Source organism: Actinoplanes sp. NPDC026670 (assembly GCF_040638175.1).
Lineage (GTDB): Bacteria > Actinomycetota > Actinomycetes > Mycobacteriales > Micromonosporaceae > Actinoplanes.
Genome location: NZ_JBEZXU010000052.1, coordinates 1 through 57,671 on the forward strand (window position 1 = coordinate 1; position 57,671 = coordinate 57,671).

Here is a 57,671-nt window from a genome sequence, read left to right on the forward strand (position 1 = left end):
CCGGAAGGTGGTGCCGGTACCGCCCGCCTACACCACGATGACCTGCTCCGGGTGCGGCGAGAGAACCAATCTCCGCCTCGGACTGGGCGTACGGACTTTCGAGTGCACGGCCTGCGGCTACACCGCCGACCGCGACCTCAACGCCGCGAGGACGATCCTCGCCACGGCTGAACGCGACCGTGCCAGCGCCGACGACGTAAGACATCAGATCGCCTCCTTCCGGGAGGACTGGTCACATGCGGTCCGAGCTGGAAATCCAGGGCCACGCCCCGGAGGAAAACCCCCCGGATTCATCCGTAGGGATCGTTAACGTCACGCCGCCTGCTCCCCGTAGTAGTCCAGGAAGATCTCTTCGAGGCTGGGTTCGCGCACCGCCAGCGCCGTGACGTCCACGGTGGCGAGTGCCCGCAGGGCGGGGGCGGGCGCCCCGGTGAGGGTGAACCGTAGCCGCCCGTCGCCGGCGGGCTGGACCGCGACGACCCCCGGGATCGTGGTCAGATCGGGGGCGGTGCCGGTGAAGGTGATGGTCACCTCGGAGCGGTGCATGCCTCGCAACTCGCTGATGGTGGACACCGTGACGAGCCGGCCGGCGCGCAGGATGCCCACCCGGTCGCAGACGGCTTCGACCTCGGAGAGCTGGTGGGAGCTCAAGAAGACCGTCTGCCCACGGTCGCGGGCCGTGTGGACCGCGGCACGGAACTCGCGTTCCATCAGCGGGTCCAGACCGCTGGTCGGCTCATCGAGGACCAGCAGCGGTGCCCGGGTGGCGAACGCGGCGATCAGCGCGACCTTCTGCCGGTTGCCGGTCGAGTAGGTCCGGGCCGGTTTCGAAACATCGAGGGCGAACCGTTTGACGAGCTCATCGCGGTAGTCCTCGTCGATACCCGGTCCGGTACGGGCTTGCAGGTGCAGGATCTCGGCGCCGGTCAACTGCGGCCACAGGGCCACGTCGGCCGGCATGTACGCCAGATGCCGGTGGGCTCGCGCCACGTCGGAGGCCGCGACACCGAACACCTCGGCCCGGCCGGCAGTCGGCCGGGCGAGTCCGAGCAGCAGCCGGATCGTGGTGGATTTGCCGGCCCCGTTCGGGCCGAGGAACCCGAACACCTCGCCCGGAGTGACATCGAGGCACAGGGAGTCGAGAGCGGTCAGGTGGCCGTACCGTTTCGTCAGGTCAACGGCGCGCAGCGCGGGGTCGGTCATCGCAGGGGTGCCTTTCGGTCGACGCGGATCAATGACCGCCGACCAGACTTCCCGGCACACCTACCGTTCACCGTACGCTCCGCCCTCAACGGCGGAAAGCCCCGTGCCGCTCACGGCGTGAACAACAGCCAGGCGACCTGGGCACGGCGAGTTCGCGAATGCCGGCTCCGTGGTCAGCGCCGTACGGTGTCGTCGTCCCAGACGTCGGGGATGCCGTCAGCGTCGGTGTCGACTTCCTCGGCCCGGCACACGCGCCGGTAGTGGCGGTTGCGGGCGCGCAGGACGATGGATGCCAGCAGCGCCGAGATCAACGATCCGACCAGAATCCCGATCCGGGCGTGCTCGTCGTGCGCGCTGCCGGTGCCGAAGGCGAGTTCGCCGATCAGCAGCGACACGGTGAACCCGATCCCGGCGAGCAGGGACAGCCCGAGAACGTCCCACCAGCTCATCTGCTCACCCAGCGAAGCCCGGGTGAACCGTTGCACCAGCCACGTCGCGCCGAGCACGCCCGCACATTTGCCCACCACGAGCCCGACGACGATACCGATCATGATCGGATCGGCCAGGGCAGCGCCGATGCCGCCGGATACCGACACACCCGCGGCGAAGAACGCGAACACCGGCACCGCGAACCCGGCCGACAGCGGCCGCCACCGATGCTCGAAATGCTCTGCCAGCCCGGGCCCGTCGCCGCCACTGCGGCGGACCACCGGGACGAGGAAGCCGAGCAGCACTCCGGCCACGGTGGCGTGGACACCGGAGGCGTGCACCAGCATCCAGGTGGCGGCGGCCAGCGGCAGCAGCAGCCACCAGGACCGGACCCGACGCTGCACCAGCAACGCGAACAGCCCCAGCGGTACGACGGCGGCGGCCAGCGGCAGCGGATTCAAGGAGTCGGTGTAGAAGACCGCGATGATCAGAATGGCGAGCAGGTCGTCGACGACTGCGAGAGTCAGCAGGAACGTACGCAGGGCGGCGGGCAGGTGGGTGGAGATCACCGCCAGTACGGCCAGGGCGAAAGCGATGTCGGTCGCGGTCGGGACCGCCCAGCCCACCGGCGCGCCGCCGTCGAGGGTCGTGTTGACCGCGGTGTAGATCAGCGCCGGTACCGCCATCCCGCCCACGGCGGCGGCGACCGGCAGCATCGCGCGTCGCGGGTCGCGCAGGTCACCGGCGACGAACTCGCGTTTGAGCTCCAGCCCGGCGACGAAGAAGAAGATCGCCAGCAGACCGTCGGCCGCCCACTGGGCCAGCGTCAGGTCCAGATGCAGCCCGGCCGGGCCGATCCGCCAGGCGGTCAGGTCCTGGTACACCACCGCCCAGGGCGAGTTGGCCCAGGCCAGGGCGACGACCGCGGCGATCAGCAGCAACGCGCCACCGGCGGTCTCAGCGCGCAGGATGTCGGCGATCCGGCTGACCTCGGGCCAGGTGCCCCGGCCGAACAGGTAGCGGGTGGGACGAGGAGGTGTTCCGGTCATAAGACTCCTTCGGCAGGGCACGGCAACAACGTCGCCGACCAGCCTTCCCGGCACACCTCCGATACAACCTACCTGGTCCGGGCCGGTCAGTCGCAGTGGTAACCGCTGGTGCCGTCACTGCACCGTCGGCGGCCAGTAGCTCGCGGACGGGTCGGCGGCACATCTCACGGCTTCGTGGGCTCGTCCGGCCAGACCAGCAGGGACGAGCCGCCCTCCGAATCCGCATCTCGTCGCCGTGCCGGTTCGCGCAGCGTGTTCTCGCTGGACAGGTAGCGGTATCCCCGGCCGAGCATCAGCGACATGAGGAACACCGGCGTGTACGGCAGTAGTGCCGGCGCACCGGCGGCATCCGCCCCACCCGGATCGATCACGAAGGCCGAGGCGGCCGCAATCGTGAGTACGGCGGCGTCCGCGATCCGGGTCACCTTTGCAGCGACCACACCGGCGGCCACCGTCACGATCAGCACACGCGACATCTGCTCTGCGGCGGGGTACAACACCGACGCCGCCATCGCCGACACCGCGATCGCAGCGACACCGGTCAACAACTCAACGACGCGGCCCGTGTCGAAGGAGCCGACGGCCGGGACCGCTCTGGAACGTGAGGACCGTCTTCGCGATATCTGCACCACCAGTTCGTACTCCCACCCGGCCCAGGGCGGGGTTCACGTATACGACACTGGTACGCCTTCGCCCGGGAAACTAACGCGGTGTATACACGCGGACGGCGGCTCGTGGTGTTCAGGGCCAGTGCTAGAACTCGATCACGCCCCATGGTGCGGTCGGCGAGCAGCCCGTGCGTACCCGGACGAGGTCTTCGAGGAATTTTCGGGTCGCCGGCTGGCGGCCCGTAGCAATGTCGTTAAAACCGTCGATGTTCCTTGTCCGGCAAGGGGCCGAGCGATGGCCTTGAGGCATGACCGTTCGTGATTCCGGCCGGCGGCTCAACACCGTCTGGAACGAGCCGTTCGCTCAGCTCAGCGATCAGATCATCGACGAGGCCGTGGCGGGCGCGTTCGCCGCCGCTCCGGCTGACGTGACTTTTGAGCGGCGGATACTTCGCGGCCGGCCGGCGCCGGTTCTGGCCGGCATCGCCGACGGCGCGAACGACCTCATCGTGTTGGGCAGTCGGCGCCATCGCTGGCTTGGGCCCGGCGTCGCCCGGGCCTGTATCCGTTACGCGTCGTGCCCGGTGGTCGTGGTCCCGCCGCCGTGGCTCGCCACACGCAAGCTCAGCCGCGATCTCGACCGCGACCTACGCCACCTGACCAAGGACTCCTGAGCGCTCAATGAGTGGCCCGGGATGCAAGTCCTGGACCGGCCCTTGTCAGGGCCGGTAGCGGTAGCCCATGCCGGGTTCGGTGATGAGATGCCGGGGGTGTGCGGGGTCGGCTTCGAGTTTGCGGCGCAGCCGGGCCATGTACTGGCGCAGGTAGTTGGTGTGCGTCTGCGCCTGTGGGCCCCACACGTCGCGTAACAGCGCCTGCTGGCTGATCAGTTTGCCGGGGTGGCGCAGCAGGTGGTCGAGCAGTTCCCACTCGGTCGGGGTGAGCCGCACCTCGGTGTCGCCGCCGGTGACGCTGCGGGCGGCGAGGTCGACGGTGTGGGAGCCGAGGGTGACGAGTGGTCCGTCGTCGGCGGGCTGCGCTCGGCGGGTGATGGCCCGGATACGGGCGAGGAGTTCGTCGATACCGAACGGTTTCGTGACGTAGTCGTCGGCGCCGGCGTCGAGAGCGGACACCTTGTCGGCACTGCCGGCCCGGCCGGACAGCACGATGATCGGGACGTTGGTCCAGCCCCGCAGGCCGCGGATCACCTCGGTGCCGTCCATGTCCGGCAGGCCGAGGTCGAGCACGACGATGTCGGGCGGCTCCTGGCCGGCGGTGTGCAGGCCGGTGACGGCGTCGCGGGCGGTGTCGATGGTGTAGCCGCGGGCTCTGAGGTTGATGCTCAGCGCCCGTACGATCTGAGGCTCGTCGTCGATGACGAGAACGCGGGTCACGTCATGCCCCTGACCGGCAATGCGATGATCATGGTGAGTCCTCCTCCGGGGGTCGCCTCCGGGGTCAGCGTTCCGCCCATCGCTTCGGTCAGGCCTCTCGACAGCGCGAGGCCGAGGCCGACGCCGGTGTGGTTGTCGCGGTCGCCGAGACGCTGGAACGGCAGGAACACGTCGTCCCAGCGGTCGTCGGGGATGCCGGGGCCGTGGTCGATGACCCGGAGTTCGACGGTGTCGCCGTGGCTGCTGCCGGTGATGATCGGTGGCCGGCCGGGTGGGCTGTAGCGCAGCGCGTTGGTGACGATGTTGACCAGGATCCGTTCGAGCAGGCCGGGGTCGGCGTGCAGCAGGGGCAGGTCGTCGGGGACGTGCACGGTCACCAGGCGGCCGTCGGGGCCGATGTCGTCGAGGGCGCGGGGCACCACCTCCTCGGCGCCGACGTCGATGGCGGCGACACCGAGGGCGCCGGCCTGGAGGCGGCTCATGTCGAGCAGGTTGGCGACCAGCCGATCGAGGCGGTCGAGGGATTCGTCGGCGGTGGCCAGCAACTCGGCGCGGTCGTCGTCGTCGAACTGCACGTCGCTGCTGCGCAGGCTCGCCACGGAGGCTTTGGCCGACGCGAGTGGGGTGCGCAGGTCGTGGCTGACGGCGGCGAGCAGCGCGGTCCGCATCCGGTCGGCTTCCGCGAGGGGTTTCGCGGCGGCCGCCTCGGTGGCGAGGCGTTCCTGCTTGACGGCGACGGCGGCCTGGGCGGCGAACGCCTCGACGATGCGCCGGTCGGAGGCCTGCAAGGTGTGTCCCTTGAGCAGCAGCATCAGGTCTCCGTCGGCGGTCACCTCCACGTCGGAGTCGGCGGGCCGCTCGCACGCGGCCGGGCCTACCGAGGCGACGACGGCGCCTTTCTCCAGCAGGGTGACCGAGTCGAGGCCGAAGGTCTCGCGGAGCCGTTCGAGCAGGGCGAGCAGCGGGCGTTCGCCGCGCAGGACTCCGCCGGCGACGGTGGCGAGGGTCTGTGCGTCGGCGGCGGCCTCGGCGGCCTGGCGGGTCTTGCGGGCGGCGGTGTCGACGACCCAGCTGACGGCGATGGCGACGATGACGAAGATCGCGAGGGCGAGGAGGTTCTGGCCCTCGGCGATGGTGAACCGGCCGATCGGTGCGGTGAAGAACCAGTTGAGCAGCAGGGATCCGGCGACCGCGGCGAGCAGCGCGGGCCACAGGCCGCCGATCAGCGCGACACCGATCACGGCGACGAGGAACAGCAGGATGTCGTTGATCAGTGGCAGGGTCGGGCCGACTTTGAGCGCGATCGTGAGCAGTGGGAGCCCGAGCAGGGCGGCGAGGAATCCGGCGATCCGGCGGCTGCGGGACAGGGCGGCCGGGATCGGACCACGGCGGCGGCCCTGCCGGGCGCGTTCGTGGGTGACCAGGTGCACGTCGATGGACCCGGACCGGGCGATCGTGGTCACCCCGACGCCGGTGGCGAACAGCTGGGCGAACCGGCCGCGGCTGGAGGCGCCGAGGACGATCTGGGTGGCGTTGGCGCCACGGGCGAAGTCGAGCAGCGCCTGCGGGATGTCGGTGCCGACGACCTGGTGGTACGTGCCACCGAGGCTCTCCACGAGCACGCGCTGCCGGGCGAGTTCGGCGGGGTCGGCGCCGGCCAGCCCGTCGTTGCGGGTGACGTGCACGGCCATCAGGTCGGCGCCTTTGACCCGGGCGGCGATGCGGGAGGCCCGGCGGATCAGGGTGTCGCCTTCGGGGCCGCCGGTGAGCGCGACGACGACCCGTTCGCGGGTCTCCCAGGTGTTGTCGATGGCGTTGTCGGCACGGTACTTGTCGAGCTGGTCGTCGACCTTGTCGGCCAGCCAGAGCAGGGCGAGTTCACGCAGGGCGGTGAGGTTGCCGGTGCGGAAGTAGTTGCCGAGGGCGGCGTCGATCTTCTCGGGCCGGTAGATGTTGCCGTGCGCCATCCGGCGGCGTAGCGCCTCCGGGGTCATGTCGACGAGTTCGACCTGCTCGGCGGCGCGGACGATCGCGTCCGGGACGGTCTCGCGCTGTTCGACGCCGGTGATCCGGGCGACGACGTCGTTGAGCGATTCCAGGTGTTGGACGTTGACCGTGGTGAGCACGTCGATACCCGCGTCGAGCAGGGCGTGCACGTCCTGCCAGCGTTTGGCGTGGACCGAGCCGGGCACGTTGCTGTGCGCGAGCTCGTCGACGATCGCCACCTCGGGCCGGCGGTCGAGCACCGCATCGAGGTCCATCTCGGTGAACCGGGCGCCGCGGTACTCGATCGTCCGGCGCTCGATGATCTCCAGGTCGGCGAGCATGGCCTGGGTGTGTTTGCGGCCGTGGGTCTCGACGAACGCGACGACCACGTCGGTGCCACGTTCGATGCGGCGGTGGGCTTCCTCGAGCATCGTGTACGTCTTGCCGACACCCGGCGCCGCGCCGAGGTAGATCCGCAGTTCCCCACGTGCCATGGGTGTCCTCCCGGAAGGGCCGGCCGGACCGGGCCGTGGAAGCCCGGTCCGGCCGCTCTCGTCATTTGCCGTCCAGCGCCAGGTTCAGTTCGAGGACGTTGACGCCCGGTTCACCGAGGAACCCTAGGGCACGACCGTCGGTGTGTTCGGCGATCAACTCGCGGACTCGTGCCTCGTCGATGCCGCGCACACGGGCGACGCGGGCGACCTGGAGTTCGGCGTAGGCGGGACTGACGTGCGGGTCGAGGCCGCTGGCGCTGGCGGTGACCGCGTCGGCCGGGACGACCGGCTTGGCGGGCGCGTCACCGCGGATCGGGGTGATCACGGCGCCCTGGGCCTGGTAGTCCTCGTCGTTCTTCGCCGACTCGACGGCCACGCCCTCGTAGGTGGCGAGGAACGGGGTGCCGGTCTGGTTGACCGACACGACCCGGGTGATCGGGCCGGTGAAGCCGTCGCGGTGGAAGACCGCGAGAACCGCGCCGACGCCGTCTGCGGTGCAGTAGGGGCGGCTGCCGTCGACGCCTTCGAGGGTGCCGACGGCGAGGCTGCGGGCGCAGACCTGGGTGAGCAGGCTCTGCGACGCGGTCTCCTCGTCGGCCGACAGGGTGTCGACGACGCTTTCCGGGCCGAGGTTGCTGGCCGACGTCGATGTCGGGTCGTAGCCGTCGCCCGCGGCCGACGGCCGGGACTGGAAGTACTTGGCGACCGGGTTGCCGTCGGCGTCGGTGAACGACTGACCGATCAGGGTGCTGCCGACGGCGACCATGGAGCCGGATGCCTTGTCGGACAGGCCGGGGATCTTGCCGACGCCGACGAGCAGCAGCGGGTAGGCGAGGCCGACGATGGCGGTGAGGACGAGCAGCGCGCGCAGCGCCGCGAGGTGCTGGGCGAGCCAGGCGGGAAGTCGCATTCTGATCAGATCCCCGGGATGAACTGGATGAGCAGGTCGATGAGTTTGATGCCGACGAACGGGGCGATGACACCGCCGAGGCCGTAGATCAGCAGGTTGCGCGACAGCAGCTGGCTCGCTGACGACGGCCGGTACTGCACGCCGCGCAGCGCCAGCGGGATCAGAAAGACGATCACGATCGCGTTGAAGATGACCGCGGACAGGATCGCCGACCCGGGTGAGTGCAGCCGCATGATGTTGAGCGCGTCCAGGCCCGGGTAGACCGCGGCGAACATGGCCGGGATGATCGCGAAGTACTTGGCGATGTCGTTGGCGATGGAGAACGTCGTCAACGCGCCGCGGGTGATCAGAAGCTGCTTGCCGATCTCGACGATCTCGATGAGTTTCGTCGGGTCCGAGTCGAGGTCGACCATGTTGCCGGCCTCTTTCGCGGCCGACGTGCCGGTGTTCATGGCCACCCCGACGTCAGCCTGCGCGAGTGCGGGCGCGTCGTTCGTACCGTCGCCGGTCATCGCAACCAATCGGCCGCCCGCCTGTTCTCTGCGGATATAAGCGAGTTTGTCCTCCGGGGTGGCCTCGGCGAGGAAGTCGTCGACGCCGGCTTCGGCGGCGATCGCCGCCGCGGTCCGCGGGTTGTCGCCGGTGATCATCACCGTGCGGATGCCCATCCGGCGCATCTCGTCGAAACGCTCACGCATCCCGGACTTGACCACGTCCTTGAGGTGGATCACCCCGAGCACCCGATCGTTTTCGGCCACCACGAGCGGGGTGCCGCCAGAGCCGCTGATCGCGTCGACGATCTCGCCGACCTGCTCGGTGGGGTGCCCGCCGTTGGAGCGGACCCACTTCATCACCGCGGTCGCGGCACCCTTGCGGATCCTGCGCTCACCGAGGTCGACGCCGCTCATCCGGGTCTGCGCGGTGAACGGCACGAACGTCGCGTCGCTCATCAGGCCCGGCTCACGTTCGCGCAGGCCGTACTCGTTCTTGGCGAGCACCACGATCGACCGGCCCTCCGGCGTCTCGTCGGCCAGGCTGGACAACTGCGCGGCGTCGGCAAGGTCCTTTCGATCAACACCATCCACGGGTACGAACTCCGCCGCCTGCCGATTGCCGAGCGTGATCGTGCCGGTCTTGTCGAGCAGCAGGGTGTTCACATCTCCGGCCGCCTCGACCGCGCGCCCGCTCATCGCGAGGACGTTGCGCTGCACGAGCCGGTCCATGCCGGCGATCCCGATAGCCGACAGCAGCGCCCCGATCGTCGTCGGGATCAGGCAGACCAGCAGCGACACCAGCACGATCCCGGTGACACCGTTGCCGTCGATCGCCGTGGTGTCCGGCGCTGCCGCCTGCCACGCCTTGGAGAAGATCGCCAGCGGCTGCAACGTGACAACGGCCAGCAGGAAGATGATCGTCAGCGCGGCGAGCAGGATGTTCAGCGCGATCTCATTCGGGGTCTTCTGCCGGTTCGCGCCTTCGACCAGCGCGATCATCCGGTCGACGAAACTCTCCCCCGGCTTCTGGGTGATCCGCACGACGATCCGGTCGGACAGCACCTTCGTACCGCCGGTGACCGCCGACCGGTCACCGCCTGACTCCCGGATGACCGGCGCCGACTCGCCGGTGATCGCCGACTCGTCGACGCTGGCGATGCCCTCGATGACGTCGCCGTCCCCGGGGATGATCTGCCCGGCCACGACGACGACCACGTCACCGAGTTTCAGGTCGGTCGCCGGGATGTCCCGGCCGTCCTTCAGATGGGCGATCATGTCCTGTTTCGCGCTGCGCAGCGCGGCGGCCTGCGCCTTGCCGCGGCCCTCGGCGACGGCCTCGGCCAGGTTCGCGAAGACCACGGTCAGCCACAGCCAGACAGTGATCAGCCAGGCGAACAGGGTCGGCTCGACGATGCTGAGCACAGTGGTGAACACGGCGCCGGCCTCGACGATGAACATCACCGGGTTGCGCCACATCACCCGCGGGTCGAGCTTGCGCAGCGCGTCGGGCAGCGAACGCCACAGCTGCTTCGGGTCGAGCAGGCCGGCCTTGACCGGGGCAGGCGGCGGGGTGGGGTCGACCTTGATCAGGTCGTCCAGGGTGGCGGTCATCGGGGTGCCTTTCTCACGTTCATCAGTTCGCCCGGTCATGACAGCCCCTCGGCCAGCGGGCCGAGCGCCAGCGCCGGGAGGAACGTCAGCGCGACGAGGACGACGGTCACGCCGGCGACCATGCCGACGAACAGCGGCTGGTGGGTGGGCAGGGTGCCCTCGGTCTCCGGTGCGGGCTGCTGCTTGGCCAGCGATCCGGCCAGCGCCAGGACCAGCACGATCGGCAGGAACCGGCCGAGCAGCATGGCCAGGCCGAGCGCGATGTCCCACCACGGGGTGTTGACGGTGATACCGGCGAACGCGGAGCCGTTGTTGTTGGCGGCGCTCGTGAACGCGTACAACACCTCGGAGAGGCCGTGCGGGCCGACGTTGAGCGCGGTGGAATTGTTGCCCGTCGCGAACGCCGCGGCCGTTCCGGTCAGGACCAGGATCGGGGTGACCAGGAAGTACAGCGACGCGAGCTTGATCTCCCGGGCGCGGATCTTCTTACCCAGATATTCGGGGGTACGGCCGACCATCAGCCCCGCCACGAACACCGTGATCACCGCCAGGATCAGCATGCCGTAGAGCCCCGACCCGACGCCGCCCGGCGCGACCTCGCCGAGCATCATGTTGACGATCGGCATCATGCCGCCGAGCGCGGTGTACGAGTCGTGGAACGAGTTGACCGCGCCGGTCGAGGTGAGCGTGGTCGCAGCAGCGAAGGTGGCCGAGTTCGCGACGCCGAACCGGGTCTCCTTGCCCTCCATCGCCGCGCCGACCGCCTGCGGCACGGTGCCGGCGCCGTGGGTCTCGAAGCCGACGGTCAGCGCGATGCTGCCGAGCGCCAGGATCGCCATGACCGCGACGATGGCGTAGCCCTGCCGGTTCTGGCCGACCATCCGGCCGAAGACACGGGGCAGGCTGAACGGGATCACCAGGATCAGGAAGATCTCGATCCAGTTGGTCCAGGTAGTCGGGTTCTCGAACGGATGGGCCGAGTTGACGTTGTAGAAACCCCCACCGTTCGTACCCAGTTCCTTGATGGCCTCCTGGGAGGCGACCGGGCCGCCGGTGATGTGCTGCGCCCCTCCGGTCAGGGTAGTCACGTCCACTCCCCCGGACAGGTTCTGCACCATCCCGCCGATCATGAACACGATCGCGAAGAGAATGGACAGCGGCAGCAGGATCCGCAGGCAGATCCGGGTCAGGTCGACCCAGAAGTTGCCGAGCGTCTCGGACTTGCGGGCGGCGAACCCGCGGACCAGCGCGACCGCAACGGCGATGCCGACACTCGCCGACACGAAGTTCTGCACCGCCAGGCCGGCCATCTGCACCAGGTGGCCCATGGTCGATTCACCGGAGTAGGCCTGCCAGTTGGTGTTGGTCACGAAGCTGACCGCGGTGTTCCAGGCGATGTGGTCGGTGACAGCGGGCAACCCGAGCGACAGCCACAGCTTGTCCTGCAACCGCAGGAACGCGTAGAGGAACAGGACCGAGACCGCGGAGAACGCGAGGACGCTGCGGGCGTAGACACCCCAGGTCTGCTCGGTGTTCGCGTCCACGCCGACGAGGCGGTAGATGCCCCTCTCGGCGCGGGCGTGCCGAGTGCCCGACACGACGCGGTACATGTAGTCACCGAACGGCCGATACACCGCCACGAGCGCGGCGATCAGCGTCAGCACGAAAAGCCAGCCGGCCATCAGAACTTCTCCGGGAAGAGCAGGGCGGCCACCAGGAAGGCGGCCAGGGCGACGGCCAGGATCAGGCCGATCAGGTTGACGGCGCTCATCCGCGTTCGACCGCCTTGATCAGCACGGTCAGCGCCGCGAACAGCACTCCCGTGAGAACGACGAACAGAAGATCAGCCACGGAGGACTCCAGTTGGGCGAAGGGGTGTTGCCCGAACAGCAAATCTCGCCACAGCCCTGATGGAAATGGTTGTTCACGCGATGCGTACGCGGGCACAGCATTTGTTCACGCTTTTTTGACGCGGGGTGAGGGCGGCCACTGAATGCGGTTTCCGGGCAGCCGTGTCATAACGACGTGAAATTCGGCGCTCTCGGCACAAGGTGCTACGCAGATGGGGCCGGCCGCATCGGCCAGCCCCATCACCACCGGTGGAGTCTCAGCGTGAGCCGGGCAACAGGTCCGTGACCGATACCCGCCGCACCAGCGACCGCACCGAACCGTCAGCAACCGACACCACAGGCTCGCCGGCCTCGTGGTATGCCCCGGTTCCGGCCAGCACGAGCAGGTCACCGGCCCGGACGTCCGCGGGCACCCGCACCGGGACGGTCCGGGCCCGGCTGTCGCCGCAGTCACAGGTCAGCACCGCGGGCTCATGATCGGCTTCCGGAGCCCGGCCGACCAGTTCCGAGGCATGGCCACCGGCCGCACACCCAACGCGACCGCCTCCCCCACCGACCCGGCCACCACCGCGGCGCCGCAGGCGAATGCCGCTTCGAGGGCGGCGACCGACTTCGCGGCACCGGCCAGGGTCAGCTTCTCGGGTGGGATTCCGGCGGTCAGGGCGGTCGCCAGCTGCTCGGCCGACACCACATAGCAGCCCAGTCCGGAAGGGGCGATCCACCGGGCGATCGCCGGGGTCAGCCCCGCCTTGGCGCTGTAGGCGGTCCCGCCCGGCCCGAACGCGGCACCGTATTCGGCGCAGTTGCGCCGCACGTCGGTCTCGTCGAGCACGTGCAGCGGCGTGCCGTAGTCGGCGGCCAGCCGTGTCAGCGGGACACCACCGACCAGTAGTTCGTCGAGTCCACGCCGGCGCATCGTCGACGGCCAGTGCTGTTCGTCCAGATGCGGCGGCAACGACGACCGCAGCGACGGCAGGATGTCGGCGAGGGTCATCGCCCACCACCGGCGGTGACCCGGCACAGGTGCGTCCAGTCCTGCCCGAGATCGAACATGTAGGTGAACGAGTCACCCGGGCGCAGCGTGTCCAGACCACAGGTCCGGCCGTCGGCGGTGCCCGCGAATGCCGGCCCGTCACGCCATTCGGTCCAGCTCACCTCGACACCGCCGGGCAGCGCGAACAGCCTCAGGTGCCCGAGGTCGGTACGCCCGAAGGACAGATCGATGGCCTGCGCGAGCTCGGCGAACGTGTTCGCCGGATGCGCGTTGACGACCCGCCCGGGGCGGGGCCAGAAGGCACGGCCACAGCCCTTGACCAGTTCGACGTCGATGCGCAGCATCACCGGCCGCGGACTCCGCGCGATTGTCATGACTTGCCTCCGGCACACAGCTCCGGGCTCTGGGAACGAGCCCGCCTGTCAGCAATACCAATCGTTGGTGATGGGCCCCGTCGAGTCTTTTGACGACCTCGATACGGCGACGGCGCGTTTATTCACGAGCGCGGTACACCACCGGGCAAAGCGCTAGAATGGCGTGCCAGGGCGGGCCGCGAACATTTTGACGTTTTATTAACGCAGCATGCTCTCGGTCATTCGGCCGCCGAATGTCAGGATTCTCCGGGGAGCTGGGAAACGCCCGTTCACGCAGGCCAGGAGAAGTTCGATGACCGGGACCGTATCGGGCGAGCGCAGCACTCTGCGCTCCTGGCTGCTCAAGGGCCTCACCGAGCAGACCGCACGACACGAGGGCCCGCATGCGCAACCACACGAGGAGAAGCCGCACTCGTGGTGGAAGGTGATGTGCCTGACCGGTGTCGACTACTTCTCCACCCTCGGCTACCAGCCCGGCATCGCCGCGCTCGCCGCCGGGGTGCTGTCCCCGCTGGCCACCCTGGTGCTGGTGCTGATCACCCTGCTCGGCGCGCTGCCGGTCTACCGGCGGGTGGCCGCCGACAGCCCGCACGGCGAGGGCTCCATCGCGATGCTCGTCCGGCTGCTGTCGTTCTGGAAGGGCAAGCTGTTCGTGCTGGTCCTGCTCGGGTTCGCGGCCACCGACTTCATCATCACGATCACCCTGTCGGCGGCCGACGCGACCGCCCACATCGACGAGAACCCGTTCTGGCCGGAATCCTGGCACCACCAGGAGGTCCTGGTCACGCTCGTGCTGGTCGCCGCGCTCGGCGCCGTGTTCCTCAAGGGCTTCACCGAGGCGATCGGCATCGCTGTCGTGCTGGTCGGCGTCTACCTGGGCCTCAACGTGATCGTCATCGGCGACGCCCTCTGGGAGGTGCTCACCCACCCGGCCGCCGTCGCCGACTGGGGAACCGCGCTGACCACCTCCCACGGCAGCCCGCTCGCGATGGTCGGCATCGCCCTGCTGGTGTTCCCGAAACTCGCGCTCGGGCTGTCCGGTTTCGAGACCGGTGTCGCCGTCATGCCACACATCAAAGGCGACCTGCCCCAGCGCATCCGTGGCGGCAAGCAGCTGCTGACCACTGCCGCCGGCATCATGAGCGTCTTCCTGATCACCAGCAGCCTCGCCACCACCGTGCTCATCCCGGCCGAGAAGTTCCAGCCGGGTGGCGAGGCCAACGGCCGGGCACTGGCCTACTTGGCCCACCAGAACCTCGGCAACGTCTTCGGCAGCGTCTACGACATCGCCACCATCGCGATCCTCTGGTTCGCCGGCGCCTCCGCCATGGCCGGCCTACTCAACCTCGTACCCCGGTATCTGCCCAAGTTCGGCATGGCGCCGACCTGGGCCCGTGCCGTGCGCCCGATGGTCCTGGTCTTCACCGGCACCGCGTTCCTGATCACCTGGATCTTCGACGCCGACGTCGACGCCCAGGGCGGCGCCTACGCCACCGGCGTCCTCGTCCTGATCACGTCCGCGGCGACCGCCGTCACGCTGTCGGCGCGCCGTGCCGGCCAGCGCGGCCGGACCTGGGCGTTCGGCATCATCACCGCCGTCTTCGTCTACACCACCCTCGTCAACATCTGGGAACGCCCCGACGGTGTGAAGATCGCCGGCTGTTTCATCCTCGCGATAATCGCCGTCTCCCTGCTGTCTCGGGTCTACCGGGCCTTCGAACTACGCGTCACCCACGTCGACGCCGATCCCCTGGCCCAGCGCTGGCTCGACGAGCTCAGCAAACGGCAGATCCGCCTGATCGCCAACGAGCCCGAGGCCCGCGACAACCGCGAGTACTCCGCCAAACTCGCGCAGATCATCGCCGACAACGACATGGCCGACCAGCGCGACGTGCTGTTCGTCGAGGTCACCGTCCGCGACGCCTCCGACTTCGAAACCGAACTGATCGTCCGCGGCGAGGTGCTGCACAACAGGTACCGGGTGCTCACCCTGGAGAGTTCCTCGGTGCCCAGCGCGCTCGCGTCGCTGATGCTGTGGATCCGCGACACCACCCACCGCCGACCGCACATCTACTTCGAATGGACCGAGGGCAACCCGGTCGCCAACTTCGCCCGATACCTGATCTTCGGCCAGGGCGAGGTCGCCCCGGTGACCCGCGAGATGATCCGCCAGGCCGAACCCGACCGCCGGCGGCGGCCCCACGTCCACGTCGGCTGAGCCGACGGCGGTCAGCCCAGTGCTGCGCCGACCTGGTCGGCCAGTGTCAACGCGACCCGGCGTTCACTCATCGACACGGTACGGTGCGGCGCGGCGCGCAGCAGGTACCGGCCGTGCAGGCGGCCACCGTGTTCGACCAGTAGCTCGATGTCGGTTCCGGTAGGCAGGCCGTCGTGGTCGGCGTCCCACGTCGCGTGGTTCCACACGACCTGCCCGTCACGGCGTAGCCTGGCCGGGTCACCGAGGCCCGCGACTCCGGACTGATATCGGGCCGTCTCCAGGTGCAAGGTGTCGACCAGCTGGGTGGCGACCTGCCTGATCAGGTCCTGACGCGAGCCCGCGTTCGGTCCGCCGGCGCCGGCCGCGGCCGCGGCGTGGATGCCGGCGAGGTAGCCGGCTTCGCGGCTGGCGACGGCTTCCTGCCGTCGGCCCCAGACCGCCAGTTCGGTCACCGCACCACCGACGATCATCAGCAGTACGAACGTCTGCACGTCGGCGCGGTCGTTGATCCGCAGTTGCAGGTACGGCTGCGTGAACAGCAGGTTGAACCAGACGCCGGCCGACAGCGCCGCCAGGTAGCCGGACACCCGGTAGCCGAGCGCGGCGACACCGACCACGACGACCACCAGCACCAATGCGACATGGGTGTTCTCGACATCGTCGCGGACCGCGGTCAGCGCAGCCGTGACGGCCGCGGGCGCAACGACCGCGAGGATGAGCGAGAGGCGGCGACGATGACGCTTCAGCCAGGAGGCCATTCTTCGACTGTACGACTCACCGGACGCCTTCACACGTCGATGTGCGCCCCCATGATGACGGTTCGTTCCCGGGGCAGGCCGAACTGGTCGGCGGCGTCGGCGGTGATGTAGGAAGTCGCGGTGAACAGCCGTTTACGCCACTGGGCCATGGTCGGCTCGGGCGAGATCCGCAGCTCGATCTTCGACAGGTAGTACGTCGTGTCATCGAGGTCGAGCCGCCCTTCGGTCTGCTCCGGCGACAGGCCCCGCAGCGCTGCGGGGACATTCGGCGTCTCGGTGTACCCGTAGCGTGCGGTGACGAAGACGATGCCGTCGTCGGTGTATCCGAGGTCGTCGACGGTGACACGCTCGGCTTCCGGCACCCGCGGGACCGGCCGGGTCTCCAGAGACAGGATGACGACGCGTTCGTGGCGAACATGGTTGTGTTCGACATTGGCGCGCAGGGCCAGCGGCGCGGTCTGCCCGCCCCGGTTGAGGAACACGGCGGTGCCGGGAACCGTCGTGGTCGCCGCAGCCCCGCTGCCCAGCTTGGTGACGAACTCCTGCAGGGAGCCCTCCCGGCGTTGCCGGTTGGCGGTGACGATCTCCCGGCCGCGCTGCCAGGTGGTCATGACGGTGAACGCGGTCAGTCCGATGAGCAGCGGCAGCCAGGCGCCGTGGGCGAGTTTGGTGAGGTTGGCGGCGACGAAGAGACTGTCGACGGCGACCAGGATGCCGGCGCCGGTGGCCAGCAGCCACCACGGCGTGCCCCACCGGGACCGGGCGACGTAGAAGAACAGCAGGGTGGTGATGGTGATGGTGCAGATCACCGCCATGCCGAACGCGTACGCCAGCGCCGCCGAACTACGGAACGCGAAGACCAGGGTGAGTACGGAGACCAGCAGCAGCCAGTTGATCCACGGCACGTAGATCTGGCCGATGGTGGACGCGGAGGTGTGGGTGATGCGCAGCCGTGGCAGGTAGCCGAGCCGGGCGGCCTGGGCGGCGACCGAGTAGGCGCCGGTGATCACGGCCTGGGACGCGATCACGGTGGCCGCGGTGGCCAGCAGCACCATCGGCCACCGGCCCCAGCCGGGCACCAGCAGGAAGAACGGGCTGCTGATGTTGGCCGCATCCTGCAGGATCAGCGCGCCCTGGCCGAGGTAGCTCAGCACACACGCCGGCAGTACCAGCAGCAACCAGCCGCGGCTGATCGCGCGGCGGCCGAAATGGCCCATGTCGGCGTAGAGCGCCTCGGCGCCGGTGACCGCGAGAACGATCGCGGCGAGCGCGAAGAAGGCGATCCCGAAGTCGCCGGCCAGGAAGCTCATCGCGTATGAGGGGGACAGCGCCTTGAGGATGGCGGGCTGTTCGGCGATGCCGAGAATCCCGCAGGCGCCGATCGCCGTGAACCAGGCGATCATGATCGGGCCGAAGAGCCGGCCGATCGCCGCGGTGCCGTGCCGTTGCACCGCGAACAGCATCACGATGATCGCCGCGGTGATCGGGACGATCCACTCCTCCATCGACGGGGCCACGATCTTGAGGCCCTCCACGGCTGACAGCACCGAGATGGCCGGGGTGATCATGCTGTCGCCGAAGAACAGTGCGGCGCCGAAGACACCCAGCGCGGCCAGGGCCGCGGCGGTGCGCCGCCCCCTGGGTGCGGTCCAGCGGCGCAACAGGGTGATCAGCGCCATGATGCCGCCCTCGCCGTCGTTGTCGATGCGCATGGCGAGCAGCACATACGTCAACGTCACGATGATCATGACGGACCAGAAGATCAGCGACACGACGCCGTACACGTTGTCGGTGCTGACCGGGACCGGATGCGGGTCAGCCGGGTTGAACACGGTCTGCATCGTGTAGATCGGGCTGGTGCCGATGTCCCCGAACACCACCCCGAGCGCGCCCACCACCACGGCCATCCGCACGGCGTCGCGCCCCGCCCCGGCCATGCCCTCGCGTGGCGTGTGGTGTTCCGATGGCGGCTGCTCCTGGTGGTCGAGCACGATGAATCCCTTCACACGCTGCGCAATGATCGGCGCAGACTCAAACTCAGTATCGATCCGAGTCATGCAACCGGACGTCGCCGTTTGGATGTTGCCGCGTTCACGCACTTCGTACGCGGGACCGCACGATTTTCACGTCCTGTTGACGAGGTGCGCCGGCTTCGTGCCCGACCCGCGCCGACAGTCGGAGCACATCCGGGTGGTTCTGGTATTCAGCGTTGCTAGCTACCGGTACCTAGTGATACTTTCTAGCGGTAGTCAGTGACGCTAAATAGCTAGGAGCCGAACACATGGGCAACCAGATGACGGAGATGCTCAAGGGCACCCTGGAAGGGATCGTGCTGGCGATCCTGGCCCGCCGCAACGCCTACGGATACGAGATCACCGCCTGGCTGCGTGAGCAGGGCTTCGCAGACATCGCCGAAGGCACCATCTACGCACTGCTCGTACGGATCGAACAGCGCGGGCTCGTCGACGTGGAGAAAGTGCCCTCCGAGAAGGGACCGCCGCGCAAGGTGTATTCGCTCAACACCAAGGGCCGCGACCAGCTCGACGAGTTCTGGAGGACGTGGAGCGTCCTCGCCCAGCGTATCGAGAAACTCCACCACGAAGGAGCATGAGCATGGCCGCCAAATGGATCGAGATGCTGGTCGGATCACTCGAGCAGAAGAAGCAGTACAAGCAGGACATGGCCCGCCTCGAAGCGCTGCCGGCGCCGTATCGCGACTCCGCGAAGGCGCTGCACCGGTACTTCAACTACTACGGCGGCATCGACGACGGCGACACGTTCGTCACCATGCTCGGCGACTTCGTCGACCTGTTCGAGCGGGCGGCCACCGACGGCACGCCGGTCCGCGCGGTCGTCGGGGACGACCCGGTCGAGTTCGCCGAGACATTCATACAGGCCTACTCCGGCAAGCAGTGGATCGACAAGGAACGCGCACGGCTGCGGGCCGCCATCGACACCGCCGCATCCGAGGAGAACCACTCATGACCGCGATCAGCGTGCGTGGCGTCACGAAGTCCTACCAGGACCTGCACGTGCTACGCGGCGTCGATCTCGACGTGGCGCCGGGCAGCATCTTCGCCCTGCTCGGCTCGAACGGCGCCGGCAAGACGACCCTGGTGCGGATCCTGTCGACGCTGCTGAAATCCGACGCCGGAACCGCCACCGTCAACGGGTTCGACGTCGCCTCGGCGGGCGCCGACGTCCGCCGCTCGATCAGCTTGACCGGCCAATTCGCCGCCGTCGACGAAATCCTCACCGGCCGGGAGAACCTGATCCTGGTCGCGAAACTGCGCCACCTGGACAACCCTTCGCAGGTCGCGGACGACATGCTCGCAAGGTTCTCGCTCACCGAAGCCGGCAAACGCCGGGCCGGGACATATTCGGGCGGCATGCGGCGGCGCCTCGACATCGCGATGAGCCTGATCGGGGATCCGCTGGTGCTCTTCCTCGACGAGCCGACCACCGGGCTCGACCCGCAGGCCCGCATCGAGGTATGGCAGACGGTCAAACAGCTCGCCGCCGACGGCACCACCATCCTGCTGACCACCCAGTACCTCGACGAGGCCGAGCAACTGGCCGACCGGATCGCGATCCTGCACGAAGGCACGATCATCCAGAACGGCACCCTCGCCGAACTCAAGAAACTGCTACCGGCCGCCAAGGTCGAGTACGTCGAGAAGCAGCCAACCCTCGAGGACGTCTTCCTCGCCCTTGTCGGAGGTGCACGTTGACCGCCCACGTTCTCAGCGACACCGGCACCCTCACCGGCCGTTCGCTGCGGCACATCCTGCGCAGCCCGGACACCATCATCACCACCGCGGTCACCCCGGTCGCGATGATGCTGCTGTTCGTGTACGTGTTCGGCGGCGCCATCAACACCGGGACCGGCGACTCGTACATCAACTACATGCTGCCCGGCATCCTGCTCATCACGATCGCGTCCGGAATCGCGTACACGGCCTACCGGCTCTTCCTCGACATGCAGGGCGGCATCTTCGAACGCTTCCAGTCGATGCCGATCCCCCGGCCCTCGGTGCTGTGGGCGCACGTGCTGACCTCCTTGGTCGCCAACGTGGCCTCACTCGTGATCGTCGTCGGCGTCGCCCTGATCATGGGATTCCGGACCGGCGCCTCGGTGCTCGACTGGCTCGCCGTCGCCGGCATCCTGATCCTCTTCACACTGGCGCTCACCTGGATCGCCGTGATCGCCGGACTGTCGGCCAAGACGGTGGACGGGGCCAGCGGGTTCAGCTATCCGCTGATCTTTCTACCGTTCATCAGCTCGGCGTTCGTACCCACCGACTCGATGCCAGGACCGGTGGCGTGGTTCGCCGAGAACCAACCGGTCACCTCGATCGTCAACTCGGTCCGGGCCTTGTTCGCGGGACAGCCTGTCGGCGACGACATCTGGATCGCTCTCGGCTGGTGCGCCGGGATTCTGGTGGTCGCCTACGTGGGCGCAACCGCGATCTACCGCAAGAAGATCAGTTAGCCCGGGCACGTCAGACCCCACGCAGGTCATTCACGTTCTACGTGACGCATGCGTGGGGTTTTTGAAGGTTTGATCCCTTCTTCGTAGTCCAACGCCTTCGCGTGGCTGGACGACGAAGCGGCTGCCGCTGAGCCGACGTCCTCGCGAGTTCCATGATCACGACTTCCACGATCTCGTCAGACACGACGGGCGCGACGGTTGCCGTAGACCCTGTCACCTGCTGATCGTCTGCGGCCGGCGTGCATGGTCCGGGCTGTGTGGAGGCCGGTGGCTGTCGGATGGGTCATTGCGGTGCCTGTACGTACACCCATGCCTGTTTTCCGGAGGCCAGCGTGGTGAGCTGGCGCCGGTAGTCGTCGACTTCGTAGCCGTCGGTGGCGATGAGTTCGGCGTCGGTGATCTCGAAGACGGTGCCCGCGACGCTGTCGTTTCGGTCTCCGGTCTCGACGACGATCGGGTGATGGGTCTGCCCGCTGATGGCCAGCACCTGCGGGTCGGTGATCTCCAGCAGGTTCACGGTGTAGCCGGGGAGCCGGTCGTCGCTGCCGGCGAGTTCGCGCCCGTAGTTGGCCTGTTGGACTGCGGGATCACGCAACGTGCCGTACGAGAAGAGCAGAGGCATGCCAGTGATTCTGCCGGTCTGACCGGCGGTCAGACCGGGCAGGTTCCGGTGATGGTGGCTGCCGCGCGGTTCAGGATCGCCAGTGTCGTGGTACGGGTCGTGGCCGGCAGCTGCCATCGGCCGGTGGTCAGCGCCATCAGGGCTGCGAACGTCAACGCGTCGCGGGCGTGGTCGACGCGTTGACCAGAACCAGTGGCGGCCGGCGCTGCACGGCGATACCTGGCGGATGGCCATGCGGATCGGGGACGGGCCGGCCGGTTTCGTGGGGTGGCGACTGCCCCGGCAAGGGGGGCCGGGCAGTCGCCTCGATGATATTCACCAACGTTTGTTGATTTCGCAAGCAACATCGCCGCTGTTTCGGATCCGGCCGGAACGGTCTCTGCCTGCCGGAAGCCGGGGTGGCCCGGTGGGCGGGTGCGGGTCAGAGGCGAAGTCGGCGAACAACACCGTTGCGAGTGCCGGGGCCAGGACGATGTTGGCGCTGGCGAAGACTGCGGTGGCCATGCGTCCGTAGTCCACGTGGCGACGCCAGGTCGTCGGCTCCGTCCAAAGCGGGTCACCGCCATAGACTCGCCGCGTGGCAGAAGATCCGATCACCGAGGGCGACCTGGCGGAGCAACTCGCGTACTACTCCCAGCGTGCGCCGCACTATGACGACTGGTGGCTGCGGCGGGGCGTCTTCGACAAGGGCGACGCCGCGAACAGTGTGTGGTTCCGTGAGGCGGGTGTGGCGCTGGCGGCGCTCGAGGCGGCCGACCTCGGCGCTGACGTGCTGGAACTCGCGCCCGGCACAGGTACCTGGAGTGTCCACCTCGCGCCGCGGGCGGCGACGTTGACGCTCGTCGACGGCTCTGCCGAGATGCTCGCGCACAACCCGGTCACGGCGTCCCCGCAGGTACGGACGCAGATCGCGGACCTGTTCACCTGGGACACCGAGGAACGCTTCGACAGTGTGGTCTTCACGTTCTGGATCTCGCACGTCCCGCGGGAGCGTCTGGCGTCCTTCTTCACCCGGGTGGCGTCCTGGCTGCGGCCGGGCGGCACGGTCTTCTTCGTCGACGACGCGCCGGTGTCTTCGTCCGAGCCGCATGTCGCCGCGACCGCCGGGCAGAAGATGGTGCGGCTCCTGAACGACGGTACCCGCGCGACCATCGTCAAGAACTTCTACACCGCTGACGAACTAGTCGACGCCGCCGTGCGGGCCGGGATCACCCTGCAGGTCCAGGAGACCGGAACGCTTTTCCAGTACGGGCTGGGCCGCAAACACTGAGGGGGTGCCGCCCGGACAGGGCATCTCGCCGTCCGGACGGCAACCCCAGCGGTCAGCTGCGGCCGTTGTAGACGACGGCGTCGGTGCGCTGCCCATAGGCCCGGAACACCGCGATGGCCTCGTCGCGCAGCACGTCGGTGCGCACCTCGATGCCCCGTCGGGCGAACTGTTCCTTCCAGCCCTCACGCATCGGGCCCTCGTCGAAGCCAGTCAGTTCTTCGACGATGTCGCCCTCACCGGCCACGACCAGACGGGTCACACCGGACCACATGGTGGCGCCGTAGCACATGGCGCAGGGCCGCCAGTTGACGGCGAGTTCGAGCCGTCGGGTACCGAGGTTCCAGGTCCCGAGCCGGGCTTGGGCCAGGGAGATCGCGACGACTTCGGCGTGCAGCGACGACAGGTCGAATGCGAGGACCAGGTTGACGCCTGCGGAAAGTATCTCTCCGGTGTTGCTGTCGCTGACCAGGGCTGCGAACGGCCCGCCGGTGTCCTCCCGGTGGTTGCGGTCGGCGAGCCGGTTGACCAGGCGCATGCGGTCCTCGACGTCGGCCAGTACGGGCGGGACGTCGGCGAGTTCGTCGAGCACCCAGTCCGGCAGTTGGGCGCCGAAGCGGGTGGGGATGGTGGTGGTGTTCACGGCGGGTGCTCCTAGGCGGTGAAGAAGTGGCTCAGGCCCAGGTCGCGAAGGCCGCGGCGGTAGGCGACGGAGCTGCGGTCGGCGGCGATGTTGACCTCGATGCGCGGGTCCAGGGGCAGGTTCTCGGGTTTCTGGACCTCGACGACGGCCCGGTCCTCCTCGAAGATCCGCAGGTTGAAGTCGAATATCTCCTGCGCGGGCTGTCCGGTGTCGTAGTTCTTCGCGATCGGCGCGAACATCCGCGTCTTGCGGGCGGAGCCCGGGCAGGCGGCGTTCATGATGCACAGCCGCCCGCCCTCACCGAGTACGTGAAGGTCGTGCTGTTCTCCCCCACCGACGCCGTCCTGGCCGAGCTGGCCGGTCTGGGGCTGACGATGCACCGGCATCAGGCCGAGGACCTCGTCGACCTGTCACCCGCCGAGGTCGACAAGGCGATGGCGCTGGCCGCACTGTCGATCACCGACGGCCGGTACGTCGCTTTCGGCAACGACCACAACGACATCCGGCTGTTCCAGAACGCCCGCTTCGCCGTTTGCGTCGGTGACGCCGACGCCGGACGACACGCCGATCTCGCCGTGGCACGCGACCAGGTCAGCGCCACCATCGACGCGCTGACCCACGTCCCTGGCACCCACTGAACGGCAAGCACCCGAGCTACCAGTTCGCCGGTGTGCCGACCGTCTGGGCCCAACCGCTCAGCGCCGCATCGGTCAGGGCGCCGACCAGAGTGTGAGCGTCCAGGACGACGCCGGGCAGTGACGGCACTCCTACGACGTGCAGGCCGGCGGCCCGCGCCGAGGTGACGCCAGTGTGAGAGTCCTCGAACGCGACGCTGTGCGCCGGGTTCGCGCCGAGCGCCGCGCACGCCGCCAAGTACAGGTCGGGAGCCGGTTTCGGACGGTCGACGTCCTCAGCGGCGAGAACGTGGGTGAACAGGTCGTCGAGCCCGGCCGAGGCGAGCGCAGTGTCGACGAACGCGCGGGGGCTGTTGCTGGCTACCGCGATCGGTACCCGGCCGAGCAACGCCTCGACGAGGCCCCGGGCGCCGGGCAACGCATCGGCGCCGGCCGCCAACTCGACAGCGACCAGGTCATGAAGGTGCTGGGCTAGGACGGGCCCGTCACCGGGCCGACCAAAGTAGTCGGCCATCGCAACGCCGGCGGCTTCGAGGGTGCGGCCGATGACGATCTGTTTCTGGTCGAGGCCGAACTCGTGGCCGTGTTCGGCGAAGATCTTCGTCTCGGCGCGGGTCCAGCAGGTCTCGGTGTCGACGAGCAGACCGTCACAGTCGAACACCACGGCGTCGACGTTCTCGGGCAGGGCCATACCGATGATTCCTCCAAGCAGGACGCGGGTCAGGGCCAGAGCAGGTCTCGGGTCCAGCCGATGTCGGCGCGGGTGTACCGCAGCCGGGTGTGGCGGCGCTGCTGGTCGCCCTGCCAGAACTCGACCGTGTCAGCAGCCAGGGCGTAGAGAGTCCACTGCTCGACGACCAGGCCGGGGTTGTCGGCGATCCGGTCGTGGGCCTGTTTGACGGCCACTTCGAGGGTGTGCGGGTCGGTGAGGTGTTGGCTCTGCATGCCGAGGGACGCTTCGGCGCGGGATCCGACCGGCCGGGCCAGGAAGTCGGCTGCGCTGAGGTCAGCGGGCTCGGGTCGCACGGTGCCGCGGACCCGGATCTGCCGGGCCTGGGCCGGCCAGTAGAACGTGAGCGCAGCCGCCGGCTGGCGAGCCAGGTCTTGGCCTTTCGGGCTGTCCGCGTGGACGGCGAACTGCCAGCCTTCGTCGTCGACGTTCTTCAAAATCAACACCCGGGCCGCGGGTACGCCGTCCGCGCCCACCGTCGACAGGGTCATCGCGTGCGGCTCGCGTACACCGGCGTCGACTGCCGCCCGCAGCCAGGCGACGAACAGCGTCTCCGGCTCGTCCGGCGCAGCCGTCGGGTCGAAGGCGGGCAGGTCACCGGCGAACACCGGGATGCCACGCAGGTACCGGCGGAGGTCAGACATCGGGTTCTCTCCTCGAAAGGTCAGGGCGTGCCGACGAGCAGCCGCAACGAGCCGGTGAACTGCGGCTGGTTCCGCAGGTGCTGGTATCGGTTGTCCCAGGCACCGGAGTCCAGGTCGGCCCGCAGCCGGCCGACGGCCCGATCGGTGGCGGTGTCGTCGACGAAACCCCACGCGGACTGCGCGGCCCGTACCCGTGAGTCGAGGAACTGTTCGGGCCGGGCGTAGAAGGCCTCGGTGAACCCGTCGGTGCAGTCGATCGGGATCGGCACCTCGACCACATCCGTGGACGCTCCGATCGCGGCGGCGATGGTACTGATGGCCGGGAAGCGGCGGCGTTCGGCGGCGATCAGCTCGGGGGCGTACTCGGCCAGCCAGAACCGGTCGAGGGCGTCACCGTCGAAGGTCAGCACCACCACCGGCCCGCGAGCGACCCTCCGCAGTTCGGCCAGACCACGGCCCGGGTCGGCCCACTGGTGCACGGTGACGGTGGCCATCACTGCGTCGAACGCGCCGTCGTCGAACGGCAGATCCTCGGCGGTGGCGTCGATCGCGGGCACCGCCGCCGGCGGGCGCTGCGCCCGCATCCGCGCCGACGGCTCGACCGCGACCACATACCGGTCGGCCGGCTCGTACGAACCGGCTCCGGCCCCGACGTTCAACACCGTGCGGGCCTCACCCAATGCGGCATGGATCAGCGCCGCAATCCGCGGATCAGAGCGCCGCTGTACGGCGTACCCGCGGCCGTTGGTCTCGTAGTCGAAGTCGCCGCCCACAGTCCGGATCATGAGGTGACGCTAAACCCGCACCCCGGGGTACAGGTCAAGTCACTCATGCGGGTGCCGGCGCGTGGCCGAGGTCGAGCAGTTCCTCGTGGAAGCCGCCGAACCCTCGCCCGGGGTCGATCAAATGGATCTCGAGGATCCAGTGACACAGCCGGCCGGCCCGGTCGTGGCGGCGCATCGGCTGGTCACTGCCGGTGGTGATGTAGTACTCGATCTCGTCGCCGTTGATCCGCTCGTGCGGGAACTCCCCCACCAGGTGCCCCGCATGCGTGGCACCGAACTCCCAGCCCGCCGCAGTGGTCAGCCGCCGGATCTCGGCGAACAGCTGCCCACCGGTGATGTCCGGATGGGCGTCGAAGTAGCGGCGCCCGGCGTCGAAGATGACCGGCAGATCGTCACGCAGGCGGTGCTTGACCGGATCGTCGCCGAGCACGAACGTGCGGCCGAAGTCGGCCTCCCACTGCTCGAAGATCGGCCCGAAGTCGCAGAACACGATGTCGTCGGCGGCGATCAGCCGGTCCGGCGGGTTCTCCCGGTACGGGTACAGCGTGTTCGGGCCGGCCCGCACGATCCGCTTGTGCCAGAACTTCTGCACCCCGAACATCTCGTTCGCCAGATCCCGGATCTGATCGCTTACCGCCCGCTCCCCCACCCCGGCGGCGATCAGCCCACGCCGGCCGATCTCGTCGAACAGCTCCACCGCCTTGGCCTGCGCGTCCAGCAGCCGGGCAGCGCGCTGCGTCTCGTCGTCCATCCCGCCAAACTAGCCGGTCCGGGCCCGAGTAGCGTGACGCAGATGCGTGACCATTGCCTCTTCTCTCCTAGTGAATGCATGCTAAAAATCCTTAATTTGCCCGCATCTGCGTTGCGTGCGCTCGGTAACCCGGCGGGCGCTGCCGGTGTGATCGGCGAGTAACGGGAGGTGCATCTCGTCGATCGGCGGCAGGGGCGAGCACGCGAGCCAAGCAATTCGAGGCCGCTCACCCCGGTGTCACGGTCACGTTCAACTTCGCGGGCAGCTCAGCGCTGGCCACGCAGATCAACGCGCCCCGGCCGACGTGTTCGCCTCCGCCTCCCCGAAGAACCTGGCCGTCGTCACCGACGCCGGCAACAGCGAAACGCCGCCTGCCGTCAAACGATGGCGAGGGTGAGGGCGGTCGGCCGTTGTGACCGTGCCCGGTCCGCCGGCCATTCGGGGGCACCGATACCGTCATCTCAGTGATCTTGCTGTTGAAGTTGGTTCTCGCGCCGCTGTTGGTGGTCGGGTCGTCGCTGGCGGGCCGGCGGTGGGGTGGCCGGGTCGCCGGCATGCTGGTGGCGTTCCCGATCGTGGCTGGGCCGATCCTGCTGATCAGCTGTTTGGAACATGGGGTCAGGTTCGGTGCGCGGGCGGCGACGGCGTCACTGCTCGGGCTGGTGTCGCTGGCGGTGTTCGCGGTCGTGTTCGCCTTCGCCGGGCGGCGCTGGTGGTGGCCGCTCACGCTGGCCGTGGCATGGGCGGCAAGTCTGCTGACCGATGTGATCCTCGCGCAACTGACGGTCGGTGCCGGTGGGGCCGCGCTGCTGGTGCTGGCCGCGGTGTGGGTGGCGTACCGGCTGATCGCCGCGATCGACGTCGGCGGCGGTGTTCGTGCTGCGGCCGCGGCGCCGTGGTGGGATCTGCCGGGCCGGGCGCTGGCCACCGCGCTGCTGGTGCTCGCGGTGACCGGTATCGCCGAGCGGGTGGGTCCGGTGGTGACCGGGATCCTGGCGCCGTTCCCGATCGCGACGAGTGTGGTCGCCGCCTTCGTCCTCGCACAGCAGGGACCGGCACCAACGGTTCGGACTCTTGCCGGGGTGATCCGTGGGCTGGTCGGCTTCGCGGTGTTCTGCCTTCTGGTCGCGGTGTTACTCGTCCCGGTCGGTGTCGTGGGCGCGTTCGGTGCGGCGGTGGCCGGTGTGCTGGCCGTTCAACTGGGCTGGGCCGGACTACGCCGGCTGCGCGCCGGCCGGCCCCGGCGAGAGCCCGAAAGCGTGACCTCACCGTAAACCGGTTGCCGTCGTCAGGATGACGGTGATCGACCTCGGCGAGGTGACGCCGGCGAGGCAGCTGCGCTGACGACGCCTACCGGGACAGGTGCAGGCGGACGAGACTGGACACGTAACGGCCGCCTTTGAGGTCGCCGGGAACTACCAGGCGCGGTCGGCCGTCGGCGGGTGGGGTGCCGTCTTCGGTGAGGGCGACCAGCATGGTGGTGCCGGCGAAGTCGGGGTCGAACTCCGCCCACGCGACCAGGGCCTGGTAGTCGTCGCTGCCGGTGGCGGTCACGGCGTACCGCAGCTTGTCGTTCTTGATCTCGGGGTTGAATCTGGGGCCGGCGAGGTTGAGCACGTCGAGCAGCAGCGGGCCGGTGTAGGTGTGGGTCTGCGGGCCGGAGCCGCTCTGGAACGTGACGGTGACCGTGTGCTGCGGCAGTCCGGCCAGCCGCTGGTTGGTGAGGCGCAGCCGGTGCTGGACCGCGCCGTCGATCTGCACCACGATCCGGTGGGATCCGGTGTTCGCCGCCGGTGGCGTGGCAGCCGGCTGCGCGGCCGCTGCGGCGCCGCTGACGGCGATCACGGCGATGAGGGCCGTGGCGAGTCCGGCGAGGCGGCGGATCACGGTGCGGTAGGGCACGGGGTTCTCCTTCGGTCACACGCGGATGGCGAGGGCGTAGAAACGGGATGGTCCGTCGTCGTAGCGGGTCAGGTGCCAGCCGGTATCGGCGGCCGTCGCTCGCAGGATCGGTTCGGCGAGGACTTCGTCGGGGTGCAGGTCCCGGCCGTGGCGGGCCGCCAGGGCGGCGCGGCCGGAGGGGTGGAACAGGATGAGTTTGCCGCCGGGCCGGGTGATCCGGGCGAGTTCCCGCAGGCCGGTAGCCGGGTGCGGCAGGTGGTTGATCAGGCCGGCGGCGAAGATCGCGTCGACGCTGCCGGCTGGCAGGGGCAGGTGGCGGGCGTCGGCGCGCAGCAGCAGGGCCTGGCAATCGTGGCCGCGGGTGACGGCCTCGGCCAGCATCTGCGGGGTGTGGTCGATACCGATGACCACTCCGTCCGGTCCGACGGCAGCGCGTAGGGCGGGCAGGGCACGGCCGGTTCCGCAGCCGATGTCGACGGCGACACCGCCCGGCGCGACCTCGGATTCGGCGATGGCGGCGGCGTAGGCGGGCAGGTCGGCGCCGAACTTGCGGTCCCACGTCGCGGCGCGGGATGCGAAGAACGCGCGGGATTCGGTGCGGTACCAGTGGTCACCGGGCGCCAGGTACTCGTCGAGATGCCGGATCACCGGCCAGCCGGGGTCGTGCAGGTCGACGACGGCGTGCGCATCGTCGCCGCGATACGCGCCGTTGCCGTTGGGTGGGGTCCGCACCCAGACGCTAAGGTCCCAGTTCATGCCGGGGAGCCGGTCACGCCAGCGCGGGCCGTCGGCGACGACGACCGCGCTGGCGGTGAGGTTGCCCCAGCCGTCCTCGTCGCAGGTGCAGACGTCGCCAGTCAGCCGCACCGCGGGCCGGCCGAGATCGCGCAGCCGTTCGACGAGACGGTCGGCGAGCAGGCCGGCCCGCTGGTCGAACCCGTCGACCAGGATCAGCCGACCGCGGTAGGGCAGGGCGGCGACCAGGTGGTCCAGGACGGTGAGCCATCGGTCGTGCTGGTCGCTGCTCAGGTGATCGGGCATCGGGACGAGGGCTCGTTCAACGACCATATCCGCATCATGCATGTGCGCCTCTACAACCGCCATGCCCCTCGCGGATGCGCCAACCTATCCAGTAAAAGGTATGCAGTTGCGGAACTCATGCCGAGGGCTGCGGGCCGGATTCCGGCGGGCTCTCGGACATCCACATCAACGCGGCCCCGGCCGCGACGACGAGCAGGATGCCTACGACTGCGGCCGGGCTGACCGCTTGGCTGAGCAGCACCAGGCCGGCCAGCGCGCCGACGACCGGGTCCATCGCGAACAGGGTGCCCGACGACCCGGGCCGAGGAGACCCGGGCGGCGATGGTGTCGACAGTGTGTCTGCGGCAGCAACGAGGAGTACTCCGATGAGCTGCGGCAACGTGCCGAACTCGGCGGCCTCACCCACGAGGGCCTCGATCCGGCGGTCGCCGGTCGGCCTCCGGTCAGGCACTCGCAGGATGTGTCCCTGATCGAGACTTCTCGGCGCTGAGCGGGGCCGTGGTCAGTTCCATCGCGTACGCCCGGAGCAGGTCGTGGCAGGTGTAACCGCCCGGCCGGGTCTCGGTGATCAGGCTGGCGTGGGCGAGTTCGGCCAGCAGCAGGGCCGCCTCGACTGCGGTGATCCCGGCGGTCCCGGCTGCCGCGACCGTGCCGATCTCACCTGTGGTGTGCACGGCCAGCAGGCGGAACAGACGGGCCGCCGGTTCGGTCAGGCAGTGGTAGGACCAGGAGAACACGGCCCGCAGATCGGTACGTGGATCATCGCCGGCCAGCACGTCCAGCCGCAGCCCACGGCCGGTGCCGAGCTCGTCGGCGAGAGCGGCCAGCGGCATCTCGGGGTTGGTGGCCGCGCGAGCCGTCGCGATGGCCAGGGCCAACGGCAACCGGGCACACCGGCGGATCACCTCGGTGGCGGCCGTGTGCTGGCCGGCCACCCGGTCCGGGCCGAGCCGGTGGCCGAGCAGCTGGACGGCCTCGGCGGTGTTCAGCAGCGGCACCGCGATCGGGTGCGCGGCCTCCGTGGCGATCAGGCCGGTCAGCTGGTTTCGGCTGGTGACCAGGACCAGGCAGTCCGCGGTGCCGGGCAGCAGAGGGCGGACCTGCGCTGCGTCGGCAGCGTTGTCCAACAGGATCAGCATCCGGCGGCCGGCCAGTTCGGAACGGTAGACGGCGGTGCACGCCTCCAGGTCGGCGGGGATGCGGGCGGGCGGCACGCCGAGGGCGTGCAGCAACCTGCGGATGGCGGCGGCCGGTTCGACCGGTCGGGCCACCGGATCGAAGCCGTGCAGGTTGAGGTAGAGCTGGCCGTCCGGGAAGTGGACGGCGACCCGGTGCGCCCAGTACACGGCCAGCGCGGTCTTGCCGACACCGGCGGTACCGTTGAGCACCGCGATCACCGGAGCGGTCGGCTGGGCGCCGCTGTCGAGCAGCCCGTAGAGGCGGTTCAGCTGGTCGGCGCGCCCGACGAACCCGCGGATGTCCGGCGGCAGCTGGGCCGGCACGGCGAGCTGGTCCCGGCCGTGTGGCGACCACCGCGCCGGGCCCGCAGCCACCGGTCCGGCCGTCCCGGCACGTCTGCGGTGGGACATCCTGCCGGAAACCGGGATCTGCGGCGCGGTGGACTGGTCCCGCACGGACGGGGGCCAGGGAGGCTCGCTGCGCAGCAGGGTGCGGTGCACGGTCTGCAGTTCGGGGCCGGGTTGAATGCCCAGTTCGTCGGCGAGTCGGGTGCGCAGCCCGGCGAACAGGGCGACCGCCTCGGCGGTACGCCCGACCGCCTGCAACGCCCGCATCCGGGTCGCCGCCAGCGATTCGACCAAGGGATGTTCGCCGGTGAGGTCGCCGAGCCGGCCGATCACCGCGGCCGCGTTGCCGATCTGGATCTCGGCCTCGGCCCAGGCCACGACGATGCCGAGGCGTTCCTGGCCCCAGGAGGCGCGCATCCTGTCGGACCATTCGCCGGACAGCCCGGCCAGCGGTTCGCCGCGCCACAGGCCGACGGCCTCGCGCAGCAGTGTGACCCGCCGGGTGGTGTTGCTGCTCGGGTGGCCGGCCTGGCCTGCGAGGCGGCGCATCCGGTGCAGGTCGATCCGGTCCGGGTCGGTACGCAGCTCGTATCCTCCGCCGCCGCGGATCACCTGCGCGTCGCGTCCGGAGAGCTGGCCGGCGGTGGCCAGGACCCCGCGGATGCGGGACAGATGGGCGCGCGCGGAGGTGCGGGCGTCACCGGGTGGCCGGTGGCCCCAGGTCCGGTCGACCAGGGTGGGCCAGGCGACCGGCCGGTTGGCGTCGACGAGCAGCGCGGCGAGCACGTGCCGTTGCCGGGGCTGCAGGGTGCCGACGGGTTGCCCACCGGCCCGGATCTCGACTGGGCCGAGCACACGGAACTCTGTCATGCGCGACCCCCTCAAAGAAATCCGCACCACCGAGAGATCGATGGTCAACGATTTCACGTGTCCGGTTCGGGCGCAATCACCTCCCGGTGAACGAGCCGCGGATCCGCGGCCTGTCCGGTCAGCCGGCGCTGTCCGGGGGCCAGGGGTCCACCCCAGGATCGGAGTACCGGCAGATCAGCGGGCGGTTCGCGAGGACGGCCAGCTCCAGTGCCTGCTCGAAGGAGGTGCCGAGCTCCCAGAACCAGCCCATCCCGGCGGCGATCACCCGCCCGCCCGCGTCGAGGAACACGCTGGAATAGCTGAGCCACTCCGCGATGGGGAAGTACTGCCCGCCGAGAACCCGCTCCACCTCGGCGACCAGGGTGAGCTGCCCCGCCCCGGCCGCGAGCGGATCGACGCTGAAGGGCTCGTGATTGCTGAAGTTCGGTCCGTGCTCGTTGACCGGCGGGATCGACAGCCCCCCGAACGAGGTGATCACCTCCTCGGCGAGCGGGTGCAGCCGGTGCCCCTCGCGCAGCAGGGGCTCCACCCACTGGCCGGGATCCACGGATCTGGCGGCGCTCCAGCCGGACGCGGTGAGCGCCGCCAGCAGATCCGAGCCGAATCGCATCATTGATGTCGTGTTATCCCCAGGTCGTTGAGCACCTGATTGCAGTGCCCGCATGGATTGGCCGGCTGGCCGTGCATGGTGGTGTTCGCGTTCTTGTTCACGTTGTTGCGGGTGTGCACCGTGCGCATGCTGCCACCACTGATCGCCGCGGGCCCCTCCTTGTTGTACGCCTGGATGAGACAGTGCACCTCAGAGCATCCGCCGTGGTGGTTGGCCTGCTTGAGCGCGTCCGCCAGCTCGCCCTCGGCCTTCATCCCGTGCGCGTTCTGGCCCCAGTATTTCTGGCCGGACGGCGAGATGTATTCGGAGGCGAACTTCGCTCCGGGATTGTTCCGGGTCTCGTTGGAATTGTAGTACTCCTCGAAGTTCTTGAACTTGTCGCAGTTGTGGACCAGAACCGGGATCGCGCCGGCGAACACGTAGTACGCGTGCACCGTCGAGACGGTGAGGTCGTACATCGTCCGCGGGCCGGTATGGTCGCGTACCGCCTCGACGGTGATCGTCGTCGCGTCGGCGGCCCGCAGCCGTTCGCCGGGCCGCAGGTCGGCGGCCTGCACCCAGGCCTGCCTGGTCTCGGACCAGAACGGGTGGTGCTCGGTGGTCTGGATGACCGCGCCGCCGGTGAGGGTCAGGTCGGTCAGGCCGGTGTCCCGGTTGACGTGCTGCTGCTCGATCACCCGGACGCTCGACTCACCGGTCAGCGGGTCGGTGACGATCACCGTGTCGCCGGCTTGCAGTTCCTTGATCGGTACGGCCGTCCCGTCCCCGGTGAGCACCAGGGTGTCCGGCGAGAACGAGTGGCAGGGCTGCGCCGACTGGGCCAGGTCGGCCTTCTTGACGGCCCCGGCAGGTGGCGCCGCCTTCGCCGAGCCCTTGAACGGCCCGACCAGCCCGCCCAGTCCGGCCTGCACCGACTCGCCGAGGTTCTGCGACTCACCGTTGACCGCTTTGGTGACGATGTCCTCGGCGGCGCCGGCGGCGACCTCGACGGCTCCCTTGGCGAGCAGCCCGGTGCCGAGGGTGGCGCTGCCGATCGCGCCGGACACCGCCCCGCCGGCCGCCGCGCCGATCAGTTTGCGGGCGCTGAACTCACCGGCCCGGTACTGCTGGAACCCTTCGACACCGGTATTGATCAGGGCGCCGAGGGCGGCGCCGGCGGCGATGTGCACCCACCTGCCGTCCGGGTCGGTGATCCGGACCGGGTTGTTCGAGGAGTACGTGTAGGCGGCCAGGTTGCCCGGGTTGCCGACCCCGTCGGCCGGCCCGCCGTCCAGGTAGCCGGGCAGTTGCGGATCGGGCGACTGCCAGAGCGCGGTCCGTGCGTCGTAGTAACGGGCGCCGAAGTAGTGCAGCCCGGTCTCGGTGTCCAGTTCCTTGCCGGCGAAGCCGTACGGGCTGGGGATGGCGGTGGTCCGCTCCCCCGCCCAGCTCTCACCGGACGGCAGGTAGCGGGCGTGTTCGACGACCCGGCCGGTGCTGTCGGTGCCGTAGGAGGTGGAGCCGAGGTGGTCGGTGTGGAAGTAGAACTGGCCGTTCTCGGCGGTTCCGGCCGGCTGGACCAGTTTGGAGACCAGCCGGGTGTCACCGACGAAGATGTGTTTGTAGGCGCTCTTGTTGCGCTGCGTGTAGGTCTGGCTGGGGTAGACCGAGACGTTGCCGGAGCCGCCGTCCTTGACCACCCGGTCGCCCTGGTCGTCGTAGACGTACTCGACCGACCGGCCCTGCCCGCCCTTGCAGCGGTCCCCGGTGTCGGCGACCAGTTCGACGTCGTCGCCGGATTCCGCGGTGGACGTCCCGGTGCCGGTGCTGCACGTCATCTGGTCGGCGTCGTTGTAGGTGAGCTGCAGTTTCGCCTTGTTCGGCCCGGTCCGCTGGATCATGTTGCCGTTCAGGTCGTACTTGAAGGTGAACGGCCCGGCGGTGCTGGGTGCGTGCGGCTGGTCGCTGTCGTAGGCGTACGCCTGCCGGTAGCTCGTCGGGGTCTGCGGCGTGGCGACGGCGTCCGCGGTGACCAGGTCGTGGGTCTGGTCCTTCAGGGTGATGTCACCGAGCGAGTCGTAGGTCAGTGACAGCGTGTACCTGTCGGTGAGCCCTGATGCGGGCCGGTAGGTCCCGGCCGAGCCGGTGAGCCGGTTCAGGTCGTCGTAGCTGAACGTCTGGGTGCCGGTGCCGCCGAGGCCGCCGACCGGTGCCGCGGAACCGGTGATCGAGGTGACGTTGCCGGTGCTGTCGTAGTCGTACGCCTGGTTCTGGAACGTGGTGCCGTCGGCCTGGGCCGCGGTCAGCGTCGCGAGCCGGCGGTCGGTGGCGTCGTAGCTGTAGGAGGTACGGGTGCCGTTGCCGTTCTGCAGCAGCACACGCTGGTCGAAGACGTCGTAGTCGACCTTCGTGAGGTACGGATAGCTGGTGCCGCCCTTGACCCCGGTGGCCCCGTCGACGAGCCCGCCGTGGTTGTAGCGGTAGGTGAGGACCTCACCGTCCGGGTAGGTCATCCGCTGGATCCGGTTCCACGTGTCGTACTCGTACCGCGTGGTGTACGCCGTGGCCTTGTCCAGTCCGGACGTCACCGTCCGTGTCTCGGTGACGGTCTCGCCGAGCGGCCCGTAACCGCGTGTCACGGTGCCGGCGGCATCGGTCTGGCGGACGATCCGGCCCGCGCCGTTGCTGGCCGCTCCCGGGTCGCCGTAGGTGTAGGTGACGTCCGCTTCGGGAGTGGTCGGGTAGCGGACGGCGGTCAGCCGGGTGTGGTCGTAGTCGTACTCGATAAGTTTCTTGCGGTCGGCCAGGTTCGCGGTCACCTTGGTGGTGAGGTTGCCGGCCAGGTCATAGGTGTACCTGGTCCGCCCGGTGTCCGGGGTGGTCACCGAGGTACGCCGGCCGAGGTCGTCGTACGTTGCCGTGGTGGTGTTGCCGTGATCGTCGGTGACCGTGGTGATCTGACCGAGCGGGTCGTACCCGTACGACGTCCACGCCCCGCCCTGGGCGACCGCCGACGCCCGCAGCGACACATCGGTGAAGGTGCGGCTGGTGACGCCCTTGGCGTCGGTGACCGCGGTCTCGAACTGGGTGACGCCGGCCCGGTCGGCGCCGAACCCGTAGCCGACCGCGGTGACCGCCCCGTCCGGCAGCACCGTGCGTACGGCCCGGTCGAGCACGTCGTAGTCGGTCCTGGTCGGGGTGACCGGGTCGACCCGGGTGCTGAACCGGGTGTTGAGGACCCCCTTGGCCTCACTGACCGGGTACGACTGGGCGACGACCCGCCCGGCGAAGTCGTACACGATCCGGCCGGAGACGGTCATCGCCTCGGCCCCGCCCAGGGTGGCGTCCTTCTTGGTCTGGACGATGCGGCCCAGCCCGTCGGTGAACGTGATCGTCTCGATCGCGTTGGTCTTGATGCTGCCGTCGGGGTTGCGGTCGACGTTGCGGGTGATCGCGTACGGCACCACCGCCTCGGGGTGGTACTCGATGTCGACGGTCGGGTGGTTGGACACGGTCTCGTACGGGCCGGTGACCGAGTCGACCCGGCCGAACTCGTCGTACAGCCGCCGCTCGGAGTGACCGTTGGTGTCGACACTGGTCTCCGGCCGCCCGAACTTCAGATCGTGGCTGGTCTGCGACCGGTACCCGAAACTGTCGGTGACCGTGGCGACGTGCGTGACGAGCGCCGGATCGTAGGTGTAGGTCAGCTTGAACCGCTGCCCCTTCTCGTTCTCCGGCTCGACGACGGTCAGCACATTGCCGTACGCGTCATAGGTCAGATCGGTCTTGGCCACTGCCGAGTCGGCCAGGATCGCCCGGTGCTGACGGATGTCGCCGGTGGCGCAGTCGATGGTCGCCTCGGTGCGCCGCATCAGCTTCCCGCCGCCCCGGACCTCGACCGCTTTGACCGCGCCGACGATCCCGGTGGCCTTGCAGGCGGTGTCCTCGGCGGTGTACCGGATCTTCGTCTCGACGTCGTCGGCGGCGCCCGCCTCCCCGGCCTCGAACGAGCGGACCAGATTGCCGACGTCGTCGTAGCTCATCTGCGACGAGGTGGTCTTGCCCGCCGCCGCCCGGCCCTCGAAGAAGTTCTGCGTGGTCGCGACCAGCTGCGGGAACACCACCAGCGCGGCCACCGCCCGCTCCTGGTAGCTGTTGATCGCCTCGACGAACAGCCGGCCGCCGGCGTCCGCGACCACGGTCCTGGTCACCAGGCCGCGGGTGTAGTGGCTGCCGGTGGCGTACTCGGTGGTGGTGGTCCGCTGAACCGATGACCCGGCGGCCGGGTCCCGCTGCTCGGACACCACGCTCGTGTAGCCGCGGAACACCCGCTCGAGCCGGTCGTAGACACCACCGGCGTACCGGAACGTGCTGACCTGGGTGTCCTGCCCGTCACCGGGCCGCCCGTCGTAGACCGCCACCCGCGAGAGGGTGAAACGCGACTGCGGCTGGTCGTACGTGTTGCCGTCGCGGGTGTAGTCCAGATCGATCCGCGAGCCCAGCGGCCGGTTCACGGTCTTCAGCAGGTTGGTCCGGCCTGTCGTGTTCTGCGCGACGGTCAGCTGATCGTCGCTGGTGGAGCGCAGATGGTCGGCGAACCCGTCGCCGTTGATGTCACGCAGCGCCTGCTCGGCCCGGCCGATCCCGCTGGAGACGCTGACACCCGGGTTGGTGATCACGCACCCGGCGATGATCAGGAAGCAGGCCGAGAAGGTGACGTAGGCGCCGCCGCCGACCTGCGCGTTCGCGTCGTCGTTGATGCCGGACGGCCCGCCCAGGAACGGCACCGGCTCGCCGAACCCGCTGCCGGTGTTGATCGCCACCCGGATCGGGGAGCCACCGAAGACCCGGTCGGCGAGCCCGTCCCCGGTCACGTCAAGCAGGCTCTCCCCGGTCGAGCTGTGCCCGACGCTGTAGGAGGCGCCACCGGCGAAACCGTAGAAGTCGGTGTTGAAGCCAATGTTGGCGCCGGTGTTGGTGGTGCCGCCGTCGTTGAGTACCCCGCCCGGCCACGGCTCCGGCGCGGCGAACCGGTAGCCCAGGTTCAGCGCGGCGCGCCCGTCGGCGTACACCCGGTCGGGCAGCCCGTCGCCGTTGATGTCGGCCAGGTCGAACGCGGTGTCCGAGGTGCCGGATCCGAGGTTGCCGCCGACCCCGAGCGGCGGCATGTCGTTGCCGCTGACCGCGGTGTTGGCGGTGTCCGAGGCGGGTGGCGCCATGTCGCCGTACCCGGTGGTGATGCTCCGGGCGGCACTGCCGGCGTTGGCGTTGCCGGACACCGTCGAGGTCCGGCGTACGTCCCGGTCCGGCAGCGTGGCCCGGCGGCTGCCGAGGGCGCCGTCCGGTTCGGTGTACTGGATGCCGGAGCCGCCGACGACGTCCGGGAACCCGTCGCCGTTGAGGTCGAGGAAGTCGGTGATGGCGCTGCTATCACCGGTGGCGACGCTGCCGCCGACACTGCCGACCGGCCCGCCGACACCGCCGGTCAGCGAGATCTGCCGGGACCGCGCGGTCCTCGGCACCGCGGTCGCCGCCGCCAGGTCCCCGGCGGTGGGCACCACGATCGTCTCGGTGCCGAGCCGGGAACTGGCCGCCGACCCCGGTCCGGCCCACAGCCGATCGTCGGCGCTCCACCGGTTGCCGCCCGGGTCCGGGGTGTAGGGGAAGGCCTTCGGCGGGGTCACCCGCGGGTCGGCGGCGAACTCGTCACGCTGCGCCTGCGGGTCCACGGTCTCCGGCAGCTGGTCCCGGTAGGTCTCGTCGACGACCAGGTCGGCCTGCACGATCGGCCGGGCGGCCCGGTCACGGTTGCCGTTGACACCGATCACACCCCAGCCGCGGTACGGCTGAGCGAAGGCACCCTCGGCGATCGGGCTGTGCACGGCGCTCGGGGCCGGGGACAGTTCGCCGGGTGTCCACCCGACCTGCACGGCGTACGACTGCGGCCGTGCGCCGAGGGTGCTGAAGTCGAAGAACAGCTCGTCGCCGGCGGCCACCGGCACCTCGAGGGTGAGCCCGTCGGTGACGTCGCGTTTGGCCAGCAGCACACCGCGTTTCTTCACGGTGAACACGACCCGCTCGTCCGACTCGGCGGTGGGCGCCACGGACAGCGTGCCGTCGGCGGGGGCGGTCCAGGACTCCTGCGGGGCGCTCAGGCCGTCGTCGGAGTACATGTCGACGCGGTACGGGGCTTTGATCTCCAGTGCCGGGTCGGTGTAGGCGGCCGTCGGCACCCAGGTCACCGTGGTCAGGTCGATCGGCGAGTCGATCTGGATCCGCCAGCCGATCTCCTGGCCCTTGGTGACCGGGACGTCCAGGTCGATCGGGATCTCCCCGGTGTCGGCGGCGGCGATCGTCTCGCTGAACACCGTCTGCCCGGCCCGGGTGATCACCGCGGTCACGTCGTCGGTGGTCGGGGCGGATTTGGTCAGGTTTCCGGAGAGGTGCAGGGTGCCGGTGACCGGGGCGAGGACGCTGCCGGCCCGGCCGCCGAGGGTGAAGTCGGCCGACGCCGTGTAGGTGTACGGGTCGAGGCCGTTGACGTCGGTGGTCTCCGGCACAGCGGTGTAGGCGATCCGCGGATCCCACGTCACCTCGTCGTCCGCGCCGTCGAAACGCGACTGCACCCGGAAGTAGAGACGGTCGCCGCGCTCGACGGTGATCGCGCCCGGTGCGGGCGTGACCTGAGCGCCCGGGTTCAGCACCGCCGACCACAGTTCGGTGTCCTCGTGCTGGACCGCCACCCGTACGCCGTCGGCCTCTGCCTGCCCTTGAATCAGCGTCACGGCGCCGGTGACGTCCACGGTGCCGTCGTAGGGCGCGACCCAGCGGCGGACCGTGTCGACGAGCGGGTGCGAGTCGATCTCCCGTTCCCGGTCGGTGGTCAGGTCCCCGACGATGCCGTCGGTGTCGACCGGGGCGGACCCGATCGGCACCGGCGTCTGCGACGACAGCCCGTAGACCGGGGCGCCGTCCGCGCCGATCCGGCCGAACAGCACGTCACCCCCGTTGACCACGTCGCTGATGCCGTCGGCGTTGACGTCGGCGAGGTACCGCTCGGTGGTGGTGAACGTGTCCACGTGGTCGAGCTGTGCGGCCACCCCGCCCAGGTAGCTCTCCAGCCCGATGGTCGAGGAGTTGCTGCTCTGTCCCAGGAATCCGGGCAGGTTGCGCAGCGGGGTCACCGTGTCGGCGAACCGCGGCTGGCCACCCGGCCGGGACAGGTTCTTGCGGTAGACGACACCGTCGCCGCGGGTGAACACCTTGTCCGGCAGCGAGTCACCGTCGACGTCGGCCAGGGCCAGCAGACCGGCGTCCTCGGTCCGGTTGAAGCCGGTCTTCACCCCCACCGAGTTGGCCTTCGAGCGCGTCGCGCCGAACCCGACGTAGAGGTGACCGCCGGCGCTGTCGCTGGTGCTCGCGTTGATCGCGGACGCCTGCCCGCCAGCCGAGTCGATCGCCGCGACCGCCGGATTGCGCAGCCCGTCGTCCGGTGACGTCCAGGCGACCGCCTCGAACGCCCGGTAGTCGCCGGCCCCGTCCCGGATGTCGTCGTGGTAACCGAACGTGTGCCGGTGGAACACCCGGTTGTCCGAGCCGAGCTGAGTCAGCGACGCCAGCAGGGTCTTGCCGAACGCGCCGGTGGTGTACTCCAGTTCGTACGCGCGGACCGGCAGGTCGTTCAGGGTGATCTCGATCCGGCGCAGCAGGTCGGCGGTGACCCGCTTGAATCCGCCGCGCGCGTCGATCGTCACGTCACCGCGGCGCGGTTCCTCCAGCTCACGGTCGCGGATGAACCGCACGGCATAGGGTCCTTCGACCGCGGCCGTGCCGGTGTAGGTGATCTCCCGCAGGTAGATCTCGCGGCCCGCGACGCTGCCGCCGTCGGGGATCCCGGTGTCCTCCACGATCACCGTGTGGAACCGCATCACGTTGCCGTGCGCGTCGCGCACCTCCCGCAGCGCCCACTGGTAGATGTTGCCGGCGTCGTCGCGCAGCGTCGACGCGGCGGTCCCGCCGTAGAACGACCGTGTCCCCTCCTTGTCGACGGTCTCCCACGAGTAGTTCGACGGCCCGGTCCCGTTCCGGATCACCCTGGTGAACGCGGTCTGCACCCGCGGTTGGAAGACCTTCGCGGCGGTACGGGCGACCCGCTGCCCCCGATGCGCGACCGGGCCCAGCTGCTCGCCGGCAAGCAGATACGTCTCGGTCTCCAGGGCGGTGTCGTAGCGCGGCACCCCCCACCGGGTGTCCACGGTGATCGCCGAGGTGGCCAGGTTCCAGCCCAGGCCCAGCCAGCCGTTCGCGGCCGACGAGTCGTAGCCGACCGCCAGCTGCGGCTGCAGCCCGGCACGGCCCGGCGGGAGCTCGATCGGGTACGACAACCGGGCCTCGCCGGTACCGGCCGCGACCGGCGGCTGCACCAGGTTGATCCCCTGCGCCGGGGACGCCGCCTCCAGATCCTTGATCTGTGTCGGGTTGAACGCGGTGCCCCGCGGCGACTCGGGCAGCGCCAGCACCGCGTTGACCATGTCGGTGAAGTGGTCGGTCGTCGAGACGATCAGGTGGTTCTTCTCGTCCACGCGGACCCGTTCCAGGGCCTTCCAGCAGCCGGCCGTGTCGTCGAACCAGAACGTGTGCACGTCCTGCGGATCGAACGTGCCCTCCAGCAGGCGCGGGTCGTACGGCAGCGCCACCTCGACCGGCTCGGCGAACTGATACGGGTGCGGCGTGAACCGCCAGCCCGGACGTGCCGCACCTGTCACGTTGGTCAGCTCGGCGCCCAGCACCGGCAGGTCGGCCGCGGTCAGCGGGGTGACGCCGATCGTCACCGGGCTGTCGACCGCCTGCGACCCGATCGTCAGGCGCGCCCCGTCGTGCTCGACCGTCTGGGCCTGCGCGGCCGCCGCACCCGGCGTGACCACGGCCTGGAACGTCGGGCCGGCCATCGTCTGTACCGCCTGCCGGACGGCTGCTCCGTTCGACACGCACGTCTCGACCGGTGGGATGCTCGCCGGGCTGACCGGCGACCCCTCGGCGACCGGGGCGGGGATCGGCGCGCTGCCTCCGGGCAGGCCGGTCGCCGCGAGCACCAACACCAACAGGACGGAAAGCTTGCTCGTACGCTTCACAGCCGGCCCCGCACGCTCGACGGACAATCGGCGCAAGCATCGACGACCATCGTGGTACGCAACGTTGTGAGAACGTTGCCTCAGAGGTCGCGCACCCCGTCACCCGGGGCAACAGCGCCCGTCGAGGCCGGGCAGCAACGTGATCATGATCTTGGGCCTTCCTGATCGGGCAAAGACAGGCGACAATCTGTCGTCGCCGAACGTCGTTGATCGCCAGAGGACCCGTAGTGACCTTCAACGGTTTTATCTCGTACAGCCATGCCGCGGACGGCCGGCTGGCTCCCGCCGTGCAACGGGGCCTGCATCGCCTGGCCAAACCGTGGCATCGCCGGCGCGCCCTGTGGATCTTCCGGGACCAGACCGGACTGGCGGTGACTCCCGGGCTGTGGTCCTCCATCCAGACCGCGCTGGACGGCTCGGAGTACTTCGTGCTGCTCGCCTCACCCGAGGCCGCGCAGTCGCGTTGGGTGAACCGGGAGATCGAGCACTGGATCACCACCAAGTCGGCGAACCGGATCCTGCCCGTGGTGACCGACGGGGAGTGGGCGTGGGACCAGGAGCGTCACGACTTCACCGAGGACTCCACGGCGGTGCCCGACGCGCTGCGGGGGGTGTTCGCCGAGGAGCCGCTGTTCCTGGACCTGCGATGGGCACGGGGCAGCGAACATCTGAGCCTGCAGCATTCCCGCTTCCGGGACGCGATCGCCCAGCTGGCCGCCCCGATGCACGGGGTGAGCAAGGACGAACTGGAAGGTGAGGACGTCCGGCACCATCGCCGGGCGCGCCGGCTCGGGTCCGGGGCGCTGGCGATGCTGGTGGTGCTGACCCTGCTGGCGATGCTGACCAGCGTGTCGTCGGTGCGTAACGCGGAACGGGCGACGGCCGCGGCGGCCGAGGCGCTGCGTCAGCAGGAGGTGGCCGAGGTCCAGCGCGGCAGCGCCGAACGGTTCGAGCAGGAGGCGACCCGGCAGCAGAAGGTGGCGAAGGAGCAGCAGGCCCTGGCGGCGGCCGCGGCGACCGAGGCACAGCGATCGGAACAGTCGGCGCAGGAGAAGCAATGGCTGGCGGATCAGGCGACCGCCGAGGCCCGGCGGCAGCAGCGGATCGCCGACCAGGCAGCGGATCGGACCAAAGAACTACAGCGGCTGTCGGAGGAGGCCAGCGAGCGCACGCAGCAGCTGGAGCAGGAGGCTCAGAAGCTGGAGGCGGAGGCGCGCCGGCTGACGAAGATCGCCGAGGAGAAGCAGCGGGAGGCCAAGGAGGCGGCGGCGGAAGCCGCCAGGCAACAGGCCAAAGCAGACCTCCAGCAGCGGATCGCGGTCAGCCGGCGGCTGACGACGCAGGGCAAGGCGACGATCGGCAGCGACCCGAAGACGGCCCTGATGCTGGGGGCCGCAGCCCAGGAACTCGTGCCCGACGCCGCAACGCTCAGCGAAGTCACCGGTGTCGTCACAGCGACGAACTACGCCGGGACGATCAGCGACGTGACAGAGGCCGTCTACGCGCCGGACGGCGTCCTGGTGGCTATCGGCACCGACGGCAAGGTGTCGCTGTGGAACACGACCGACCGAACGAATCCGACCCGGATCACCACACTCAGCGAACCGGTCGCGGACTACAGCTCCCTGGCGCTCAGCCCGGACGGGCGGACCCTGGCCACTATCAACCAGGAGAACACCGCGGTCCTGTGGGATGTGACCGACCGGCCCCATCCGGTCCGGCTCGCCACGGCGGATCCCGCCGGCGCCGTGCAAACGGTGGCCTTCAGCGGGGACGGGATCACTCTCGCCACGGGCGACGGACGCGGGATCACGACCCTGTGGGACGTGACCGACCGATCCCAGCCCCAGGAACTCGCCGCAATGGGCGAATATGTCCCCTATACGGCGGAAAGACTCGCGTTCAGCCCGGACGGCACCACCCTGGTCGTGGACAAGGTCCGATTCGTCGCGATCTACGACCTGAGCGATCGCGCCGATCCCGTCTACCTCCGCGGGCTGCCCGGCTTCGAAATAACGTCGATGACGTTCGATCGGACCGGATCAACACTGGCCGCCGGGCACTACAGCGGATACGTGGATCTCTACAACATGCGGCGTACCGCCACCGTCGAGGTCGAGGTCGACGAACAGGACGAGCAGGACGAAGTTACGCCGCCGCCGCCCCTGCCACCCGACGACCCGGACTCCGAGCCGTACGCCCACATAGGCGGCCTTGCCGGTTCCGTCGACGCGATCGCCTACAGCGCAGACGGACGCTATCTGGCCGCCGGTGACGGGCAGGGCATGGCACTGGTGTGGGACATGACGTATGTGGAGGGACCCGGGGCGGTCGTCACCGTACGGGCCAACGGCGCGATCAATTCCGTCTCCCTAAGCCCGGACGCGGAAACACTGGTCACCACCGACAGTTCGGACACGGCGATCCTCTGGAACGTCAAGCCCATCGGAACTCCGGATCCGCTCGCCTCGCTCACCGTCCCGGGCGGGCAGATCACGGCGGCGGCAATCCGGCCGGACGGACGTTCCCTGGTCGCCGCCGGCCCCGACGGCACGGCGCGCTCCTGGGACGTGACCGACCCCGCCCGGCCCGTCCAGGGCGCCGACCTGTCCATCCGCAGCGCAGCGGTCCGATCGGTGGCGTTCAGCCCCGACGGCCGTACGGCGGCGGCCATCGGGAGCCAGGACGGGCAGTTGACGCTGACGGATGTGACCCGCCCGGACCAGCCGGTCGCACTCCCGGGCACCACCGAGGCCATCAACGGAACCAACCCGATGGCGTTCAGCCCGGACGGGCGCACCCTCGCCGTCATCGCCGGCCCCACCCGGCTCCTGCTGTGGAACGTGGCCGACCGGACCCGCCCCGCCCTGCTCGCCACGCTGAGCGGCGGCGCCTTCGGGTCGACGGTGGCCTTCAGCCCGGACGGGCACACGCTGGCCACCAGCGGGCGCGAACGCGGCCTGACGCTGTGGGACGTGACCGACCGCACCACCCCCGTACAGCTCGGCACGCTGGCCGGCCACAACGGCCAGGTGACCACGATGGCCTTCAGCCCGGACGGGCACACCGTGGCGACCGGCGGCGCCGACACTCTGGCGCTGCTGTGGGACATCACCGACCGGGCCCGTCCGCTCCGGCTCGCCACGCTGACCAGCCACAGCGACACGGTGGTCACGATGGCCTTCAGCCCCGACGGGCGCACCCTGGCAACCGGGGACAAGGACTCCGAACTGTTCCTGTGGGACACCGCCAACCCGGCCGGGCCGATCCGGCTCGTCTCGCTGCGTGGCCTCGGTGGCCAGGCGAAGGCGGTGATGTTCCAGCGCGACGGGCGCACCCTGGCCGTCGCCGCCGAGACCACGAGCCGAGGCGCGACCGTCAAGCTGTGGGACTACACGAAGCTGAACAAGCTCCGCGCCGACCCGGCCGCGTACGCCTGCGTCATCACCGGCCGCGGCCTCGGCGCCGACGAATGGGCCCGCTACATTCCCGAGATTCCGTACCGGCGTACCTGCGCCGGCTGACGGCTCGCCGCCGCCGACGTGCCCGGGAACCGCTGCGTTCCCGGGCACCATGCGGGGCTAATTCGACCGTTCACGCCGTACGGGTCAGCAGGATCCGTCCGGTCTTGTCGGCGCACGAGCCGAAGTCGTTGGCGGTCTTGACCCGCAGCACGTAGGCACGCTTGGGGTCCAGCCCGTTCGCGGTGAAGCTGACCCGGTCGGTGGAGGTGCCGGCCGCAATCTTCGTCGTCTTCACCACTGTGTTGTCCGAGGTCCGAACGAGTTCGGTCTCATAGGTCAGCGGGGCCACCACCTTGTCGTTCTTGTCGTGCGCCCACCCGTCGGACCGCTTCGCGTAGCCTCGCACCGTCGGCGGCGTCCAGCTGAAGGTGGCGGTGGTCGGATCGGCGCCGCGGGTCACCGACGCCGCCCTGATGCCACCCGGGCGCAGCGCAGGCTCGAGCCGGCGGCCGGTGGTGCCGCCCTGGCCACTCGCCGTACGCGCCCCCACCGACACCAGGTAGGTCACGCACGGGTCCAGCGTGATGTCGTAGTCGACGAAGCGGCCCGTCGGGTCCGAAGCCCGGCCGGGCACGGTGACGGTACGTGAGGAACCACCCGCGCTGATGATCATGTCGTAGTGGTGAGCGCCGGCGACCGTCCAGAACCCGAAGGTCGACCAGGTCGGGCTGTACCTGTCGACCACCATGTACTGCGGTGCGGCGAGCGTGCCCGGCGCTGCGGCGGCCGGCGCGGCCAGGCCGACGGTGGCTGCGGCGACAGCGGCACCGGCTGCTACGAGCTTGGTGACCAGACGGGACATGTGAGTCTTCACTGCGGTGGTTCCCTTCAGACTTGCCTTGTGACCTGACCAGCATGTCCGCCGTTGATCAAGCCCGGCTCAAGCAGGCCTCCGCTCCGGCTCCGGCCGAGTTCGCCCGGCGATTCGGCTCAGCCGGGCACGATCCTGTCCGATCGGGGTGGCGTGACGGCCTGGATCGACAGGGTGATCCCTGACATTCGGCTTCCGGACGGGACCTTCGCCGCCCGGCACCGGGCCTTGCGTGCAGTCCTCACGATGCTGTTGCCGGTGATCGTCGCGGCCGCCGCATTCCAGAACTGGATCGCGCTTCGCGTGGGGCAACCGCATGCGGGGCACACGCTCGGCGCGGCGATCGTCTGGTCGATGGTGGCGGCCACCCTGGCCTGCGCCGTCCTGGCCGCCTTGATCAAGTCGCGGCGCGCCGGGGCGATCGTGGTGTCGCTGGGGCTGCTGCTGGGCTCGTCAGCGCTGGTGCACGCCGGCGGCGGCCTGACCGACCTGCACTTCTCGTTCTTCGTGGTGCTCGGGCTGATCAGCCTCTACCAGGAGTGGTTGGCGCTGGTCCTGTCGGTGGCCCTGGTCGCGGTCCATCACATGCTGGTCGGGCTGGTCGTACCCACGCTGGTCTTCTCCGATCCGCGGGCCTGGGCTCATCCGGTGTACTTCGCCCTGCTGCACGCGGTCTTCGTGCTGGCGATGTGTGCCGTGCAGCTCGCCTACTGGCGGTTCGTCAGGCGTGCCCAGGTGGAGGTGGCGGAGGTTCAGGAACGGGCGGCCGAGCAGTTGCGACGGCGCGAGGAGCGCTACCGTGCCCTGGTGCAGGACTCCTGCGATGTGATCAACGTGGTCGACGTGACAGGTGTGATCGACTCGGTGAGCCCGGCTGCGCTGGCCGTCATGGGCTACCAGCCCGATGAGCTGGTGGGCACCAACTATTTCCACCTCATCCACCCCGATGACCGGGCCGCTCTGCTGGCGTTCCCGGGTTCCGGGGCGGCCGAGCAACGCACCGAGGTGCGGACCCGGCATGCTGACGGCACCTGGCATTGGCACGATGTGACTCTTCGCGATCTGACCGCCAACCCTGCGGTCGGCGGCCTGGTGATCAGCCATCGCGACGTCACGGAGCGCCGCGAATTCCAGGACCTGCTCCAGCACGAGGCCGCACACGACGTGCTGACCGGCCTGCTCAATCGCGGCGCGTTCCTGAAAGCACTCGATCAGGCGCTGGCGACCCTGCCCGCCGACCACCGGCTCGCGGTGCTCTTCATCGATCTCAACGACTTCAAACCGGTCAACGACACGTACGGGCACGAAGCCGGCGACCAGATGCTGATCGCGGCCGGCAACGCGCTGCAACGCTCGGTGCTGGGAGCGGACACGGTAGGCCGACTCGGCGGCGACGAGTTCGCCGTGGTCCTGGTCGACATCACCCTGCCGGACAACGCCGTCGCCGTGGCCACCCGCATCCTGCACGCGCTGGCCGAACCGGTCGCCGTCGGCGGCAAGACGCTCAGCACCACGGCCAGCATCGGGATCGCGCTGTCCGGCCCCGATGTCACCGGAACCGACGAGTTGCTCCAGCGGGCCGACGTGGCGATGTACCAGGCCAAACGAGCCAAGGAATCCGGCTGGGCGCTGGCCGGCGACGACCGGGCGACAACGGGCAGCTGATCCGGTGTTTCGCCGCGCCTGCAACCGTGATCGCCGAAGCTGGGCCTGTCATGCTGATGTTGCATCGGGCCGAGCGCACCGACCGGCTGGCCACCGCGCTGGCCGGCGTGCTCAGTGAGCCGACCGGGGATCCGTTCGATCCGGAGATCGTCGCGGTGTCGTCACGGGGTGTGGAGCGCTGGCTCGCCCAGCGGCTGTCGCATCGTCTGGGCGTGTCGGCCGGCGAGGACGGGATCTGCGCGAACGTGCTGTTCCCGTCGTTCGCCGACCTGATGGATCAGGCCGGTGGCGGTGACGGCGCGTGGCGCCCGGACCGGCTGGTGTGGCCGTTGCTGGAGGTCATCGACGACTGCATGCCGGAGTCGTGGTGCCGGACGCTGGCCGCCTATCTGGGCGCGGGCGAGGACGATCCGGTTCGCCACGGCCGCCGGTACGCCACCGCACGCCGCCTGGCCGCCCTGTTCGACTCGTACGCTGCGCATCGTCCCGGCATGCTGCGGGCCTGGTCGGCGGGCGACGACCAGGACGGGCTCGACGGTCGCCTCCCGGACGATCTGCTCTGGCAGGCACATCTGTGGCGACGCCTCGGCGAGCGGATGGATGGCCCCGGACCGGCCGAACGACTGGAGTCGGCCTGCCGGAGGCTTCGCGAGAACCCGGCGACCTCCGATCTCCCGCAGCGGCTGTCGATCTTCGGGTTGACCCGGCTCCCGGCGGCCCACGCCGACCTGCTCGCCGCCCTGGGCGCCGGCCGGGACGTGCACGTATGGCTCCCCCATCCGTCGCCCGCGCTGTGGGAGCGGCTGCGGGCGCACCCGGCGGACGACCGGCGCCGCCGCGCGAACGACCTGACCGGGCATCCCCTGCTGGCATCTCTCGGCCGTGACGTCCGTGAATTGCAGACGACGCTCGGCCCGGCCGACAGCGTCCACCACCCGGCGGCGCCGTTTCCGGACACGCTGCTCGGCCGGTTGCAGCAGGCGATCGCCGCCGACCAGCCGCCGCCGGCGTCGCTGCCGGTGGCGGCACGTCACGACCGCAGCGTCCAGGTGCACGCCTGCCACGGCCCGGACCGCCAAGTCGAAGTGCTGCGCGAGGTGATCCTCGGGCTGCTGGCCTCCGATCCCGATCTGGAACCGCGGGACGTGCTGGTGATGTGCCCGGACATCGAGGTGTACGCGCCGCTGATCTCCGCCTCGTTCGGGCTCGGCGCGGACGCGGTTCATCCTGCGCATCGGCTCCGGGTGCGGCTCGCCGACCGGGCACTGCGCCGTGTGAACCCGCTGTTCGGGGTGATCGCACGCCTGCTGGAGCTGGCCGATGGGCGGGTGACGGCGGCCGAGGTGCTCGACCTGGCGGCGATGGCTCCGGTGCGGCGCTGTTTCCGGTTCGACGACGACGATCTGGATCGGCTGGGTGAGCTGGTCTCCGATTCGGGCGTGCGGTGGGGGTTCGACGCCGGCCATCGGGCGAGGTTCGAGGTGCCGGTCCGGTCGAACACCTGGGACGCCGGGCTCGACCGGATCCTGCTGGGAGTCGCGATGAGCGAGGACGGACCGCATTGGCTGGGCACCGCGCTGCCGCTGGACGACATGGACTCCGGTGACGTGGACCTGGCCGGTCGCCTGGCCGAACTGGTCGAACGGCTACGCGGGGTGCTCACCGGGTTCTCCGGGCGGCGTTCGCCGGGCGACTGGCTCGCCGCGATCGAGACCACCACCGACCTGCTCACCGACGTGCCGGACGCCGACCGATGGCAGCGAACCCAGCTGAGTGAGGTGCTGGCCGACATCGGAGCGTACGCCCCGGAGCGGATCGTTCTCGGCCTGTCCGACGTCCGTGCGCTGCTGGACGGGGTTCTGCGCGGCACACCGACCCGCGCCAACTTCCGCACCGGTGATCTGACGATGTGCACCCTCGTGCCGATGCGGTCGGTCCCGCACCGGGTGATCTGCGTTCTCGGGCTCGACGACGGCGTGTTCCCGCGCGGCGCCAGCCGCGACGGCGACGACGTGCTCGGCCGCGACCCGTGTGTGGGCGAGCGTGATCCGCGCGGCGAGGACCGGCAGTTGCTGCTCGACGCGGTGATGGCCGCGACCGGCACGCTGGTGCTGCTGTACTCGGGCGCCGACGAGCGAACCAACACGCCACGACCGCCGGCGGTGCCGCTCGGCGAACTCCTCGACGCGCTCGACCGCACCGCACGCACCGCCGACGGTCACCCGCTGCGCGAGCAGGTGGTGACCCGGCATCCGTTGCAGCCGTTCGACATCCGCAACTTCGACAGCGGTGTGCTCGGCACGGCCGGCCCGTTCAGTTTCGACGCGATCGCGCTGGCCGGGGCGAGGGCCGCCACGGACGCCCGGAGGCCGGAGCCACCGTTTCTTCCCGGCCCGCTGGCCGCTCTCGATGACGAGACGGTCGAGCTGGCCGATCTGCAGACCTTCTTCGCCCATCCGGTACGGGGTTTCGCCCGGCGCCGCCTCGGCCTGATCCTGTCGAGCTCGGACGACGAGCCGGCCGACAGGTTGCCCGTCGAGTTGGACGCGCTGCAACGGTGGGCGGTCGGCGACCGGCTGCTGCGGGCTCTGTTGGACGGCGGTGACCTGGGACGCAACGTACAGGCGGAGTGGCGGCGGGGAACCGTGCCGCCCGGCCCGCTCGGCACCCGTCTGCTGGACTCCCTCGCGGCCGAGGTGGAACCCCTCGCCACCGCAGCCCTGACCCACCGGCGCAGCGAAGCCCAGGCCGTGGACATCGCGATCACCCTCGACGACGGGCGGCTGCTGACCGGCACGATCGGCGACCTGCACGGCGACGTGCTGCTGACGGTGGCGTTCTCCCGGATCGCCCCCAAACACCGGCTCCGAGCCTGGCTCAACCTGCTCGCCCTGACCGTGGCCCGGCCGGAGACCGCGTGGCGGGCGGTCACCGTCGGCCGGGGACGACAGGGCCGGCCCGCGCAGGCGGTGGCCGGGCCGATCGACCCGTCCACCGCGGCCCGGGTGCTCGGCGACCTGGTCGCGATCGCCGACGCCGGACTGCGCGAGCCGCTGCCGCTGGCCGGTAAGTCCTCGCACGCCTACGCCGGTTGCCGGACGGCGGGCGGAACCGTGGACGACGCGCACGCGAAGGCACGCAACGAATGGACCCGGTTCTCGTTCGGGGGCGAGTCCGACGACGCCGCCCACCAATTGGTGTGGGGTCCGGAGGCGACCCTCGACACGCTGCTGGCCGCGCCGTCGTCCGGCGGGTCCGAGCCGACCCGGTTCGGTGAACTGGCGGTACGTCTCTGGCGACCGTTGATCGGCGCCGAGCGGATGGAGCACCTCTGATGTCGTCCACAGCGCTCGGGGGGCGTACCGGAGTCGCGGGGTTTGATGTCTGTGGCCCTTTGCCGGAAGGCACCACCGTGCTGGAGGCCAGCGCGGGCACCGGGAAGACCTGGACGATCGCCGCGCTGGCCACCAGGTATGTCGCCGAAGGACGGGCCGAACTGCCACGCCTGCTGCTGGTCACTTTCGGACGATCGGCTACCGCCGAACTACGCCACCGGGTACGCGAACGCCTGGTCGCAACCGAACGCGCCCTGGCCGAACCGGCGCGTGCCCGGCGCGCTGCCGACCCGGTGGCGGCGCTGCTGGCCGACGCTGCTGGCGAGGAGGTCGCCCGGCGCCGGGGCCGGCTCGGCGCCGCGATCGCCGACTTCGACGCGGCGACGATCGCCACCACTCATCAGTTCTGCGGGCAGGTTCTCGCCGATCTGGGCATCGCCGCCGACACCGATCCGGCCGCGATGCTGGTCGACGATCTGGACGACCTGGTCACCGAGGTGGCCGACGATCTCTATCTGCGCAAATATGCGACTGCCGGATCCCCTGACCCGCATTTCGGCCTGGACGTCGCCCTGGCGGTGGCCCGGCAGGCGGTCGCCGACGGGCAGGCCCGGCTGGAACCCGCCGACGGTGATCCGGACGACGCAGCGCACGTGCGGTGCCGGTTCGCTGCGGCGGTCCGTGCCGAAGTGGACCGCCGCAAGCGGGCACGGGGGCTGACCGGGTTCGATGACCTGCTGACCGGACTGGCCGCAGCCCTCACCGATCCGATCCGTGGGCCGGAGGCCTGCCGCCGTCTGCGGGAACGCTATGCGGTGGTGATGATCGACGAATTCCAGGACACCGACCCGGTGCAGTGGACGATCGTGCGCACCGCGTTTCACGGGCATCGCACGCTGGTGCTGATCGGCGACCCGAAACAGGCGATCTACGCGTTCCGTGGCGCCGACGTGGTCAGCTATCTGTCGGCCGCCGGTGATGCGCCGGCGCACGCGGGCCTGGCGACCAACTGGCGCAGCGATCAGGGGCTGCTGGCGGCGTTCGCCAGGGTGTTCGGCGGGGCCGCGCTCGGCGACGACCGGATCACGGTCCGGCCGGTGAGCGCGGCACACACCGGCACCCGGCTGCCCGGTCCGCCGTTCCTGATCCGGGTGCTCGGCCGCGACGGGTTCACCCTGAACAAATCCGGACTGGTCGCTGCCGCCGACGCCCGGGACACGATCGTCACCGACCTGGTCGCCCGGATCACCGCCATGATCACGGAGCGGGAGGTCGTGCCCGGGGACATCGCCGTCCTGGTCCGGACCAACAGACAGAGCGCCCTGGTCCAGCAGGCTCTGTCCGAAGCCGGAGTTCCCGCGGTACAGGCCGGGACCACCAGCGTCTTCGGGACCGAAGCCGGCCGGGACTGGCTGGCACTGCTGGAAGGTCTCGAACAGCCGCACCGCCGGGCACGGGTCGCGGCAGCCGCCCTGACCGGCATCGTCGGCTGGTCCGCCACCCGGCTCGCCGAAGCGAGCGACACGGAACTCGACGGGCTCGGCACGACGTTGCGGCACTGGGCGGCGCTCGCAGCCGAACGGGGCATGGCAGCGTTGGTGGAAGCGGTCACGTCCACCGGCGTACCGGAAAGGCTTCTTGCTCTTCACCACGGGGAACGCCGGCTCACCGATCTGCGGCATGTCGGGATGGCTCTGCACGCGGCTGCCGTCGACGGCGATCTGGGGCTGGCAGCGGTCACCGACTGGCTGCGCCGCCGGATCGGCGACGCGCCACTGGACATCAGCGTCGAACGCAGCCGGCGGCTGGAGTCGGATGCCGATGCGGTGCAGATCCTGACCGTGCACGGCAGCAAGGGCCTGGAGTATCCGGTGGTGCTGCTGCCGTTCGGGTGGGACCGGTTCGTCGCGCAGCCCGACCTGCTGCGCCTGCACGACGCAAGCGGGGCGCGGGTGCTGGACGTCGGCGGGGCGGGTTCCCGTGAAGCCCTGCGCCGGCACCGTGACGAGGAGGACGGCGAGGACCTGCGGCTGCTGTACGTGGCGTTGACCCGCGCCGCGAGCCGGGTCGTCGCATGGTGGGCGCCGACCGCCAACACCAAGGCGTCGGCGCTGCACCGGCTGCTGTTCGGGCGGCCGGGCGACGGCGAGAACCCGGCGCCGGAGTATCCGGTGCCGGCCGATGACGACGCGCTGACTCACCTACGCGGTCTCGCCTCGGCCGACCTCGCGGTGGAACAGGTCGCGACGGTGGCACCGGCGCGCAGGCGGACGCCGGTGCTGTCGCGGCCTTCGCTGTCGGTGGCGTCCTTCCACCGGCGGCTCGACCTGCAGTGGCGGCGGACCTCCTACTCGCGGCTCACCTCCGGGCAGCACGATCATCCCGGCGTGGACAGCGAGGCACCCGACTCCGCTGTCTCCGACGAGACCGTCACCCCGGTCGTCGACAGCCCGGACGAGCCGGAGGCGGCGATGCCGTCACCGATGGGTGACCTGCCGGCCGGGGCCGCGTTCGGGACGCTGCTGCACTCGCTTCTGGAGCAGTGCGACTTCGCTGCCGCCGACCTGGTCGCCGAGTTGACCTCCTGTGCCGCCGGGCTGCCGGGGCTGCCGGTGAGCCCGGAGACCCTGGCCGAGGCGCTGGCACCCGCCCTGCGGACACCGCTCGGGCCGCTGGCGGACGGGCGGGCACTCACCGGGTTCGGACGGCGGGACCGGCTCGACGAACTGGAGTTCGAACTGCCGCTCGGGGGCGGGGACCAGGCGTCCGGCGTACCCGATCGGTCGTCGACGTTGAATGATGTCGCCGACTGCCTCGAACGGCATCTCGATCCGGACGATCCGCTCTCGGCCTACGTGCCGCGGATGCGGGAGATCGGGCCGCAGGTGCTGCGGGGATATCTGACCGGCAGCATCGATGCGGTGCTGCGGCTGCCTGGGCCGCGTTTTCTGGTCGTCGACTACAAGTCGAACCGTCTCGGCCGATTCTCGGCACCGTTGACCGCCGCCGACTACCGGCCCGCTGCCTTGACCGACGCGATGATCGCGGCGCATTACCCCTTGCAGGCTTTGCTGTACGGGGTGGCATTGCACCGCTATCTGCGGTGGCGGCAGCCGGGTGCGCGATGCGGCGGGGTGCTGTATCTGTTCCTGCGGGGAATGTGCGGGCCGTCAACTCCGCCGGGACACGGGGTGTTCAGTTGGCAACCGCCACACGAACTGATCGCCGAATTGTCGGATCTGCTATGACAATCGCTGCTTTCGATGCGTCCGAAGTACTAGAACCAGCTGATGTGCACACCGCCCGGCGGATCGGGCAGCTCAGCGGGGAACCCGACGAGGACGTGCAACTCGCGGCGGCCCTGGCCGTACGGGCGCTGCGGCAGGGGGCGGTCTGCGTCGACCTGGCCACGGTCCGCGAGACCGTGGCCGTCCTCGAGGCGGGTGGGCTGCCCTGGCCCGAGCCGGGCGCGTGGCTGGACGCCTGCGCGCGCAGTCCGATGGTGTCGCGGGACGGTTCGCCCGGGCGGCCGCTGCGGCTGGTGAACGGGCTTGTCTATCTGGATCGCTATTGGCGGGAGGAGGAACTGATCCGCCGCCAGTTGCAGCTGCGCGCGGCCGACCCGCCTTCTGTGGACCCGTCTCGTCTGCGTGCTGATCTCGACCGGCTTTTCGACGACGACTCGGGCCGGCAGCGGCTGGCCGCCGCGGTCAGTGCGCTGCGGTGGGTGTCGGTGCTGGCCGGCGGGCCGGGGACCGGGAAGACCACCGCTGTCGCCCGGATCCTGGCGGTGCTGCGCGGCCAGCCCGGGGAGCCGTTGCGGATCGCGCTGGCGGCCCCGACCGGGAAGGCCGCGGCCCGGCTGACCGAAGCGGTACGGGAAGCCGCCGCACTGCTGCCGGAGCCGGATCGGGCCGCAATCGCCGGGCTGCGGGCCTCGACGCTGCACCGGCTACTGGGGCGGCAGCCGGGTACCCGGACCCGGTTCCGGCATCATCGGGCGCACCGGCTGCCGTTTGACGTGGTCGTGGTGGACGAGAGCTCGATGGTGTCGCTGACGTTGATGGCGCGGCTGATCGACGCTGTCCGTCCCGACGCGCGGCTGATCCTCGTCGGTGATCCCGGACAGCTGGCGTCCGTGGAGGCCGGGGCCGTGCTCGGCGACATCGTGGCTGCTCCGGGACTTCCCGAGCCGCAGCTTCATGCCTCGCTGGCAGCGCTCGGGGTGTCGGCTCCGGTCACCAACGGGGTGGTGACCCTGGACCGGACCTGGCGGTTCGGCGGGGACCTGGCGGCGCTGGCGACTGCGGTGCGTGGCGGAGACGCGGACGCGGCCGTCGGGCTGTTGCGGGCAGGTGGGGCGCAGCTGGAGTTCGTCGAGACGCCGGCAACGGAGTGTGCCGGTCTGCGGGACGAGGTGGCCGGGTCGCTGCGGGCCGTTGCGCAGGCCGCTGCCGACGGCGACGCGTCACGGGCGTTGCGGAGTCTGGAAGCGCACCGGTTGTTGTGTGCGCATCGGCGTGGCCCGTTCGGGGTCGCCTGGTGGACCGCCGAGGTGGCGGCGTGGCTGGGGTTGCCCGAGTATGGCGACGCGGTTTCCGGACGTCCGTTGCTGATCACAGCGAACGATTACGAGGCGGGCCTGTTCAACGGGGACACCGGGGTGATCGTGCAGACCGCTGACGGGTTGCGGGCCGTTTTCGCCCGTGGTGACGAGGTGGTGTCGGTGGCTCCGTCGCGGTTGTCGCAGGCACAGCCGCTCTACGCGGTGACGGTGCATCGCAGTCAGGGCAGCCAGTTCGACCGGGTGTCGCTGCTGCTGCCGCCTTCGACGTCACCGCTGCTGACCAGGGAGCTGTTCTACACGGCGGTGACCCGCGCGAAGGCCGGCCTGCGGGTGGTGGGCAGCGAGGACGCGGTGCGGGTGGCGGTGCAGCGGCCAATTGCCCGGGCGAGCGGCCTGCGGGAGAGCCTGGGTGTCGCCTGACGAGCCAGGTCAGGTGTCAGACCTCGGCGTGATACGAGCCGTCGTCTTCTCTGATCAGGGCTCCGGTGACCTGGCCGACTTCCAGCCCGTACCGGAGCAGCCGGTCTATCTTCTCGGTCATGCGGCGGTACCCGAGCAGTTCCAGAGTCGAACGCAGCAGGTCCGGCTCCCCCATCCCGGCCCGCGCTGCCAGCGCGCTGTAGGCAGCGTTCGCGATCTCCTCGGGTGCGATGTCCTCGATGGCCCGGTCGGTGCTCTGGACGGTGCGGCGGTATCCGCGCCAGGATTGGACGTCGAGGTCCGGCGGCCAGGCGAAGACGCCGGCCTGGCTGCTGCGGAACGTTTCCGGATCGGCCAGGGCAAGTACCGCCGCGCGCCGGTCGGCGTGTGCCTTGGTGAACCCGAACCGGGCCAGCACCAGCCGTGCGAGCCGCTGCTGTTCCACCGGTCCCTCAGCTGCGATCACCTGGTCGATCGCGGCACGGACAGCGGCCCGGATGGCTGGGCTGCTGTCGATGAGGTCGATGTCGGTGCGCTGACCCAGCGGTGTCGGCGAGTACGGCACGAAGTCCGACCATCCGGAGCCCGAGATGACCGGCATTTCCGAAGGTTCCTCGCCCCAGGACCGCAGTAGCGGATCCTCGTCCGGCAGAGGGGCTTCCACGGCGGCATGCTCGTCTGCCGAAGGCGGAGAAGGCAGAGAAGGCGGTGCTTCCGCCAGCCGCCGAAGGCTTTCGGCAGCGGCACGATCGACCGCGCCCGCGATGGCGTCGAGAACCTGTGAGCGGTCGCGGATCCATGCTGGCAGCCAGAACCGCACCACCTCCGGCCAGCCCATGATGGCGCTGAGCAGACCCGGTGCGTCGTCGCGGTCGGCCACTGTGGGACGCCGGCTCCATTGCGGGCTGTCCAGCATCACCGCGACCTGCCAACGCGTGGCGCCGGCCGCACGGACGGCGATGTCGACGGTGAAGTCCGACAGCCCGTGACAGGTGGTGACCTCGAACCCCCGCTCCTCGATGGCGGCGGCCACCTCGTCCCGGATCCGATCGCGATGGTGTCGCCGGGTCGTCGACAGATCTCCGAGGCTCTCCACCCCGGCGGCGGCCATCTCGCAGTACGCCCGCAGATGCTGCGTGCCCACCGACGAGGTCCGGGCCAGGTCGATGTCGGCCGGGTCGAACGAGGCGAACAGGACGACCTGCCTTCGGGCCCGGGTGATCGCGACGTTGAATCGCCGCTCGCCGCCTGTTCGGCTCAGCGGGCCGAGATTCAGTGGCAGGCGACCGGTTTCCGGATCGGTGGAGAACGCCAGCGAGAACAGGATGACATCGCGTTCGTCGCCTTGA

Annotated in this window: 45 protein-coding genes and 1 pseudogene (1 of these 46 running past the window's edge); 16 read left to right on the forward strand and 30 right to left on the reverse strand. The window is 69.9% G+C overall.

The window, feature by feature from the left end; translation table 11 throughout:
- Window positions 1–37: 37 nt before the first annotated feature.
- Window positions 38–310, forward strand: a complete 273-nt coding sequence (locus AB0E94_RS37115) for a zinc ribbon domain-containing protein (protein WP_360336316.1) — start codon at window positions 38–40, stop codon at window positions 308–310.
- Between the two features lie 2 nt (window positions 311–312).
- On the opposite strand, the gene AB0E94_RS37120 is transcribed toward AB0E94_RS37115, so the two are convergent.
- From AB0E94_RS37120 to AB0E94_RS37130, 3 genes are all read right to left on the reverse strand, one after another.
- On the reverse strand, window positions 313–1,203 hold the full coding sequence (locus AB0E94_RS37120; RefSeq protein ID WP_360336215.1) for an ABC transporter ATP-binding protein: 891 nt from the start codon (window positions 1,201–1,203) through the stop codon (window positions 313–315).
- A gap of 173 nt (window positions 1,204–1,376) precedes the next feature.
- On the reverse strand, window positions 1,377–2,681 hold the full coding sequence (gene nhaA, locus AB0E94_RS37125) for a Na+/H+ antiporter NhaA (RefSeq protein ID WP_360336217.1): 1,305 nt from the start codon (window positions 2,679–2,681) through the stop codon (window positions 1,377–1,379).
- A 164-nt stretch (window positions 2,682–2,845) separates the two neighbouring features.
- Window positions 2,846–3,226 carry a hypothetical protein gene (locus AB0E94_RS37130; protein ID WP_360336219.1) on the reverse strand — a complete coding sequence of 127 codons (381 nt, stop codon included), beginning with the start codon at window positions 3,224–3,226 and terminating at the stop codon, window positions 2,846–2,848.
- A 371-nt stretch (window positions 3,227–3,597) separates the two neighbouring features.
- Between AB0E94_RS37130 and AB0E94_RS37135 the strand changes: the two genes are divergently transcribed.
- Entirely contained in the window at window positions 3,598–3,963 is a 366-nt protein-coding gene (locus AB0E94_RS37135) for a universal stress protein (protein WP_360336221.1), read from the forward strand.
- A 45-nt stretch (window positions 3,964–4,008) separates the two neighbouring features.
- Here the strand turns inward: AB0E94_RS37135 and AB0E94_RS37140 are convergent, their stop codons facing one another.
- The 10 genes from AB0E94_RS37140 to AB0E94_RS37185 all read right to left on the reverse strand — a co-directional run bounded on the left by AB0E94_RS37140 (window position 4,009) and on the right by AB0E94_RS37185 (window position 13,396).
- Window positions 4,009–4,683 (reverse strand): response regulator, encoded by a 675-nt coding sequence (locus AB0E94_RS37140; protein ID WP_360336223.1) that lies wholly within the window; start codon window positions 4,681–4,683, stop codon window positions 4,009–4,011.
- Window positions 4,680–7,163, reverse strand: a complete 2,484-nt coding sequence (locus tag AB0E94_RS37145) for a sensor histidine kinase KdpD (protein WP_360336225.1) — start codon at window positions 7,161–7,163, stop codon at window positions 4,680–4,682. Before AB0E94_RS37145 ends, AB0E94_RS37140 begins: the two co-directional genes overlap by 4 nt.
- A gap of 61 nt (window positions 7,164–7,224) precedes the next feature.
- Window positions 7,225–8,073 (reverse strand): potassium-transporting ATPase subunit C, encoded by an 849-nt coding sequence (locus tag AB0E94_RS37150; protein WP_360336227.1) that lies wholly within the window; start codon window positions 8,071–8,073, stop codon window positions 7,225–7,227.
- Window positions 8,074–8,078: 5 nt separating this feature from the next.
- Complete coding sequence (gene kdpB, locus AB0E94_RS37155) at window positions 8,079–10,178, reverse strand: potassium-transporting ATPase subunit KdpB (protein WP_360336318.1); 2,100 nt, start codon at window positions 10,176–10,178, stop codon at window positions 8,079–8,081.
- Between the two features lie 35 nt (window positions 10,179–10,213).
- Window positions 10,214–11,860, reverse strand: coding sequence for a potassium-transporting ATPase subunit KdpA (gene kdpA / locus AB0E94_RS37160; RefSeq protein WP_360336229.1), 1,647 nt, complete (start codon window positions 11,858–11,860; stop codon window positions 10,214–10,216).
- Window positions 11,860–11,949, reverse strand: a complete 90-nt coding sequence (gene kdpF / locus AB0E94_RS37165) for a K(+)-transporting ATPase subunit F (protein WP_092556036.1) — start codon at window positions 11,947–11,949, stop codon at window positions 11,860–11,862. The genes kdpA and kdpF overlap by 1 nt, the downstream gene beginning before the upstream one ends.
- Window positions 11,946–12,125 (reverse strand): hypothetical protein, encoded by a 180-nt coding sequence (locus AB0E94_RS37170; RefSeq protein ID WP_360336232.1) that lies wholly within the window; start codon window positions 12,123–12,125, stop codon window positions 11,946–11,948. The genes kdpF and AB0E94_RS37170 overlap by 4 nt, the downstream gene beginning before the upstream one ends.
- A 160-nt stretch (window positions 12,126–12,285) precedes the next feature.
- Window positions 12,286–12,492, reverse strand: coding sequence for a hypothetical protein (locus AB0E94_RS37175; RefSeq protein WP_360336234.1), 207 nt, complete (start codon window positions 12,490–12,492; stop codon window positions 12,286–12,288).
- Window positions 12,486–13,022, reverse strand: coding sequence for a hypothetical protein (locus AB0E94_RS37180; protein ID WP_360336236.1), 537 nt, complete (start codon window positions 13,020–13,022; stop codon window positions 12,486–12,488). The genes AB0E94_RS37175 and AB0E94_RS37180 overlap by 7 nt, the downstream gene beginning before the upstream one ends.
- Window positions 13,019–13,396 (reverse strand): hypothetical protein, encoded by a 378-nt coding sequence (locus tag AB0E94_RS37185; protein WP_360336238.1) that lies wholly within the window; start codon window positions 13,394–13,396, stop codon window positions 13,019–13,021. Before AB0E94_RS37185 ends, AB0E94_RS37180 begins: the two co-directional genes overlap by 4 nt.
- Before the next feature lie 292 nt (window positions 13,397–13,688).
- Between AB0E94_RS37185 and AB0E94_RS37190 the strand changes: the two genes are divergently transcribed.
- Window positions 13,689–15,614, forward strand: coding sequence for an amino acid transporter (locus AB0E94_RS37190; RefSeq protein ID WP_360336240.1), 1,926 nt, complete (start codon window positions 13,689–13,691; stop codon window positions 15,612–15,614).
- A gap of 11 nt (window positions 15,615–15,625) precedes the next feature.
- On the opposite strand, the gene AB0E94_RS37195 is transcribed toward AB0E94_RS37190, so the two are convergent.
- Together AB0E94_RS37195 and AB0E94_RS37200 are read right to left on the reverse strand one after the other, a co-directional pair.
- Window positions 15,626–16,372, reverse strand: coding sequence for a DUF4118 domain-containing protein (locus AB0E94_RS37195; RefSeq protein WP_360336242.1), 747 nt, complete (start codon window positions 16,370–16,372; stop codon window positions 15,626–15,628).
- 29 nt (window positions 16,373–16,401) lie between these two features.
- Complete coding sequence (locus AB0E94_RS37200; protein ID WP_360336244.1) at window positions 16,402–18,363, reverse strand: KUP/HAK/KT family potassium transporter; 1,962 nt, start codon at window positions 18,361–18,363, stop codon at window positions 16,402–16,404.
- A gap of 290 nt (window positions 18,364–18,653) precedes the next feature.
- Between AB0E94_RS37200 and AB0E94_RS37205 the strand changes: the two genes are divergently transcribed.
- The 4 genes from AB0E94_RS37205 to AB0E94_RS37220 are packed head-to-tail and all read left to right on the forward strand — an operon-like array spanning window position 18,654 to window position 20,864.
- Complete coding sequence (locus tag AB0E94_RS37205) at window positions 18,654–18,983, forward strand: PadR family transcriptional regulator (protein ID WP_360336246.1); 330 nt, start codon at window positions 18,654–18,656, stop codon at window positions 18,981–18,983.
- A 2-nt stretch (window positions 18,984–18,985) separates the two neighbouring features.
- Complete coding sequence (locus tag AB0E94_RS37210) at window positions 18,986–19,357, forward strand: DUF1048 domain-containing protein (protein ID WP_360336248.1); 372 nt, start codon at window positions 18,986–18,988, stop codon at window positions 19,355–19,357.
- The gene (locus tag AB0E94_RS37215) at window positions 19,354–20,103 is read left to right on the forward strand and encodes an ABC transporter ATP-binding protein (RefSeq protein WP_360336250.1); all 750 of its coding nucleotides are present in this window, start codon (window positions 19,354–19,356) and stop codon (window positions 20,101–20,103) included. The genes AB0E94_RS37210 and AB0E94_RS37215 overlap by 4 nt, the downstream gene beginning before the upstream one ends.
- Window positions 20,100–20,864, forward strand: coding sequence for an ABC transporter permease (locus tag AB0E94_RS37220; protein ID WP_360336253.1), 765 nt, complete (start codon window positions 20,100–20,102; stop codon window positions 20,862–20,864). The genes AB0E94_RS37215 and AB0E94_RS37220 overlap by 4 nt, the downstream gene beginning before the upstream one ends.
- Window positions 20,865–21,147: 283 nt before the next feature.
- On the opposite strand, the gene AB0E94_RS37225 is transcribed toward AB0E94_RS37220, so the two are convergent.
- Window positions 21,148–21,486: a gamma-glutamylcyclotransferase family protein gene (locus AB0E94_RS37225; RefSeq protein ID WP_360336255.1), complete on the reverse strand. Its 339-nt coding sequence runs from the start codon at window positions 21,484–21,486 to the stop codon at window positions 21,148–21,150.
- Between the two features lie 577 nt (window positions 21,487–22,063).
- On the opposite strand from AB0E94_RS37225, the gene AB0E94_RS37230 reads away from it, so the two are divergent.
- Window positions 22,064–22,756 (forward strand): class I SAM-dependent methyltransferase, encoded by a 693-nt coding sequence (locus AB0E94_RS37230; RefSeq protein WP_360336257.1) that lies wholly within the window; start codon window positions 22,064–22,066, stop codon window positions 22,754–22,756.
- 52 nt (window positions 22,757–22,808) lie between these two features.
- Here AB0E94_RS37230 and AB0E94_RS37235 read toward each other — a convergent pair whose 3' ends face one another.
- On the reverse strand, window positions 22,809–23,396 hold the full coding sequence (locus tag AB0E94_RS37235) for a nucleoside deaminase (RefSeq protein ID WP_360336259.1): 588 nt from the start codon (window positions 23,394–23,396) through the stop codon (window positions 22,809–22,811).
- Window positions 23,397–23,407: 11 nt separating this feature from the next.
- Window positions 23,408–23,782: a hypothetical protein gene (locus AB0E94_RS37240; RefSeq protein ID WP_360336261.1), complete on the reverse strand. Its 375-nt coding sequence runs from the start codon at window positions 23,780–23,782 to the stop codon at window positions 23,408–23,410.
- Here AB0E94_RS37240 and AB0E94_RS37245 point away from each other — a divergent pair.
- A complete protein-coding gene (locus AB0E94_RS37245; RefSeq protein WP_360336263.1) occupies window positions 23,705–24,034 on the forward strand; it encodes an HAD hydrolase family protein in 330 nt (109 codons plus the stop codon). The genes AB0E94_RS37240 and AB0E94_RS37245 overlap by 78 nt on opposite strands.
- 16 nt (window positions 24,035–24,050) lie before the next feature.
- Here the strand turns inward: AB0E94_RS37245 and AB0E94_RS37250 are convergent, their stop codons facing one another.
- From AB0E94_RS37250 to AB0E94_RS37265, 4 genes are read right to left on the reverse strand one after another with little or no spacing between them, the layout of a single operon-like run.
- The gene (locus tag AB0E94_RS37250; RefSeq protein ID WP_360336265.1) at window positions 24,051–24,722 is read right to left on the reverse strand and encodes an HAD family phosphatase; all 672 of its coding nucleotides are present in this window, start codon (window positions 24,720–24,722) and stop codon (window positions 24,051–24,053) included.
- A gap of 29 nt (window positions 24,723–24,751) precedes the next feature.
- Window positions 24,752–25,405, reverse strand: a complete 654-nt coding sequence (locus AB0E94_RS37255; protein ID WP_360336267.1) for a pyridoxal 5'-phosphate synthase — start codon at window positions 25,403–25,405, stop codon at window positions 24,752–24,754.
- Window positions 25,406–25,425: 20 nt separating this feature from the next.
- Window positions 25,426–26,190 carry a class I SAM-dependent methyltransferase gene (locus AB0E94_RS37260; protein ID WP_360336269.1) on the reverse strand — a complete coding sequence of 255 codons (765 nt, stop codon included), beginning with the start codon at window positions 26,188–26,190 and terminating at the stop codon, window positions 25,426–25,428.
- A gap of 43 nt (window positions 26,191–26,233) precedes the next feature.
- Window positions 26,234–26,941, reverse strand: coding sequence for a M24 family metallopeptidase (locus AB0E94_RS37265; protein ID WP_360336271.1), 708 nt, complete (start codon window positions 26,939–26,941; stop codon window positions 26,234–26,236).
- A gap of 209 nt (window positions 26,942–27,150) precedes the next feature.
- Between AB0E94_RS37265 and AB0E94_RS37270 the strand changes: the two are divergent.
- Both AB0E94_RS37270 and AB0E94_RS37275 read left to right on the forward strand, forming a co-directional pair.
- A pseudogene (locus AB0E94_RS37270) lies at window positions 27,151–27,275 on the forward strand (extracellular solute-binding protein); the annotation flags it as partial.
- Between the two features lie 130 nt (window positions 27,276–27,405).
- Complete coding sequence (locus AB0E94_RS37275) at window positions 27,406–28,215, forward strand: hypothetical protein (RefSeq protein ID WP_360336273.1); 810 nt, start codon at window positions 27,406–27,408, stop codon at window positions 28,213–28,215.
- 76 nt (window positions 28,216–28,291) lie between these two features.
- On the opposite strand, the gene AB0E94_RS37280 is transcribed toward AB0E94_RS37275, so the two are convergent.
- The 6 genes from AB0E94_RS37280 to AB0E94_RS37305 all read right to left on the reverse strand — a co-directional run bounded on the left by AB0E94_RS37280 (window position 28,292) and on the right by AB0E94_RS37305 (window position 41,967).
- Window positions 28,292–28,843, reverse strand: coding sequence for a molybdopterin-dependent oxidoreductase (locus tag AB0E94_RS37280; RefSeq protein WP_360336275.1), 552 nt, complete (start codon window positions 28,841–28,843; stop codon window positions 28,292–28,294).
- 15 nt (window positions 28,844–28,858) lie between these two features.
- Window positions 28,859–29,911, reverse strand: coding sequence for a class I SAM-dependent methyltransferase (locus tag AB0E94_RS37285; protein WP_360336277.1), 1,053 nt, complete (start codon window positions 29,909–29,911; stop codon window positions 28,859–28,861).
- Between the two features lie 88 nt (window positions 29,912–29,999).
- Window positions 30,000–30,335, reverse strand: a complete 336-nt coding sequence (locus AB0E94_RS37290; RefSeq protein ID WP_360336279.1) for a hypothetical protein — start codon at window positions 30,333–30,335, stop codon at window positions 30,000–30,002.
- On the reverse strand, window positions 30,328–32,280 hold the full coding sequence (locus AB0E94_RS37295) for an AfsR/SARP family transcriptional regulator (RefSeq protein WP_360336281.1): 1,953 nt from the start codon (window positions 32,278–32,280) through the stop codon (window positions 30,328–30,330). Before AB0E94_RS37295 ends, AB0E94_RS37290 begins: the two co-directional genes overlap by 8 nt.
- Window positions 32,281–32,398: 118 nt before the next feature.
- Window positions 32,399–32,893, reverse strand: coding sequence for an SUKH-3 domain-containing protein (locus AB0E94_RS37300; protein ID WP_360336283.1), 495 nt, complete (start codon window positions 32,891–32,893; stop codon window positions 32,399–32,401).
- A complete protein-coding gene (locus AB0E94_RS37305; protein ID WP_360336285.1) occupies window positions 32,890–41,967 on the reverse strand; it encodes a SpvB/TcaC N-terminal domain-containing protein in 9,078 nt (3,025 codons plus the stop codon). The genes AB0E94_RS37300 and AB0E94_RS37305 overlap by 4 nt, the downstream gene beginning before the upstream one ends.
- A 260-nt stretch (window positions 41,968–42,227) precedes the next feature.
- Between AB0E94_RS37305 and AB0E94_RS37310 the strand changes: the two genes are divergently transcribed.
- Window positions 42,228–45,524: a TIR domain-containing protein gene (locus AB0E94_RS37310; RefSeq protein WP_360336287.1), complete on the forward strand. Its 3,297-nt coding sequence runs from the start codon at window positions 42,228–42,230 to the stop codon at window positions 45,522–45,524.
- A gap of 70 nt (window positions 45,525–45,594) precedes the next feature.
- On the opposite strand, the gene AB0E94_RS37315 is transcribed toward AB0E94_RS37310, so the two are convergent.
- A complete protein-coding gene (locus AB0E94_RS37315; protein WP_360336289.1) occupies window positions 45,595–46,326 on the reverse strand; it encodes a hypothetical protein in 732 nt (243 codons plus the stop codon).
- 183 nt (window positions 46,327–46,509) lie between these two features.
- Here AB0E94_RS37315 and AB0E94_RS37320 point away from each other — a divergent pair, with 183 nt between their 5' ends.
- From AB0E94_RS37320 to recD, 4 genes are read left to right on the forward strand one after another with little or no spacing between them, the layout of a single operon-like run.
- Window positions 46,510–48,000, forward strand: a complete 1,491-nt coding sequence (locus tag AB0E94_RS37320; protein WP_360336291.1) for a sensor domain-containing diguanylate cyclase — start codon at window positions 46,510–46,512, stop codon at window positions 47,998–48,000.
- 50 nt (window positions 48,001–48,050) lie between these two features.
- Window positions 48,051–51,335 carry an exodeoxyribonuclease V subunit gamma gene (gene recC / locus AB0E94_RS37325; RefSeq protein WP_360336293.1) on the forward strand — a complete coding sequence of 1,095 codons (3,285 nt, stop codon included), beginning with the start codon at window positions 48,051–48,053 and terminating at the stop codon, window positions 51,333–51,335.
- Window positions 51,335–54,583 carry a UvrD-helicase domain-containing protein gene (locus AB0E94_RS37330; RefSeq protein WP_360336295.1) on the forward strand — a complete coding sequence of 1,083 codons (3,249 nt, stop codon included), beginning with the start codon at window positions 51,335–51,337 and terminating at the stop codon, window positions 54,581–54,583. The genes recC and AB0E94_RS37330 overlap by 1 nt, the downstream gene beginning before the upstream one ends.
- On the forward strand, window positions 54,580–56,322 hold the full coding sequence (gene recD, locus AB0E94_RS37335) for an exodeoxyribonuclease V subunit alpha (RefSeq protein ID WP_360336296.1): 1,743 nt from the start codon (window positions 54,580–54,582) through the stop codon (window positions 56,320–56,322). The genes AB0E94_RS37330 and recD overlap by 4 nt, the downstream gene beginning before the upstream one ends.
- 16 nt (window positions 56,323–56,338) lie before the next feature.
- Here the strand turns inward: recD and AB0E94_RS37340 are convergent, their stop codons facing one another.
- Window positions 56,339–57,671: the final stretch of a DUF4011 domain-containing protein gene (locus tag AB0E94_RS37340; protein WP_360336298.1), read on the reverse strand. It continues 4,322 nt past the right edge of the window; only the last 1,333 of its 5,655 coding nucleotides appear in the window; its start codon lies off the right edge, out of view; its stop codon occupies window positions 56,339–56,341.

What these genes read in the sequence shown, in the direction of transcription:
- AB0E94_RS37115 (WP_360336316.1), top strand. Translation starts at nt 38, where the DNA reads ATGACCTGCTCCGGGTGCGGCGAGAGAACCAATCTCCGCCTCGGACTG.
- AB0E94_RS37120 (WP_360336215.1), bottom strand. Translation starts at nt 1,203, where the DNA reads ATGACCGACCCCGCGCTGCGCGCCGTTGACCTGACGAAACGGTACGGC.
- nhaA (WP_360336217.1), bottom strand. Translation starts at nt 2,681, where the DNA reads ATGACCGGAACACCTCCTCGTCCCACCCGCTACCTGTTCGGCCGGGGC.
- AB0E94_RS37135 (WP_360336221.1), top strand. Translation starts at nt 3,598, where the DNA reads ATGACCGTTCGTGATTCCGGCCGGCGGCTCAACACCGTCTGGAACGAG.
- AB0E94_RS37145 (WP_360336225.1), bottom strand. Translation starts at nt 7,163, where the DNA reads ATGGCACGTGGGGAACTGCGGATCTACCTCGGCGCGGCGCCGGGTGTC.
- AB0E94_RS37150 (WP_360336227.1), bottom strand. Translation starts at nt 8,073, where the DNA reads ATGCGACTTCCCGCCTGGCTCGCCCAGCACCTCGCGGCGCTGCGCGCG.
- kdpB (WP_360336318.1), bottom strand. Translation starts at nt 10,178, where the DNA reads ATGACCGCCACCCTGGACGACCTGATCAAGGTCGACCCCACCCCGCCG.
- kdpA (WP_360336229.1), bottom strand. Translation starts at nt 11,860, where the DNA reads ATGGCCGGCTGGCTTTTCGTGCTGACGCTGATCGCCGCGCTCGTGGCG.
- kdpF (WP_092556036.1), bottom strand. Translation starts at nt 11,949, where the DNA reads ATGAGCGCCGTCAACCTGATCGGCCTGATCCTGGCCGTCGCCCTGGCC.
- AB0E94_RS37180 (WP_360336236.1), bottom strand. Translation starts at nt 13,022, where the DNA reads ATGACCCTCGCCGACATCCTGCCGTCGCTGCGGTCGTCGTTGCCGCCG.
- AB0E94_RS37185 (WP_360336238.1), bottom strand. Translation starts at nt 13,396, where the DNA reads ATGACAATCGCGCGGAGTCCGCGGCCGGTGATGCTGCGCATCGACGTC.
- AB0E94_RS37190 (WP_360336240.1), top strand. Translation starts at nt 13,689, where the DNA reads ATGACCGGGACCGTATCGGGCGAGCGCAGCACTCTGCGCTCCTGGCTG.
- AB0E94_RS37195 (WP_360336242.1), bottom strand. Translation starts at nt 16,372, where the DNA reads ATGGCCTCCTGGCTGAAGCGTCATCGTCGCCGCCTCTCGCTCATCCTC.
- AB0E94_RS37205 (WP_360336246.1), top strand. Translation starts at nt 18,654, where the DNA reads ATGGGCAACCAGATGACGGAGATGCTCAAGGGCACCCTGGAAGGGATC.
- AB0E94_RS37210 (WP_360336248.1), top strand. Translation starts at nt 18,986, where the DNA reads ATGGCCGCCAAATGGATCGAGATGCTGGTCGGATCACTCGAGCAGAAG.
- AB0E94_RS37215 (WP_360336250.1), top strand. Translation starts at nt 19,354, where the DNA reads ATGACCGCGATCAGCGTGCGTGGCGTCACGAAGTCCTACCAGGACCTG.
- AB0E94_RS37225 (WP_360336255.1), bottom strand. Translation starts at nt 21,486, where the DNA reads ATGCCTCTGCTCTTCTCGTACGGCACGTTGCGTGATCCCGCAGTCCAA.
- AB0E94_RS37240 (WP_360336261.1), bottom strand. Translation starts at nt 23,782, where the DNA reads ATGCCGGTGCATCGTCAGCCCCAGACCGGCCAGCTCGGCCAGGACGGC.
- AB0E94_RS37250 (WP_360336265.1), bottom strand. Translation starts at nt 24,722, where the DNA reads ATGGCCCTGCCCGAGAACGTCGACGCCGTGGTGTTCGACTGTGACGGT.
- AB0E94_RS37255 (WP_360336267.1), bottom strand. Translation starts at nt 25,405, where the DNA reads ATGTCTGACCTCCGCCGGTACCTGCGTGGCATCCCGGTGTTCGCCGGT.
- AB0E94_RS37260 (WP_360336269.1), bottom strand. Translation starts at nt 26,190, where the DNA reads ATGATCCGGACTGTGGGCGGCGACTTCGACTACGAGACCAACGGCCGC.
- AB0E94_RS37265 (WP_360336271.1), bottom strand. Translation starts at nt 26,941, where the DNA reads ATGGACGACGAGACGCAGCGCGCTGCCCGGCTGCTGGACGCGCAGGCC.
- AB0E94_RS37285 (WP_360336277.1), bottom strand. Translation starts at nt 29,911, where the DNA reads ATGGTCGTTGAACGAGCCCTCGTCCCGATGCCCGATCACCTGAGCAGC.
- AB0E94_RS37295 (WP_360336281.1), bottom strand. Translation starts at nt 32,280, where the DNA reads ATGACAGAGTTCCGTGTGCTCGGCCCAGTCGAGATCCGGGCCGGTGGG.
- AB0E94_RS37300 (WP_360336283.1), bottom strand. Translation starts at nt 32,893, where the DNA reads ATGATGCGATTCGGCTCGGATCTGCTGGCGGCGCTCACCGCGTCCGGC.
- AB0E94_RS37315 (WP_360336289.1), bottom strand. Translation starts at nt 46,326, where the DNA reads ATGTCCCGTCTGGTCACCAAGCTCGTAGCAGCCGGTGCCGCTGTCGCC.
- recC (WP_360336293.1), top strand. Translation starts at nt 48,051, where the DNA reads ATGCTGATGTTGCATCGGGCCGAGCGCACCGACCGGCTGGCCACCGCG.
- AB0E94_RS37330 (WP_360336295.1), top strand. Translation starts at nt 51,335, where the DNA reads ATGTCGTCCACAGCGCTCGGGGGGCGTACCGGAGTCGCGGGGTTTGAT.
- recD (WP_360336296.1), top strand. Translation starts at nt 54,580, where the DNA reads ATGACAATCGCTGCTTTCGATGCGTCCGAAGTACTAGAACCAGCTGAT.